The sequence below is a fragment of the uncultured Sphingomonas sp. genome (assembly GCF_964237335.1).
In the GTDB taxonomy this organism is placed as follows: domain Bacteria; phylum Pseudomonadota; class Alphaproteobacteria; order Sphingomonadales; family Sphingomonadaceae; genus Sphingomonas.
In genome coordinates this window covers 57,672-108,787 of the sequence record NZ_CAXSHM010000008.1, presented here as the reverse complement: position 1 = coordinate 108,787, position 51,116 = coordinate 57,672, and the positions used below count along the sequence as shown (strand labels likewise).

56 protein-coding genes and 1 tRNA gene (1 of these 57 only partly in view) are annotated in these 51,116 nt (G+C 67.6%); 20 read left to right on the top strand and 37 right to left on the bottom strand.

Annotated elements, in window-relative coordinates; genetic code table 11:
• The coding region (locus ACFE65_RS06485; RefSeq protein WP_375381532.1) for an autotransporter outer membrane beta-barrel domain-containing protein at nucleotides 1-745 on the top strand (745 nt) is incomplete at its 5' end.
• A 123-nt stretch (nucleotides 746-868) separates the two neighbouring features.
• On the opposite strand, the gene ACFE65_RS06480 is transcribed toward ACFE65_RS06485, so the two are convergent.
• Nucleotides 869-1,216: a hypothetical protein gene (locus tag ACFE65_RS06480; protein ID WP_375381531.1), complete on the bottom strand. Its 348-nt coding sequence runs from the start codon at nucleotides 1,214-1,216 to the stop codon at nucleotides 869-871.
• 92 nt (nucleotides 1,217-1,308) lie between these two features.
• Nucleotides 1,309-1,518, bottom strand: a complete 210-nt coding sequence (locus ACFE65_RS06475) for a tyrosine-type recombinase/integrase (RefSeq protein ID WP_375381530.1) — start codon at nucleotides 1,516-1,518, stop codon at nucleotides 1,309-1,311.
• 496 nt (nucleotides 1,519-2,014) lie between these two features.
• Between ACFE65_RS06475 and ACFE65_RS06470 the strand changes: the two genes are divergently transcribed.
• Both ACFE65_RS06470 and ACFE65_RS06465 read left to right on the top strand, forming a co-directional pair.
• Nucleotides 2,015-2,197 (top strand): hypothetical protein, encoded by a 183-nt coding sequence (locus ACFE65_RS06470; RefSeq protein WP_375381529.1) that lies wholly within the window; start codon nucleotides 2,015-2,017, stop codon nucleotides 2,195-2,197.
• Between the two features lie 191 nt (nucleotides 2,198-2,388).
• A complete protein-coding gene (locus ACFE65_RS06465; RefSeq protein ID WP_375381528.1) occupies nucleotides 2,389-3,186 on the top strand; it encodes a transferrin-binding protein-like solute binding protein in 798 nt (265 codons plus the stop codon).
• A gap of 68 nt (nucleotides 3,187-3,254) precedes the next feature.
• On the opposite strand, the gene ACFE65_RS06460 is transcribed toward ACFE65_RS06465, so the two are convergent.
• The 10 genes from ACFE65_RS06460 to ACFE65_RS06415 all read right to left on the bottom strand — a co-directional run bounded on the left by ACFE65_RS06460 (nucleotide 3,255) and on the right by ACFE65_RS06415 (nucleotide 9,415).
• On the bottom strand, nucleotides 3,255-3,515 hold the full coding sequence (locus tag ACFE65_RS06460; RefSeq protein ID WP_375381527.1) for a hypothetical protein: 261 nt from the start codon (nucleotides 3,513-3,515) through the stop codon (nucleotides 3,255-3,257).
• Nucleotides 3,516-3,547: 32 nt separating this feature from the next.
• Complete coding sequence (locus ACFE65_RS06455) at nucleotides 3,548-3,733, bottom strand: DUF6771 family protein (RefSeq protein WP_375381526.1); 186 nt, start codon at nucleotides 3,731-3,733, stop codon at nucleotides 3,548-3,550.
• 40 nt (nucleotides 3,734-3,773) lie between these two features.
• Nucleotides 3,774-4,094: a hypothetical protein gene (locus ACFE65_RS06450; protein ID WP_375381525.1), complete on the bottom strand. Its 321-nt coding sequence runs from the start codon at nucleotides 4,092-4,094 to the stop codon at nucleotides 3,774-3,776.
• 105 nt (nucleotides 4,095-4,199) lie between these two features.
• Nucleotides 4,200-4,385 (bottom strand): hypothetical protein, encoded by a 186-nt coding sequence (locus ACFE65_RS06445; RefSeq protein WP_375381524.1) that lies wholly within the window; start codon nucleotides 4,383-4,385, stop codon nucleotides 4,200-4,202.
• 257 nt (nucleotides 4,386-4,642) lie between these two features.
• Complete coding sequence (locus tag ACFE65_RS06440) at nucleotides 4,643-5,803, bottom strand: tyrosine-type recombinase/integrase (protein WP_375381523.1); 1,161 nt, start codon at nucleotides 5,801-5,803, stop codon at nucleotides 4,643-4,645.
• 264 nt (nucleotides 5,804-6,067) lie between these two features.
• A complete protein-coding gene (locus ACFE65_RS06435; protein ID WP_375381522.1) occupies nucleotides 6,068-6,964 on the bottom strand; it encodes a hypothetical protein in 897 nt (298 codons plus the stop codon).
• A gap of 510 nt (nucleotides 6,965-7,474) precedes the next feature.
• Nucleotides 7,475-7,804: a hypothetical protein gene (locus tag ACFE65_RS06430; RefSeq protein WP_375381521.1), complete on the bottom strand. Its 330-nt coding sequence runs from the start codon at nucleotides 7,802-7,804 to the stop codon at nucleotides 7,475-7,477.
• Nucleotides 7,805-7,831: 27 nt separating this feature from the next.
• A complete protein-coding gene (locus tag ACFE65_RS06425; RefSeq protein ID WP_375381520.1) occupies nucleotides 7,832-8,227 on the bottom strand; it encodes a hypothetical protein in 396 nt (131 codons plus the stop codon).
• Nucleotides 8,228-8,312: 85 nt separating this feature from the next.
• Entirely contained in the window at nucleotides 8,313-8,660 is a 348-nt protein-coding gene (locus ACFE65_RS06420; protein ID WP_375381519.1) for a hypothetical protein, read from the bottom strand.
• A gap of 236 nt (nucleotides 8,661-8,896) precedes the next feature.
• Nucleotides 8,897-9,415, bottom strand: coding sequence for a hypothetical protein (locus tag ACFE65_RS06415; protein WP_375381518.1), 519 nt, complete (start codon nucleotides 9,413-9,415; stop codon nucleotides 8,897-8,899).
• 449 nt (nucleotides 9,416-9,864) lie between these two features.
• Here ACFE65_RS06415 and ACFE65_RS06410 point away from each other — a divergent pair, with 449 nt between their 5' ends.
• Together ACFE65_RS06410 and ACFE65_RS06405 are read left to right on the top strand one after the other, a co-directional pair.
• A complete protein-coding gene (locus tag ACFE65_RS06410) occupies nucleotides 9,865-10,131 on the top strand; it encodes a hypothetical protein (protein ID WP_375381517.1) in 267 nt (88 codons plus the stop codon).
• A gap of 199 nt (nucleotides 10,132-10,330) precedes the next feature.
• A complete protein-coding gene (locus tag ACFE65_RS06405) occupies nucleotides 10,331-10,678 on the top strand; it encodes a hypothetical protein (protein ID WP_375381516.1) in 348 nt (115 codons plus the stop codon).
• 299 nt (nucleotides 10,679-10,977) lie between these two features.
• On the opposite strand, the gene ACFE65_RS06400 is transcribed toward ACFE65_RS06405, so the two are convergent.
• Entirely contained in the window at nucleotides 10,978-11,319 is a 342-nt protein-coding gene (locus ACFE65_RS06400; protein ID WP_375381515.1) for a hypothetical protein, read from the bottom strand.
• Between the two features lie 352 nt (nucleotides 11,320-11,671).
• Between ACFE65_RS06400 and ACFE65_RS06395 the strand changes: the two genes are divergently transcribed.
• Complete coding sequence (locus ACFE65_RS06395) at nucleotides 11,672-11,908, top strand: PsiF family protein (protein ID WP_375381514.1); 237 nt, start codon at nucleotides 11,672-11,674, stop codon at nucleotides 11,906-11,908.
• 51 nt (nucleotides 11,909-11,959) lie between these two features.
• On the opposite strand, the gene ACFE65_RS06390 is transcribed toward ACFE65_RS06395, so the two are convergent.
• Nucleotides 11,960-12,163 carry a hypothetical protein gene (locus ACFE65_RS06390; protein ID WP_375381513.1) on the bottom strand — a complete coding sequence of 68 codons (204 nt, stop codon included), beginning with the start codon at nucleotides 12,161-12,163 and terminating at the stop codon, nucleotides 11,960-11,962.
• Nucleotides 12,164-12,219: 56 nt separating this feature from the next.
• Here ACFE65_RS06390 and ACFE65_RS06385 point away from each other — a divergent pair, with 56 nt between their 5' ends.
• From ACFE65_RS06385 to ACFE65_RS06370, 4 genes are all read left to right on the top strand, one after another.
• Complete coding sequence (locus tag ACFE65_RS06385) at nucleotides 12,220-14,106, top strand: YecA family protein (RefSeq protein WP_375381512.1); 1,887 nt, start codon at nucleotides 12,220-12,222, stop codon at nucleotides 14,104-14,106.
• A 670-nt stretch (nucleotides 14,107-14,776) separates the two neighbouring features.
• Entirely contained in the window at nucleotides 14,777-16,285 is a 1,509-nt protein-coding gene (locus ACFE65_RS06380) for a tyrosine-type recombinase/integrase (RefSeq protein ID WP_375381511.1), read from the top strand.
• A 1,376-nt stretch (nucleotides 16,286-17,661) separates the two neighbouring features.
• Nucleotides 17,662-17,868 (top strand): helix-turn-helix transcriptional regulator, encoded by a 207-nt coding sequence (locus ACFE65_RS06375; protein ID WP_375381510.1) that lies wholly within the window; start codon nucleotides 17,662-17,664, stop codon nucleotides 17,866-17,868.
• Between the two features lie 96 nt (nucleotides 17,869-17,964).
• The gene (locus tag ACFE65_RS06370; protein WP_375381509.1) at nucleotides 17,965-18,591 is read left to right on the top strand and encodes a DUF6680 family protein; all 627 of its coding nucleotides are present in this window, start codon (nucleotides 17,965-17,967) and stop codon (nucleotides 18,589-18,591) included.
• 130 nt (nucleotides 18,592-18,721) lie between these two features.
• On the opposite strand, the gene ACFE65_RS06365 is transcribed toward ACFE65_RS06370, so the two are convergent.
• Nucleotides 18,722-18,797, bottom strand: a tRNA-Thr gene (locus tag ACFE65_RS06365).
• A gap of 153 nt (nucleotides 18,798-18,950) precedes the next feature.
• Here ACFE65_RS06365 and ACFE65_RS06360 point away from each other — a divergent pair.
• The gene (locus ACFE65_RS06360) at nucleotides 18,951-20,210 is read left to right on the top strand and encodes a hypothetical protein (protein ID WP_375381508.1); all 1,260 of its coding nucleotides are present in this window, start codon (nucleotides 18,951-18,953) and stop codon (nucleotides 20,208-20,210) included.
• An 81-nt stretch (nucleotides 20,211-20,291) separates the two neighbouring features.
• Nucleotides 20,292-24,932: an NAD-glutamate dehydrogenase domain-containing protein gene (locus ACFE65_RS06355; RefSeq protein WP_375381507.1), complete on the top strand. Its 4,641-nt coding sequence runs from the start codon at nucleotides 20,292-20,294 to the stop codon at nucleotides 24,930-24,932.
• Nucleotides 24,933-25,038: 106 nt separating this feature from the next.
• Here the strand turns inward: ACFE65_RS06355 and ACFE65_RS06350 are convergent, their stop codons facing one another.
• From ACFE65_RS06350 to ACFE65_RS06300, 11 genes are all read right to left on the bottom strand, one after another.
• On the bottom strand, nucleotides 25,039-26,160 hold the full coding sequence (locus ACFE65_RS06350) for a PepSY-associated TM helix domain-containing protein (protein ID WP_375381506.1): 1,122 nt from the start codon (nucleotides 26,158-26,160) through the stop codon (nucleotides 25,039-25,041).
• A gap of 25 nt (nucleotides 26,161-26,185) precedes the next feature.
• Entirely contained in the window at nucleotides 26,186-26,869 is a 684-nt protein-coding gene (locus tag ACFE65_RS06345; RefSeq protein ID WP_375381505.1) for a Fe2+-dependent dioxygenase, read from the bottom strand.
• Entirely contained in the window at nucleotides 26,863-27,591 is a 729-nt protein-coding gene (locus ACFE65_RS06340; protein WP_375381504.1) for a tetratricopeptide repeat protein, read from the bottom strand. Before ACFE65_RS06340 ends, ACFE65_RS06345 begins: the two co-directional genes overlap by 7 nt.
• On the bottom strand, nucleotides 27,591-30,149 hold the full coding sequence (locus tag ACFE65_RS06335) for a TonB-dependent receptor (protein ID WP_375381503.1): 2,559 nt from the start codon (nucleotides 30,147-30,149) through the stop codon (nucleotides 27,591-27,593). Before ACFE65_RS06335 ends, ACFE65_RS06340 begins: the two co-directional genes overlap by 1 nt.
• Nucleotides 30,150-30,201: 52 nt before the next feature.
• Nucleotides 30,202-30,468, bottom strand: coding sequence for a ribbon-helix-helix domain-containing protein (locus tag ACFE65_RS06330; RefSeq protein ID WP_375381502.1), 267 nt, complete (start codon nucleotides 30,466-30,468; stop codon nucleotides 30,202-30,204).
• On the bottom strand, nucleotides 30,461-31,102 hold the full coding sequence (locus ACFE65_RS06325; RefSeq protein ID WP_375381501.1) for a hypothetical protein: 642 nt from the start codon (nucleotides 31,100-31,102) through the stop codon (nucleotides 30,461-30,463). Before ACFE65_RS06325 ends, ACFE65_RS06330 begins: the two co-directional genes overlap by 8 nt.
• 11 nt (nucleotides 31,103-31,113) lie before the next feature.
• A complete protein-coding gene (gene cobT, locus ACFE65_RS06320; RefSeq protein ID WP_375381500.1) occupies nucleotides 31,114-32,943 on the bottom strand; it encodes a cobaltochelatase subunit CobT in 1,830 nt (609 codons plus the stop codon).
• Nucleotides 32,943-33,329, bottom strand: a complete 387-nt coding sequence (locus ACFE65_RS06315) for a type II toxin-antitoxin system VapC family toxin (protein ID WP_375381499.1) — start codon at nucleotides 33,327-33,329, stop codon at nucleotides 32,943-32,945. The genes cobT and ACFE65_RS06315 overlap by 1 nt, the downstream gene beginning before the upstream one ends.
• Complete coding sequence (locus ACFE65_RS06310; protein WP_375381498.1) at nucleotides 33,330-33,608, bottom strand: type II toxin-antitoxin system Phd/YefM family antitoxin; 279 nt, start codon at nucleotides 33,606-33,608, stop codon at nucleotides 33,330-33,332.
• 46 nt (nucleotides 33,609-33,654) lie between these two features.
• Nucleotides 33,655-34,656 (bottom strand): cobaltochelatase subunit CobS, encoded by a 1,002-nt coding sequence (cobS, locus tag ACFE65_RS06305; protein WP_375381497.1) that lies wholly within the window; start codon nucleotides 34,654-34,656, stop codon nucleotides 33,655-33,657.
• Between the two features lie 70 nt (nucleotides 34,657-34,726).
• Nucleotides 34,727-35,338 carry a J domain-containing protein gene (locus tag ACFE65_RS06300; RefSeq protein ID WP_375381534.1) on the bottom strand — a complete coding sequence of 204 codons (612 nt, stop codon included), beginning with the start codon at nucleotides 35,336-35,338 and terminating at the stop codon, nucleotides 34,727-34,729.
• A 33-nt stretch (nucleotides 35,339-35,371) separates the two neighbouring features.
• Here ACFE65_RS06300 and ACFE65_RS06295 point away from each other — a divergent pair, with 33 nt between their 5' ends.
• From ACFE65_RS06295 to ACFE65_RS06280, 4 genes are read left to right on the top strand one after another with little or no spacing between them, the layout of a single operon-like run.
• On the top strand, nucleotides 35,372-35,680 hold the full coding sequence (locus tag ACFE65_RS06295; protein ID WP_375381496.1) for a BolA family protein: 309 nt from the start codon (nucleotides 35,372-35,374) through the stop codon (nucleotides 35,678-35,680).
• On the top strand, nucleotides 35,677-36,384 hold the full coding sequence (locus tag ACFE65_RS06290) for a glutathione S-transferase (protein WP_375381495.1): 708 nt from the start codon (nucleotides 35,677-35,679) through the stop codon (nucleotides 36,382-36,384). The genes ACFE65_RS06295 and ACFE65_RS06290 overlap by 4 nt, the downstream gene beginning before the upstream one ends.
• Nucleotides 36,381-36,866, top strand: a complete 486-nt coding sequence (locus ACFE65_RS06285) for an NUDIX hydrolase (RefSeq protein ID WP_375381494.1) — start codon at nucleotides 36,381-36,383, stop codon at nucleotides 36,864-36,866. Before ACFE65_RS06290 ends, ACFE65_RS06285 begins: the two co-directional genes overlap by 4 nt.
• On the top strand, nucleotides 36,863-37,774 hold the full coding sequence (locus ACFE65_RS06280; protein WP_375381493.1) for an alpha/beta fold hydrolase: 912 nt from the start codon (nucleotides 36,863-36,865) through the stop codon (nucleotides 37,772-37,774). The genes ACFE65_RS06285 and ACFE65_RS06280 overlap by 4 nt, the downstream gene beginning before the upstream one ends.
• 17 nt (nucleotides 37,775-37,791) lie before the next feature.
• Here ACFE65_RS06280 and ACFE65_RS06275 read toward each other — a convergent pair whose 3' ends face one another.
• From ACFE65_RS06275 to tsaD, 3 genes are all read right to left on the bottom strand, one after another.
• Nucleotides 37,792-37,983: a hypothetical protein gene (locus ACFE65_RS06275; protein WP_375381492.1), complete on the bottom strand. Its 192-nt coding sequence runs from the start codon at nucleotides 37,981-37,983 to the stop codon at nucleotides 37,792-37,794.
• A gap of 71 nt (nucleotides 37,984-38,054) precedes the next feature.
• Nucleotides 38,055-39,044, bottom strand: coding sequence for an NAD(P)H-dependent glycerol-3-phosphate dehydrogenase (locus ACFE65_RS06270; RefSeq protein ID WP_375381491.1), 990 nt, complete (start codon nucleotides 39,042-39,044; stop codon nucleotides 38,055-38,057).
• Nucleotides 39,041-40,066, bottom strand: coding sequence for a tRNA (adenosine(37)-N6)-threonylcarbamoyltransferase complex transferase subunit TsaD (tsaD, locus tag ACFE65_RS06265; protein ID WP_375381490.1), 1,026 nt, complete (start codon nucleotides 40,064-40,066; stop codon nucleotides 39,041-39,043). The genes ACFE65_RS06270 and tsaD overlap by 4 nt, the downstream gene beginning before the upstream one ends.
• Nucleotides 40,067-40,251: 185 nt before the next feature.
• On the opposite strand from tsaD, the gene hemC reads away from it, so the two are divergent.
• The 3 genes from hemC to ACFE65_RS06250 are packed head-to-tail and all read left to right on the top strand — an operon-like array spanning nucleotide 40,252 to nucleotide 42,771.
• Nucleotides 40,252-41,169, top strand: a complete 918-nt coding sequence (gene hemC, locus ACFE65_RS06260; RefSeq protein ID WP_375381489.1) for a hydroxymethylbilane synthase — start codon at nucleotides 40,252-40,254, stop codon at nucleotides 41,167-41,169.
• The gene (locus ACFE65_RS06255) at nucleotides 41,166-41,837 is read left to right on the top strand and encodes a uroporphyrinogen-III synthase (RefSeq protein ID WP_375381488.1); all 672 of its coding nucleotides are present in this window, start codon (nucleotides 41,166-41,168) and stop codon (nucleotides 41,835-41,837) included. The genes hemC and ACFE65_RS06255 overlap by 4 nt, the downstream gene beginning before the upstream one ends.
• A 31-nt stretch (nucleotides 41,838-41,868) precedes the next feature.
• Nucleotides 41,869-42,771, top strand: a complete 903-nt coding sequence (locus tag ACFE65_RS06250) for a hypothetical protein (RefSeq protein ID WP_375381487.1) — start codon at nucleotides 41,869-41,871, stop codon at nucleotides 42,769-42,771.
• Here ACFE65_RS06250 and ACFE65_RS06245 read toward each other — a convergent pair.
• The 5 genes from ACFE65_RS06245 to ACFE65_RS06225 form a co-directional block, all read right to left on the bottom strand.
• Entirely contained in the window at nucleotides 42,761-43,564 is an 804-nt protein-coding gene (locus ACFE65_RS06245) for a DUF72 domain-containing protein (RefSeq protein ID WP_375381486.1), read from the bottom strand. The two genes, ACFE65_RS06250 and ACFE65_RS06245, sit on opposite strands and share 11 nt — an antisense overlap.
• 9 nt (nucleotides 43,565-43,573) lie before the next feature.
• Complete coding sequence (gene gatB / locus ACFE65_RS06240) at nucleotides 43,574-45,040, bottom strand: Asp-tRNA(Asn)/Glu-tRNA(Gln) amidotransferase subunit GatB (RefSeq protein WP_375381485.1); 1,467 nt, start codon at nucleotides 45,038-45,040, stop codon at nucleotides 43,574-43,576.
• An 87-nt stretch (nucleotides 45,041-45,127) separates the two neighbouring features.
• Nucleotides 45,128-45,679: a hypothetical protein gene (locus tag ACFE65_RS06235; RefSeq protein ID WP_375381484.1), complete on the bottom strand. Its 552-nt coding sequence runs from the start codon at nucleotides 45,677-45,679 to the stop codon at nucleotides 45,128-45,130.
• A 199-nt stretch (nucleotides 45,680-45,878) separates the two neighbouring features.
• A complete protein-coding gene (locus ACFE65_RS06230) occupies nucleotides 45,879-46,160 on the bottom strand; it encodes a hypothetical protein (protein ID WP_375381483.1) in 282 nt (93 codons plus the stop codon).
• A gap of 110 nt (nucleotides 46,161-46,270) precedes the next feature.
• Complete coding sequence (locus ACFE65_RS06225) at nucleotides 46,271-47,029, bottom strand: Bax inhibitor-1 family protein (RefSeq protein ID WP_375381482.1); 759 nt, start codon at nucleotides 47,027-47,029, stop codon at nucleotides 46,271-46,273.
• Nucleotides 47,030-47,149: 120 nt separating this feature from the next.
• Between ACFE65_RS06225 and thpR the strand changes: the two genes are divergently transcribed.
• Nucleotides 47,150-47,692 (top strand): RNA 2',3'-cyclic phosphodiesterase, encoded by a 543-nt coding sequence (gene thpR / locus ACFE65_RS06220; protein WP_375381481.1) that lies wholly within the window; start codon nucleotides 47,150-47,152, stop codon nucleotides 47,690-47,692.
• A gap of 4 nt (nucleotides 47,693-47,696) precedes the next feature.
• Here thpR and ACFE65_RS06215 read toward each other — a convergent pair whose 3' ends face one another.
• From ACFE65_RS06215 to ACFE65_RS06205, 3 genes are all read right to left on the bottom strand, one after another.
• Nucleotides 47,697-48,239, bottom strand: coding sequence for a superoxide dismutase family protein (locus tag ACFE65_RS06215; RefSeq protein WP_375381480.1), 543 nt, complete (start codon nucleotides 48,237-48,239; stop codon nucleotides 47,697-47,699).
• 90 nt (nucleotides 48,240-48,329) lie between these two features.
• Entirely contained in the window at nucleotides 48,330-50,363 is a 2,034-nt protein-coding gene (locus ACFE65_RS06210) for a TonB-dependent receptor (RefSeq protein WP_375381479.1), read from the bottom strand.
• A gap of 133 nt (nucleotides 50,364-50,496) precedes the next feature.
• On the bottom strand, nucleotides 50,497-51,116 hold the 3' portion of the coding sequence (locus tag ACFE65_RS06205) for a zinc-binding dehydrogenase (protein ID WP_375381478.1). It continues 523 nt past the right edge of the window; 620 of the gene's 1,143 nt are visible here — the last part of the coding sequence; the start codon falls outside the window, past its right edge — the gene reads right to left on this strand; it ends in the stop codon at nucleotides 50,497-50,499.

Genomic DNA, 51,116 nt, shown 5'->3' with positions numbered 1-51,116 from the left:
TTCTCGGTGGAAATCTATGCCTTCTCCGGGTCAGCTCTCAGTGGAAATCAACACGCTGGGCGCGTTTGGCGGCTATCTGGATGATTACCAGACGCTCGCCGGGCTGGGCGCCCGCACGACGGCGGACGGTGCGGTGGCCGGCGTTCACGGCCGCGCACGATACTGGGGGATCGGGTTGCGCGCGATGGTTGCGTACGACGGCGCCCACGCCGACACGCGCCGCGTGCTGCCCGGTGGCAGCGCGGAAGGACGGTACGATCTCACCAGCTGGATCGCAGATGCGTCAATGGACGCGGCAGTTCCGCTCGCGGGCGGCTGGAGCATGCGGCCGAGCGTCGGGGGCACCGCGATCCGCACCACCCGCGACAGCGTGACCGAGACCGGCGGCAACGCATTCGCGCTCACCGTGGCCGGTCGGCGCACCACTGCGACCTTTGTCGACGGCGGCATTACCTTCGCGCGAGACGTCGCGCCGGGCGGCATCGCGGGCGTGCATCCGTTCCTGACGATCGGTGTCCGTTACCAGGCGCAGGGGCGCACGCCCTATGCGGTGGCAGGACTCGGCGGCGGCCAGCTGAGCCTGCTCGCAGCAGGCGCCCCGCGCGCACCGGTGCTCGCCACCGCGACGCTGGGCGCCGACGTCGCGTTGTCGCCGGCGCTCGCGCTGTTCGGCGCGCTTTCCGGCGAAAGCGGCGACGCCGACCATCGCGCAGCGGCGCACGGCGGCCTCCGGTTGGCGTTCTAGGCAGCAAGCTGGCGGGGAAGTACAATCGTCCGGAGCTGACGCCGCAAAAAGAAACAAGTGGGAGCAATCCCGCCCCCACGAACCAGCCGTGAGGCCAGCGCGCGAGGTGAGGAGAGGGTCGAGCTAGAGAAAGACGAGCGTGGCGTACACGCCGTCGATGCCGCGCCGCCACTTATGGCGAGCCGGGCTGTCGCCCGTGCTCTTGCTCAGGACCGACCCCGCGTGCCCGCGGCTGAACCCGAGAGTGGCGGCCGCCTCGATGATCCGCGGGCCGGTGTTCACGCCCTCCTCGATCAGCGCCGTGATAGCGATGACGAGCAGGTCGTTTCGGTTGGCGGAGCCGCAGCCGTCCAGCATCTGCCGGACGCGGTGCAGGACGAGGTCGATGTCGACTGGCGCAGCCGGAGCGGGCGCGCAGATAGGTACGCCGGACGAGAAGGTGATGTCGGCGGCGCTGATCCGTGATGCCATGTCATTACTCCTAAAAAGCGCAAAAAAAGCATTGGAGGCCCCCGCCCCGCGGACCAGCCATGAGGCCAGCGCGCGGGGCGGGGGTGAGGAGGTCAGGCGGGCTGGGCCTGCTTGGCGGCGCCCGCCTCGACGGCGGCGAGGACCGTGTCGGCGGCTAGGTGGCTGTAGCGCTGGGTCGACTGGTACGAGGCGTGGCCCAGCACCTTGCCCACCGCGAACAGATCGACCCCGCTGTTGACCATGAAGCTGGCCGCTGAGTGACGCAGGTCGTAGATTCTCAGGCCGGGCAGCCGATGGAACAAGCGCCCTTCCCAACCGAAAGGCCTCCCAGCCAGGACCCACGTGGGTTCCCACGCCAACGGCCCTCCGCAGGGGAAGCCGCAGCTACTGTCTCTAAGTGCCTGTAAGTAGGTGGTGCCGCTTGCAGGACTCGAACCTGCGACCCCCGCATTACGAAGGCTGGGGTAACGCTGTGAAAAAGTGAGGACTTCTGCAGGTTTTTGGGGGACTTCTGCACTACCGCGTCCGGCAACCCAGCCACTTCCCAGCTTGGGCCGAAGCCGCCGATCAGGGGTTCCCTAGCGAAAGCGCCTTGGCGTGGGAAAACCGGAAATGTCGACCTGCGCTATACCTGCGGACAGGCGTGGGCCCGGTGGGTTCGTCTGTCGAGGATGCGCGTTCTACAGCGTCGCCGGGCCGGCCATAGGCGACGGGTTAGCCGCACGACGATGTCGGCCCGACGCGCCATCGCGTCCTCGTCCCACGCCGCTTCAGCAGTGGTGGCGAAAGCTTTTCTCCTTGAGTTCCGCCGCCCGCCACGTCGCGATGGAAGGTGTCCGCCGTCATTTGTATGAAGCCGGGGATGGTCCGAGCAGCGACAGCGGCAAAGGGCAGATTGCCGACTGCATGTTCGGCGAACTGGATCGCTTGTCGAATGGAGAAAAGCCCAGCATTACAAGCCCGATCAGGGGGGAACGATGAAGCGAAGCGTATGGCTACTTGCGACCTGCATTGCGCTTACGGGCTGCGGCGGCAGCGATGGCACGTCGGGGGCCAGCGCCGGTTCGGCCACCTCGTCGCCCACTGCGAGCCCGCTTGCTACAGGTGAGGTGAAGCCGACCTCCGACGCGACGTTCATAGCAGCGACTATGGACCTCGCCACGTCGGGGGACGTGAGCGAGTCGCATGGCGTTATTACGGGGGGCATGACAAGCGGCCGCTCGACGACTTTCGATACGCCGCAGTTCAACGCCAGCTACACCGCGCAAGCTGGCTATCGGCTGGCGGATGCGATGAACGCCGCAACGTTTGGGTCGGCTCAGCTCACGTCCGACTCGACAAGCACAAACAGTAACGGCACCGTTCTGTTCTCGAATATTGCAGGATCGACCGAGAACTACCTAGCTCTCTATCAGGCGACCACCTACTCCTCATCTGTCAAAGGCAGCGGCTACACCGCTGCTCGCTATGGAGGCGTCGGCGGATGGCAACACACTATCGTCAGCGGATCATTGCGACAAACGCGACTTGATTATTTTGCATACGGCACAGCAACGCCGCTGACGGCGATGCCGCACACTGGGCAAGTTAAATATTCACTCTCTACGTCTGGTAATTACGCGACTAATACAGACTTGTGGTTTCTATCCGGCTCTTCGGGTAACGCCATAACCATCGATTTTGCGGCAGGCACCGTCTCCGGAAACATCAGCTTGTCAGGCCAGAACTTTTATAAGAGCCAAGTTGGCGGGATCGGTTACCTGCCCCTCAAAGGCACGATCAACGGCAACTCGATCACGGGATCCATTCTCAATGGCGACCTTGGTACCTCGGGCAGTGTGCCAACCCAATTTCGTATTCTTTTCATAGGTCCGAACGCGAACGAGTTGGTGATTAGCTTTGTTGCCAACGACGGCTCGCAAGCAGCGGTTGGGAGTTCGATTGGAATAATTGATCCCTTTTTCCAATAGGCCAGTCCTAGGTGACCTTTAAGTCAGACACTCCTCTTCAATGAGGGCTATGGCTCCGAAGCCTTTCCTCAATCACGTAACCGCCGTTGCAGCCGCTTCCAGCCCGGCTCGTCGCGCGGGAACGGATCGGCGGGCGTCGGCAGGTCGGGCGTTGCTCGTAGGTCGGCGGGACGCCCTCCGCAGCGCGCGCAGGCGAGCCGCGTTACCAAGGCCTCCAGCTGGTCGTTCCAGCGGCGCAGGTGGCAGTAGCGCGCGAACCGCTGGGCGTCGACGACGTGCCGGTTCCCGCACCGGCAGCGCACCCCGAGGTTCGCCTCGTGCCGCACCAAGTCCGAGAGGCTGTCGAGCCGCGTGTTGACGCTCAGAGCGGTAGCCCGAGCTGCCGGTCGTCGCGGGGCCGCGGCGGGTCGAGACTGGCGACGACGTGCCGGGCGAGCTCCTCCAGGGCGGCGGCGCGCAGGCGCGGGTCCGGGACGGTGATGCCCACCCTCGCCCAGCCAGGGGCGGCAGATATGGCGGCAGCAATCGTGTCAGCTGAGTCGCGCATGGGCGCATAGAAGAACAATACGGGAACGGTTGCAAGCCGGTCAGTCGCCTCGTTGCAGGATAGCCATAGCCTCGCCCCCAGTCAGCAGGTCCGGACACCGCGTCGCGAGCTCGTACTGGCACCGCCGCCCGAACCCCGGCGACGTCTCCATACGGGCGAGCCCGTCGACAGGTCTGACGGAGCACGGCACGGCCGGCCCGTGGATGTCGCGGTCACACCAGGCGCACGTCGCCGACCCCATCGCCTGCGGCCCCGTGGACCAGGGCAGTGGCTCCTCCGGTACAGCGGTATCGGCATGGGCGGTCCTGCGCGGCGGCGGGCGCTCGTCGGTGATCGTCTCGTCGGGCCTCGGCTCGTCCACGTTGCGCTCTCCTCTCCGACCGCTTTGGGCGGCTCGCGTTTAACGGTGCCGCGGCTACACGTGAACCTCCCGGATCAAAAGACCGGGAGGCTCAATGTCATCGCATCAGCTCTTGAGGCTATAGATGCCTTCCTTGCCACGCATCCATAGCGTGCCGGTTGCGGCGGTCAAAAACTTGCTTGTGCGATCCGCGTTGAAGTTCTTCTGCCTAGCCGCGCCGACGATCCGGAGACGCGTGTTCATGCCTCGGTCGATGCAGGCGGTGATCAGCACGGTGAGCCGGTCTTCCATCTTGGCGCCGCGACACGCCTTTAGAAGGTCGTCAAGACCGTCGAAAACGGCAGACACGTCGGCGGCGGGGGAGTTTGACACTAAGACAGCCGCTTGGGACGGAGCGCTATCCGCAGAGACCCTGGCGGACACGGGGATAAGGATATGCGCGGTGCTGGACATTGACGTTTCCTTGTCGCTCTTTGGTGAGCCGGAAAAAATAAAAAGGGCCCAACCCATCCACCGGCAACGAGCCAGCGAATGGGTTGGAATTGGGATTAGGCGATCGAACCCGCCTGCCTCGCCGCGCCCGCCTCAACGGCGGCGAGAAGCGTGTCTGCGGCAAGGTGGCTGTACCGCTGCGTCGACTGGTACGAGGCGTGGCCCAGCACCTTGCCCACCGCGAACAGGTCGACGCCGCTGTTGACCATGAACGACGCCGCACTGTGGCGAAGGTCGTGGATTCGCAGGCCCGGCAGCCCCGCCGCGTCGCGGGCCGTGTGCCAGCCCTTCTTGATCGTGGTGAGGTGCTTCGAGGGATCGGCGGCGTTCGGGAACAGCCACTCCCCGCGCGACAGTCCCGCGACCACGTCCACCGCCGCCTGCGCGAGCGGCACGTGCCTCGACCGCCCCGTCTTCGAGGTCGGCACGAACAGGCTGCGACGGTCGAGGTCGACGTTCGCCCACCGCGCGGACAGCAGCTCCGACACCCGCATGCCGGTGAGCAACAGTAAGCTGATGATGGGCGCCAGCAGCGGGTTCTTTGACGCGCCCGCTGCCTCGATCAGCCGCGCCGCCTCGTCCGCCGTGACGTACCGCTCGCGCGCGTTGTTGACCGGCTTGCTCGCGACGGCGCGGACCGGGTTCTTCTCGCACCCGGGTATGTTCCAGCGCAGCCCTAGTTCGAATGAACGGCTGAAGATCGCCTTGATCTTGAGCACGGTGGCCGGCGCGAGGCCCCCTTCCCGCTTCTGCGCCAGCCACGCGGATATCGAGCGCGGGTCGATGTCCGTCAGGCGCACCCTGCCCCACCGGGGCACGATGTGGACGCGCATGTAGCCCTCGGTCGTGCTGTACGACCGCTGGTGCGTCTCGGCGTCCGCCATGTGCATCGCCGCCAGCTCGGCGTAGATCGGGACGGCCTTGGCGGCGGCCTTCTGGGCGGAAGGATCGCCGCCGAGCGTGGCCTCGGAGCGCAGCTGCCTCGCCCGCTTGCGCACCTGGTCGAAGGTCGCATCCTCCCAACGAGCGAGCTTGATCTGGCACTGGCGGCCCTGCGCGTTGTCATAGCGAAGATGCCACGTGTGGTTCCCCGATGCTCGAACTTCTAAGAGGAGTCCCGTGCAACTTGTTCCGTCGTCATAGAAATCAACCTTGCGCTTTCCGTCCTCGCAGGATGCGGTGAGGGCGAAGGCCGCGGACAATCGTACCTTGGGCATGGGTGTTTCCTTTCTGGATGTGTGATTGACGTGCGTGGGCAGAGTGGCGCGACGGCGCGCGCGGGGGGGGGCCGGCAGGGGGAAGGTATCGGTGGCCCCGAAACGGTGCCCGGCGGCCCCCGGACGGCCGACTGCGGGCCAGCGTCGAGGCCGGCGACGGCGGCGGCCGACGCGGTAGCCGGCCAGATCGCCAGTTCGCCGGCCCGCCGGACCCGCCGCCGTGCCGGCATCCCGAAAAACTGGCAAACCGGCGTCCCGGCGCGCCTACGCGGCGGCGCGGTAGCCCAGCGGCCGATGCAGCCGATAGACGTTCGCCCCCGCCGCCTGGACGGTATAATCCCACAGGTGGACCGCAGGGTCGGGGCCGGTGTGTTGCTCCAGCGCCTTTTTGACCCTTCCGCGGCTGGCTTTAGTCACAAGCCGGACAAAATCCACGAGCACCATCTTCACGTTGGTGCCGTGGTGGATCGCCAGTTCGATGGCCTCGATGATGCCGTCGTCGCTTACCTTGGCGTCCGGCACCGTCTCGTCGTATTCCGGGTCCGACCCGGCAAACTGCAGCGACATCAGCCGGTCGACATAGCCGATGTCCGTAGCGCCAGAGCACGTGTAGACCGACCGGGACGCACCGCCGCCGCGCCGCTTCACGTTCTCGAACACGACCTGCTGCACGTCCCCCTTCACTTGGCGATCGAGCAGATAGGCGGTGTCGCAATCGTCCTGGAGATCGGCAACCCCCGCCATCACGAGCTTGCCGGCGACGCTGCGCTGTTTATTTGTATGCGCCAGCAAAAGGATGGACCCGCCCACCAGCGAGAACCGCCGGGCCAGCTTCATGAACTCGACGGTCTTTCGCTTGTCCATCGGATCGACTACTTTTTTGAGGGTGTCGACGATGACGAAGGAGTCCCGTGCGCTCTTGTCGGCGATCATGGCGTCGAGCAGCGCGTGGACCTTCCCGGAGCTGAAATCGCGGTAGCCCTCAGCCAGCACATGGACGCCGTAGTCCTGGAGTATAGTCACCTTCTCCGCCACGCCCGACATGCTGTCGTCCATATTCAGGTAGAAGGTACGGTCGGGCTCGATCGCCTTTTTCATTATCGCGTCCGCCAGCAGGCCGATGGCGAACAGCGTCTTTCCCGAGTTCGGCGGGCGCCCCACAGGGTCACGTCACCGGTCATGCAGACATCGCCCAGCAGCGGCAGCTTAGCCACGGCCTCCTCCACCAGCCGGTTGCCTTGACCGCGGAGCGAGTAACGGTGGAGCGGCGAGGTGTAGGTGGGCTTGGACGCCGCGGCTTGCTTTGGCTCGGGCCCGGTCTCCGTCTCCGTCTCCAATCCGAATATCTCCTCCCGTGTCTTGCGGTTGCTATCCGCAATCATGGTCGACCGGACGTCAGTCTCGGTATGTGTAATCCCGATCATCGATACTCTCTCGCATGCCGGCTGCCGACCGGCGGGGGAGCGAGAGCTTCGCTGGCAAGACGAAGCCTCGAACCAGATCGCGTGACGACGATGAGATGTGCTCTCGACGCAAGTGTAGCGCGGTCCAGTTCAGACTGCGCCCCCATTGCTCTTGCGGAGAGGACTTCCCGACGGCGGCTAGCTAGCGCTGCCTGTGCCGGGGAGAAGCGCAAATGGGTGGACCGCCGCCCGGTTCCAGTGACAGCGGCTAATTCTGCCCTGTTGTGTCTTTCTCGCCACCTCGGCTGTGTGTCAGGAGATGCACCGGCCCTGGCAACCGGCTCGCCGATCGACGGCCCAGGCGGCCGACGACGATGCCGACAGCGCCAACGGCCGCGAGCGCCCCCACGCAGGCGAACGGCTCCTTGAGCGCCAGCGCCATTATCCCCAGGGCCGCTGCGAGGCCGAACGTGCGACGGGGATGGGTGATGGCGCCGAGCAGCGCCGCGAACAGCAGCGCTATGGCGAGGGCCATGGTGAACGCGTTGGCGATGGCGAGCACGGCACAAAGCGAAAGGAAGGTCAGAAGCTCTTTCATGGTCGTTCTTCGTCAGTGTGTGTGGGATCAGGCGGCGGCGTAACGGCGAAGGCAGTCGAGAAGCTCGGGCAGGACGCCGAGCGCGTCGGGCACCAAAAGGATTACCGCGTGGGTCCCGCCGAACGTGAACACGGCGCGGAACACCCCGCCGCCCAGCGTCAGCAGGTCCCAGCAAAGCTCAAACCCGGGTTGATCCCAGCGGACGCCGTCTATGGGCCCAACGAGAGGCGAGACGCCGGCCTCGCGCTCGATGTCGCCCTCCCCGTCGCCGGGCTGGACCAGAAGTATGTCCGTGTGGTCGGTCAGCTCGAAGGGGCCGCTGGTCAGCAGCGCCAGCTCCCGTTCGAGCGCGGCGCGGATATGCGGTTCGAGGTCGTGTTCGAGGGCTCGCGCGGCGGACGCGCGGTCGTGAATCAGGATCATTGATCATCTCCTTCGGACAAAGAAAAAGCGCCCAAGGCGGGATGCCTGGACGCTGCGTTCGGTCGGTCGTGTGGTGGTCGGCGGGTCAGCCGGCGGCGTGCTCGCGCAGCAGGCTGGTTATCGACGGGCAGGCGTCGTCGGGGACCAGCAGCACCTGGGCGGGGCCGCCATCCGAGAGGATGAAGACCGCCTCGGCGACCGGGCCGTGGCGCTCGATCCACTCCCAGCCCGGGGAGCCTTCGAGTGTCATTGGCCAGCCGACCGCCGCCTCCGCGTCGGCCAGCGTGTCGCCCGGTCGGACGACGTGGAAGTGCGCGCCGGCGCCGCCGCCTAGCTGCCCGTGGCGTAGGCGGAGGACGGCCCGGACGGCGGGCGCGATGGTCGGGTCCCGCGCGGCGGCGCGGATCGAGGCTCGGTCTGTGAGGGACAGCATTTGCTTGCTCCTGAACGAAAAAAGGGCCCCCGCGACGGGATTGTCGCGAGGGCCGGTGGTGAGGTCGGTGGTGGTCGGCCCGCGCGGCGGCGGGGTTGGCGGAGGCTTGGTTTCCCCGCCGAGCGCATCGAGAGGCGCCCGAAGGGTCCTCAGATCGGGTGGAAGCGTGCGAACTTGCTAGTCGGGCTGCCGATCTTGCGAGTTTGCTCTATATTTCGCCCGGTGATATCCGATAGTTATCTCTTGCTAATACTGATGATTACTTTCCCTCTACAGGTTCCATAATCGTCATTCGTAAAGCTAGCTGACAGTTGCCGTCTAAAAGACGGACTGAACAGTGTCATGCTTGTGTTGTATCTGCTTGCCGCCTCTACCGCGTCTTGATAATTATCATTAAGAATACGGCAGTAGTCATGTCCATCGTAGTCAACACCCCACAGTGTTATCCATTTTTCCCCAACTTCTCGATTCAAGATAACCCAGCCATGAAATCCCTTGATCCCGCTTGCCGAGGCGGGGTGGACTTCCGCAAAGGCAAACTTCGTATCTTCGTCAGACGCGACTTCAAGATAATCTACAATGAAGACACTGTCAGATTGCGTTCCGCGCCTGATGGCATCCATAATTGCAGCCCGTGCGGCTCCGCCGCGCGCGGGTACGTAAGGGTCTGCCGCGTGTGCGGATGAGCCGATAGCTGCCGCCGCAACCGCAGCCAGCATCGCGCTCAGGTGAAGCTTTACTGTTTTTAAATGCATCTCAGTTCTCCCTGTTGATGTGCTGTGGACGCGCGTCATCGCGCCGGGCGCACGGGGCGCGCCGACGTCGGTCAGTGTCGATGTCGCGTAGGTGATGCGCCGCCCCCGTGTCGGGGCGACCTTCGGCTCAACCTTGCGCCGCCCTGATGTCCTCTCAGGGCGACGGCCGAAGCCGGATGTTGGAAACCCGCTGAGACACGAGCGTGCACGCCTTTACCGGCAAGCCGGCTGGACATTCGCATGCACCACCCGGCCCCGATGAAATCGGCGACCAAGGTGTCTCAGAAGAGGTTTCCACGCCCCGCCCCCCGGCTTTCACGGGAGGCGGGGCGATCATGGTCAGGCGCCGCCGTCTTCGCAATAGGCGTTTGCGGCCGGCGTCCGACGGGGGCTCTGGGATGCCTCCATATAAGTTGGGCGTTTCCGCGCACGGCCGGCTACGGCGGGGCATGGACTTTGACCACCTGCTCGTCGGCTTCTTCGGCACGGATGACGTCGCCGGCTTGGCCCCCGACCGGCTCGCGGCCGGCATGGACCGCCTTCGCCTTCAGCTCGGGCTGGAGAGGGACGCAGGGCGGCGGTTCGCGCTGTGGTGCCTCGCCTACACGCTCGGCGCGGCGCCCGACCTAGACGTCGCGTTCAAGGACGCGGCGGATCGGGAGGCCGCGCGCGACTTCATGGACGCCGTGGACCGGGAGATCGGGGAGGACAACTGACGGATTCGCTGAGCTGGATTGCAGCTTGAAATGGGCAAAGCGCGCCCAACAAGGTTCGAAGGATAACCGCTTGTTGTCACTCCCCTGCCGGACTCCGGGGCTGGACCGGCAGCATCTTCAGTCCGCCTCTGCGGACTGCTAACAACCCTCGGGGAGGAGACTTTTCATGCGTATGCGGCAAGGAGAAGCCCGGAACGTCGTGACCGAGGAACTGGCGCGAACGGGCTGGGAGACCGCGTCGACCTTCACAGTCGGCGACGGGCCGCGTCCGAGCGCTGGGGTCCTTGCGTGGTGGCAAGAGAACACGCCGGACAACGAGACGGCGGACACGAAGAGGAGCGTAGCCTACCTGCGTGCGTACCTGAGGATTGGCGGTCCGCGGCTGTACGCGGGCGGCTTGTTCCTCGACCGGCGCCGCCTCTACATGGATCGCTCAGTGATCAGCCGATTGGAGCGCGACGGTTATCTATGCTTTTCCGGCGAGGACTCAAAGGAGCACTACTTTGAGCTCACCCCCGCCGGTGCGGCCTTAGTCGCCGCCACCTAGCCGCGCCGTATCGCGTCAGGCGGGAGGCGCGGGAAAGGTCCGAAGCGCGACACCTGCCGCACCCTTATTGAGCAAAACGGGCGCGCGGCGTCAGGATGGTCGAATGCAGGATCGCAGGGTTTCAGAACCGCAGCGACGCCACGCAGGTGCCTCAGCCGCTGGCCCGCAATCCTGAAAAGCTGCGAAGCTGACGGTTCAGCCTCCACGCCGGTTGCATGTCCCGTTCCCGACAGCTTCAGCACCCCGGCGGCCACAGCGCAGAGAAGGCCGATACAGCGAGTTCCTCGTTGTGTGCCAATCTAGTTTAGAAGCCCTGCAGTCAGCAGTTTGCTCCCGTTCCAAACAAGCGCGAGCCAAACAGCAATGACGATCACGAAGACTAGGGCCACGTCACCTACCTTGCTGTCCTTGTCTCTCCTCGCCTCGAAGGCAACGACGTCGTGGAAGAACTCCGCACCGTTGAAGATCGCGAATAACGATACGACGCCCCAAAAGATCAGTTGTCCGGTAGCCGACGGCTGATCCGTGGGTTCGCCGAACCTCACACCTTGAGTCCGGGTCACGAGCATCGAAAGTAAGTCGCAGAGGGCCGCCAGCACCGCCGATGCGACGAAACCAGTGAGCCAGGACAGGCGTCTCACGAAGGCCGAAGCGATAGCCCCGGTTCCGGCAAGCGCGGAGAGCGCGGCGATTACGAATAGGCATGACCCGGCACCCGGGATGCCGGCTGTCTGAGACGGTGCGGCGAAGCTAGGACCGCCCGATCGGGTTGCTAGGTAAAGCGAGCCTGCGGCCGTCAGTGCGTTGAAGCCACCGAAAGCAACCTGCAGGGGCGCCTTCGATAACTCGCCACCGATCCTCGCTGCCCAAAGCGGCCTTCGTTCGCGCATCGCTCCCCATTCTATCAAGAGACCTGCGCCATCCTACGCTCCCCCCGCTGAGTGCTAGCCTGCTCGCGCCGCCGTCGCGTGGCAGTCGAAAGTGCGACGGCGTGTGTGCATCAGGTTGCGTCGTGCGGGGCACAGTCGAAGTACCCCGATACGCAACACCCTCGCCGCGGCCTCGCTGATCGCCAGGAGCACCGCCGCCCGCACGCCCGCCGCCGCCCACGCCGCAAAGGTGCCGGCCGCCCGCACCGCCAAGTCGCTCGACTGCTCCAAGCAGGCCGACGCCGAGGTCCTCCACGGCAAGCCGCGCAAGGGCTTCATGTCGAGCTGCAAGGGGGCCTGATGCGGAACCTACGCCGCAGGCGCGTGCTTGGATGGAATGTTCATGCTCTTCTCAAGCCGCCTTGGCTGTGTCGGTTCGATCGTCGTATCGGCGCTCGCGACGATCGTCCTCTTGGCGCTGTTCAGCGTCATTCACCTCGGCTGAAGGCCGACAGCCGTCGAGACGTTCGGAGTTGGTGGAACTCAGCGCGGCTGTTTTTGGACACTCAAGTGGTGAAAGCCGACGCTTGTTCATGAAGCTCGCGGTGGCAGCCATCTCTCTCCTGCGGCGTTAGCGACTTGGCGTGCGACAGGTACGGAAAGGAGTGGGGGGTGGGAAAGATCGGCCGAAACCAGCCTTGCCCATGTGGAAGCAGCAAAAAATACAAGAAGTGCCACGGCCACGCCAGTGCAACTATTAGTCCTGCAGCGGCCATAGCGGTGGAGGCACGGATGCGCGCACATGAGGCATCTGAGATCGTCCGCCAACGAGCAGAGGGTCACGGCCGGCCCGTCATATCGACGGAGTTCAAGGACTACCGGGTCGTCGCGATTGGCGGCCGAATGGCGTATGGCAAGTGGCGCTTTTTTACCGACTTCTTAATTGACTTCGCCAAAGATATCCTGGGGCGGGACTGGGGTCGCTCTCTACAGAAGCGGAAGCAGGCTCATCCCTTTCTGGAATGGCTTCGTCTTTTGCAGGCCCACAAGACGGAGGCCACGCTCCAGGCAGATGGAACGGTATTCGCCACCGGGGCGGCCTACGCACTTGCGGTGTTCCGTTTCGCCTACGCGCTCTATTTGGTCGAACATCATAGCAAGCTCCCCAAGCTGCTGTTGAAGCGCCTTCGAGACCCTCACACGTTCAGGCCTGCCGCTCTGGAGACGCTGGTCGTCGCGGCGTTCGCTCTTGCCGGATTCAAGATCGAGATGGGCGAGACCAAGCGCGGCGCCAGTCCAGAAGGCGAGTTCATTGCTGTCGGAGAAAGCGGCACTGCTTACAGTGTCGAGGCCAAGCGCAAGGATCACTGGAAGGCCGGCACAGGCGACGTCCATGCTAAAGCGTTCAAAGATGAGCTCCTTCAGTGGGTGCGGCAAAAGCTCTACGCAGCAGCACGGAAGAACCTGCCGAAGCCGATCTACTGGTTTGAGCTTTCCATTCCGGACTTGGACAATAGCGAGAAGGCCGCATCAGTCCAAGCTACCGTTCGCGAAGCTCTACGCGTGGCGGAGCGCGAGCTGCGCGTCAGCGGTGAAGTGCCGAGACCTGCCTACGTCTTCGTGACAAGCCACTGCTATTTGGCGGACGATCATGCCACCGGCGAGCACTGCACCATGTTGGAGGGGTTCCACATCCAGATGCATGTAACCGGGGATGTGGTCGACATGGAGGTGGCCTTAGATGAGCGAGACCGGGATCGCGAGATGGTATGGTTGCTGAAGTGCTTGGAGCAAGTGCAGCAGGTTCCCCATCACTTCGACGGAACGCCAGACGCGCTTGTCGGACCAGACAAGAAGCCGATCTCTCGGCTCCAGGTGGGAGAACCCACGTCGATCGAAATGCCCGATGGTGCGACATTCGTCGGCTTGGTCCTCAACGTCGTTTCAGCGGGCGACAAGGCGCACGTTGTGTTGATGGACGAAGCAACGGGCGCTCAGCGGATTCTTGAGGTCCCTCTCTCGGCCGAGGAGCAAACGGCGGCAGCGATCTTAGGCGACGTCGTGTTCGGGAATCCCAACTCGACCAAGCATATTCCTGATGAGGACCCCCTCGCAATCTACGACTTCTTCTTGAAGACCTATGCCGGCACCCCACGAGACAAGCTGCTATCGTTTGTTGCGGAACACCCCCAAGCGGCCGAGTATGAAAAGCTAGAGGATGTCGATTTACGTCGGCGAGTATGTCGCGAGTGGACGAAGTCCGTCGTTGCCAACCATCAGCGACGATCTCCAGGTCCTTCCCCCATCAACCGACCTGTTCGGGTGATGGCAGCGGATGACAGCAAGCGACAGGTTGACGTAGGCGACCAAGGACAAGGGCTCAGCGGGGTGTATCATGATGACCTTGAGGACCGGCATCTGCTTCCGTATTGGTGGCCAAAACCGCTGAAGGCTTGGGAGTGGGCGCTTCCGGCCGTTCTCTTCCGTCAAACATCTGCTGACGGACCCCCGAGTGATCCGCGCGGCTCGACAGCGCCGGACAGCCGCACGCGCCGTTAAAACGAGTACTTCGGCCCTCGCTTGCCCTTCGTCCGGCTCGTCAGGTGGAACAGTCGGCAGCGGTCGCAGCGGTAGGGCCTGAGCGGCGGCTCGCGCCCGCGGGCGGCTGCGAGGGCGTCCTCATGGACGCGAACTGCCTCTTCCTCGCGCAGACGCTTAGCTTCGTGCGCATCGCCGCTCCGTTCCGACTGGCCTTTGAGAATGGAGGAGAAACCCGGCGTCGACGCGGGAGGCGACAGACCCGCTCGCGCATTGTCGATGCGAGGGTCGCACGGGGCGACAACCGCTCCCAAGCTAGCCCGGAGACCGCCGGGCTAAGCCGAAAGACGCCCCAGCCAGGACCCACGTGGGTTCCCAAGCCAACGCCCTTCCGCAAGGGACACCGTAGCTACCGTCTCTAAGTACCTGTAAGTAGGTGGTGCCGCTTGCAGGACTCGAACCTGCGACCCCCGCATTACGAATGAGGAGGACTAATGGACGGAGGGGATCGGGCGGGAACGGTACAGCCCACTTAGGCCGTTGTTTTACATCGATTTCCAGCGATCTGCCACTGCTACTCTACGGTCGCGTCCCCTAGGGAACGGCCGCTTTTGCTTCCTCCATGCTTCCTCCATGCTTCCCAATCGCCTTATTCCGCGTTATCAGGCCGGCGTTCAACCGGAGTGTCGCCATGCCGCGCAAGTCCCTCACCCCCCTCACCAAGCAAGTCGTTGATCGGCTTGAGCCGGGCCGGTTCGCTTGGGATAGCGTGGAGCGGGGGTTCGGGGTTCGGGCCTACGTCTCCGGGGCCAAATCCTTCGTGCTGCAATACCGGATGCCGGATGGCGGGGAGCAAGGGCGCTACCGGATTGGCGACTACCCGACCTGGACGGTTGAGGAAGCAAGGCGGGAGGCGGGGAAGCTCCGGGTGGGGCTTAAGGCTACAGCGGACGGCCCCCGCGTCGAGAACCCCAGCAAGGCCCGTAGGAGCCGCAGAGGCGCGCCCACCATGTCGGCCTTAGCGGACCATTACCTTAGCGACTACGCCACCTCTGCGGGCCTCAGAGCCGCCACAGTGAGAGACGCGCGTGATGTCCTCCGCCTCGCCCTCCCTACCATCGGCCGAATGAAGGTCGCTGAGGTAACCACGGCCGACGTGCGGAGAGTGCGGGCCAAGGTGCGGACCAATGCGGTGACGGCTGCCAAGGCGGCTGCGGTCCAGCGGCGGAAGGCGGTCGGTGCGGCTGAGGCGGCGGTGGCGGAGGCGGAGCGGGCGATTGCTCAGGCTGAGGCGGATGGGCGGAAGGGTGGTACTCTCCGCATTATGCTTGAGGCGCGGCGGAGGACACTGGCGAAGGCGGTCCGTCTAGCGGCGAAAGCGGAGGAGCTGGCGCGGTCGGGACGGGCTGGCGTCCATCAAGCGAACCGCCTGTGCGCCGTCCTCAGCGTCATGTTCAATCTGGCGAAGCAGGAGGGCACCCGGAGGGATAATCCTTGCGAGGGCATTCGGCGTGAGCATGAGGAGCAGCGTGGCCGCAATCTGTCGGAGCCTGAGGTGCAACGGCTGCTAGAGACCTGCGCCGCCTACGAGGTGGAGGGTGGGATGGGCACCGACGCGCGGGGAGCGGCGGATGCGATGCGCCTCTTACTATACACGGGCTCTAGGCTCCGGGAGGTGTTGAAAGCTGAGTGGCAGGAGTTTGATCTAGACCGTGGCCTATGGGTGAAGCCGTCCGCCCATACCAAAACCAAGCGCCTCCACCGGGTCGAACTGGACGGCCCCGCCTTGGAACTGCTGCGTGAGATGCACACCCGGCGGCCCCACGCCCGGCTCCTCTTCCCCGGCGAACCTCGCAAGGGTCGGAAGGGTGCAGCCGCCGCTGAGGTGAAGCCCCGTGTGGACCTTAAGCGGCCATGGGCTTGGGTGGTGAGAGAAGCGGGGTTGGAGGATGTCCGCCTTCACGATCTCCGCCGCACCCTCGCCAGCTTCATGCTCACGGACGGGGCTTCGCTCGCCACGGTCGGGAAGGCCCTCGGGCATACCCAGGTAGCAACCACCGCCCGCTACGCTCACCTTGCGGATACCGTGCAAGGATCGGCTACCGGATCGGCCGGGCGGCGGATGGCGGCGCTTGTAGGTCGCGAGAGAGAAACTTGGGGTAGCGTGACACCCCTCCGATTGAGGGAAGGAGTGCGATGAGGCGCGTCAATCTCATGGTCCTTCTTGCTGTCGGGCTCACGTCCCACGTTGCTGCTCAGACAACTCGCCCTGCCGTACCCGATGTTGTGGGTAGGGTCGTCCACGCGGCTCACGAAAGCGGGTATCGAGAGGGCTACCTCGCGGGGGTTGAGGCGGCGCGGGGTGGAGAGCGCCTGCAAGATTGCGATAGGCTGTTGAACCAGCTTGAACAGCGAGCAAACGCGGCCACGGCTTATGAAAGTTGCCTTAAGAAGCTTGAGTTTGCGACGACGCAGGGCGCCTCTTATCTGAGAGACGTTGCCAACGAGTGTGTTTCGAAGCTGCCTCCAATGGTGAGGTAACGAGGTCATTCGGAAGTTGAGGAGGGTTGAGAGCCGCGCTGCCACCACTGCGGGCTACCCTAGGTGGAACCTATCACCGCACCGTCACAGATAAGCCACCAGTCCCGGCATAGGGTTGGCCTAGGTTGAACCCTAACCCCGAACCTCCTCCTCCCCAATCATCCCAATCAACTGCGGTCGCTGAATCTATCCGCTGAGGAATACCCTAAGGGGGGGGGATGGTTCGGAAGGGGAACGGGGTCGTAAAGCTCTACGGGAGTCGCCGTGTTGACTCGGCAATGGGACTGTGCTTTACGGGCAACACTCTCTATGAGAGCTAGGGCCCAGGCCCGCCCTTGATAGAGGCCCTTGTAGGGCCACTCCGCGAGGAACCGGCCCAGATGGAGGCCGGGGTAGCCTCCCTCGGTCGCGCGAGAGACGGCGGCGCAGCGCAGCGTTAGCACCCGCCCGCTGTCATGCTCTTACGGGGCCGTTTCATGGGCAAGCAGTTCAACATCCAAATCCTACTCGGGTTTCGTACAACCTTCGCCGACAATCGGGCGTTCGAGCACCTTCCGAATGAGATAAGGGCGGTGTTCGACAAGTCGGTCCTTCAATGGATCGCTTGGCTCTTTCCTACCGGACGTCTTCACGTCCACCATGATGGCAAGGGTCGGCGCTACATCGACTTGAGGTGTGAGGTCGGACGGGCGAAGCGCATCCCTGTCGCACGGCTTATTCTTTGTCTCCTAGGCGAGCCCGAGCAAAAGAACCGCCGAGCGCACCACCGCGACGGAGATTGGTGCAACTTCCTTCCGGAGAACCTCTACCTTGGCGGTTCGGGGCACTACGCAGGAAGCGACGACACTTGGCAGGAGGTGGCTCGCCGAAGTTGGGCACGAGAGAATGGATTAGAGCCGGACGGTAGAGCGCCAGAAATAATTGGTGAAGCGTGCCAACCTCCGCGTAACGATATCGGTCCACCCATGACGTTCCCCCCTATACCCGTCCGAATGGCTCTCCGGGAGCGTATGTTGAAAGGGGGGCGGAGCGGCAATGACAACTGAACCCCTCCTTACCACCATAGAAGCCGCCGCCCTCCTCGGCACCAGCCCTCGCACGTTAGAGGACTGGAGGTTGAGGGGCGGTGGTCCCGTGTATCGGAAGGTTGGTAGGAGGTTGGTCCGCTACAGCCACGCTGACTTGGAACGGTTCACGGCGGAGGGCGCGCGGATCAACACTGGAGGCGGCAAGCCGGGGTGAGAGTCTCTAGCCGTCCCGTCTGTCGAGAAATCTTTGGTTCCTAGCGCACTTGCCAACAACCCCCTTTGCGCTAGCCTGGCATCCGGGAGAGGAAACATGGCCGGAACCGTAGTGGCGGAAGCAGTCTTCAAGGTGTCGGACGCTGCCGTCGTAGCGGCAACGTTGGTAGGTCCAATTCTAGCGGTCCAAGCCCAAAAGTGGTTAGAACGGGGGCGCGCCGTGCGCGAGCGGAGAGTTGCAATATTTCGCGCGCTTATGGCTACCCGCGCCGCTCGGCTATCACCCGCACATGTCGAGGCAATCAATGCCGTACCGGTTGAGTTCTATGGGCGGAGCGTAAAACTCAAGACAATAGTTGACGACTGGCATACCTATCTTGGGGTGCTTGCTAACCGTGAGCTTGCGGGTGAGATTGTGTTTGTAGAACGGCAGCGTGCCTTTCTCGATATGCTTCACAAGATGTCAACCTATCTTGGTTATAACTTTAATCGCACCGAGCTTGAAAAGGACGTTTACTACCCAGAAGGCCATAAGATCATAGAGGATGATAATGATACCATTCGACGGGGCTTTGCTTCTTTATTGAAAGGCGAACTCGCCCTTCCGATGGCGATCAAGGAGTTCCCGTTCGGGGAGGACGCGGGAGCCGAGCAAGAGGCTTTGCGCAAACTTTTCATCGAGTGGCTGTCTGGCCGCTCAATGGTGAAGGTCGAGGGGATTTAAAGGGACCCAGCCGGCCCTTGGCGAGCGACGACGCATCATCTTGCTTCCGCCTTGCTTCCCACACGGGCGACGCCTCAATAACAAAGGCCAGACGGCGGCCCTGTTTCGTTGCAATTACAGGAGCTTAAGGTGGTGCCGCTTGCAGGACTCGAACCTGCGACCCCCGCATTACGAATGCGATGCTCTACCAGCTGAGCTAAAGCGGCAAAGCGGCATCGATGCACCGCTGGATTGCCGCTAGCAGTTCAATCCAAAGCTGACAAGCCGGCCGGATCGAGCGGCTGTTTTACCTCTCCTTTACCAAGCGCGGTGCACGGGTGTTCGCGCGGCCGGCTGACGGCTGGAGAGACGGAACGCGCATGGACACGACCCGCGGCTTCGACGATGCAAGGGGGGACGATCACGTCGCCGATGGCGGTGGCGACGCGCATGCCGCGATCGGCGCCGACGAGCGGCGCATGCATGTGCGCGCCTACAATCATTGGGTGTCGCTGCTGCGCGGGCGACCCTATCCGTCGATCGAGGACCTCGACCCCGCCGGCATCGCCGATTTCGGCCCGCACAGCGTGCTGCTGGACTTCTCGCGGGGGATAGAAGACCCGGCGATCTCGTTCCTTGGCCGATCGCTCCGCAGCGAATGCGCGCTCGATCCGTCGATCACACGCATCGCGGATGTGCCCAGCCGCTCGCTGCTGTCGCGCCTGACGGACCATTATCTTCAGATCATCGCCAACCGCGCGCCGATCGGCTTCGAGGCGGAGTTCGTCGGCACGCGCGGGCACCCCACGCTATACCGCGGCATCCTTATGCCGCTATCGTCGGATGGTGACGCGATCGACTTCATCTACGGCGTCATCAACTGGAAGGAACTGGTCGACGCCGGGACGCAGGCGAGCCTTACGGCGGAGCTGCGCGCCTCGTTCGAGGCTCCCTCCGGCGCCGCGCCCGCGGTGGACGCGCCGATCTGGGCCGACGGGCCGAGCGCCGCCGATCCCGCTCTTGACGCGCCGACCGCCGAGCCGCTGGACGCAGCGACACCGCTGGCCGGCCAGCTGATGGTCGCGCGCGAGAGCGCCGCCGCCGCCCGGGCGGCGGATACGCGCAGCCGGGCGGCGCTCTACCGGGCGCTCGGTCGCGCCCATGATTTCGCAATCGCCGCCTTCGCCGAGCCTACCGTCTACGCCCGGCTGCTGATCGAGGAAGGCATCGCGCTTCAGGTCCGCGCGCCGATGACGCCGCTGGTGAAGCTGGTCTTCGGCCTCGATTACGACAAGACGCGCGTGACGGAGTTCGCGACCGTCCTCACCGCCGCACGCGCCGCGGGCGTCGGCCCGGGCGCGCTCGGCGCGTTCATCGACTCGCATCCGGGCGGGATCAAGGGCGTCGTTCAGGCCGCTCGCGCCGCTCGCGCCGCGGCCAAGCCTGCCGCTCGCGCACGCCCGGCCACCGCGTCCTTCGCCGCGCGCCCGTCGCTGGGATGCGTCCCGCTGGCGACCCAGGCCGCCGCCGGGGCACCCGTTCTGCTGGTCGCGCGTGCCACGGCCGGCGGCACGGTGGAGATCGTGGGCACCGTCGCCGATGAGCAACTGATCCGCCGTGCGGTCGCCGCGATCGGTTGACGCGGACCCATCGCCAAGGGCCTGCCGCTGCGTCGCGGCAAGCCTTGAGGTCGCGCGGTGGCGGGAGCATAGGCCCGCGCCATGGCCACCATCGCACCCTCCGTCCTGATCGATGCCCTCGCCGAACGGCTGACGCGCGGCGCCCTGCCGGGAGAGATCGAGGGCTTCGACGCGGCGGACCAGCGTGAGGCCGCCACCTTCCTGGCGAATGCCGCGGCGTCACGGGCGCGGGGTGAGCCGGCGATCGCGTTGGAGACGCTGCCCGCCGATCTTCCGCACCGGCGCTTGCGGCTGGCGGTGGTGAACGACGACATGCCGTTCCTCGTCGATACGGTGGCGGCGACGCTCGGCCAGCACGACGTCGCGATCGACCGCATCATCCACCCCGTCGTGACGACCAGGCGCGCACCCGACGGCCGCCTGCTGGCGATCGACGAGGACGGAGCGCCCGAATCGATGATGTACCTGGAGTTGGAGCGGGTCGACGCGCGCGAGCGACGCCAGTTGCTCGACGATCTCGCGCACAACCTCGCCGACGTGCGCGCGGCGGTGAGCGACTGGCCGACGATGCGCGCGCGGATGACGCGCGATGCGGAGGCGCTGGGCACCGGCGAAGGCGGAACGTTGCTCCGCTGGCTGCTCGACGGCCGTTTCACGCTGATCGGCCATGAGCTGTGGCGCGTGCCGTCGGACGCGAACGCCGACGCAGGCGAACAACTGGGCATCGCGCGCCATGGCCAAGCCGTGCCGCTGCTCGCGGAACGGTCGCGGGTGCTGGCGGTGGACTGGTTCGAGGCAGGCGGCGAGGCGCCGTTGCTGCTGAAATCCAGCCTGGTCTCGACGGTCCACCATGCCGTGCCGCTCGACCTGGCGCTGGTGCCGGTGTGGGAGGATGGCACGCTCTCCGCCCTGTCGATCCACGTCGGGCTGTGGACCAGCGCGGCGCTGGCGGCGCCCCCGCGCGAGGTGCCCGTACTGCGCGCGCGGTTGGCGCAACTGGAAAGGAAGTTCGGCTTCGATCCGCGCGGCCATACCGGCAAGGCGCTGACCCACGCGCTCGCCGCGCTGCCGCATGATCTGGTGACCGCCTTCGCTCCGGCGGCGCTGGAGGAACTGGCGCTGACCGCCATGAGCCTGGCCGACCGGCCGCGGCCCAAGCTCGTGCTGGTCCGCTCGACGCTCGGCCGCCACCTGTTCGCCTTCGCCTGGCTGCCGCGCGACGAGCTGACCACGGCGCGGCGCGTGGCGTTCGGGGACAAGATCGCGCAGGCCGCCAACGGCCGTGTCCTCAACTGGTCGATCGCGCTGGAGGACAGCGGCGTCGCGCTGATCCGTTACACGGTCGACCTACGCGGCGATGGCCGTATGCCCGACACCGAGCCGCTGGACCGCGAGCTGAAGCGGATGGTGCGCGGCTGGGCGCCGCTGGTCGAGGCGGCGCTGGCCGAACGCGTCGCCCCGCCCCGCGCCGCCCGGCTGGCGCTGCGCTACGCCAACGCCTTCCCGATCGGGTTGCGTGGGCAGGCGAGCGCCGACGAGGCGGCGGATGACATCCTGCGGGTCGCCCTGCTGGGCGGTACGGACGAGCGGTCGGTGCGGCTGGTCAAGGGTCCCGACGGGCGGCTGCGGCTCAAGATCTACAGGCAGGGCGGCGCGCTGGCGCTGTCCGACGCCGTGCCCGTCCTGGAGAACTTCGGCTTCCGCGTGATCGAGGAGGCGGCGGTGCCGCTCGTCGAGGACGAGGATCGGGCGACGATGCACGACTTCACCGTCGAGGCCGACGTCAGCGCGGCCAACCCCGGAACGCTGGAGGCGGCGATAGCGGCCGTGCTGGAGGGCCGGGCGGAGAACGATGCGTTCAACCGGCTGGTCGTCGAAGCAGGGCTCGATCCTTCAGCCGTCGTGCTGTTGCGCGCATGGTTCCGCTATCTGCGCCAGGCCGGCATGACGTACGGCCTCACCACCGTCGTCGACGCGCTGCGCCGCGCGCCCACGCTCGCCGCCGCGCTGATCGCACGCTTCGAGGCGGCGCATGATCCTGCCGCCACCGGCTCGGTCGAGGATGCGGATGCCGCGATCGCGGCCGGGCTGGATGCCGTGGTCGCGCTCGACGATGATCGCGTGCTGCGCGCCTATCGCGACCTGATCGTCGCGACGCTGCGCACCAACGCCTTCACGCCCGCCGCGGACGAGGCGCTGGCGTTCAAGCTCGACAGCCACCTGATCCCCGGCCTGCCCGCGCCGGTGCCGTGGCGCGAGATGTGGGTCTATTCCCCCCGCGTCGAAGGCATCCACCTGCGCGCTGGGCCGATCGCGCGCGGCGGGTTGCGCTGGTCCGACCGGCGCGACGATTTCCGCACCGAGGTGCTGGGGCTGATGAAGGCGCAGCGCGTGAAGAACGCGGTGATCGTGCCGACGGGTGCCAAGGGCGGCTTCTATCCCAAGCAGCTCCCCTCGCCTGCTCAGCGCGACGCGTGGATGGCGGAGGGGACTGAGAGCTATCGCGTGTTCATCCGCGCACTGCTGTCGATCACCGACAATATCGTCGACGGACGGGTGGTGCATCCCGCCGGCGTCACGGTGCTCGACGGGGACGACCCCTATTTCGTCGTCGCCGCCGACAAGGGCACCGCGACCTTCTCCGACGTCGCCAACGCGCTCGCCATCGAGCACGGCTTCTGGCTGGGCGACGCCTTCGCGAGCGGCGGCAGCCATGGCTACGACCACAAGGCGATGGCGATCACCGCGCGCGGCGCCTGGGTGTCGGTGCAGCGCCACTTCGCCGAGGCGGGCCTCGACGTGCAGGTCGATCCGATCAGCGTCGTCGGCTGCGGCGACATGTCGGGCGACGTGTTCGGCAACGGCATGCTGCTGTCCAAGGCGCTGAAGCTGGTCGCCGCGTTCGATCACCGCCACATCTTCCTCGACCCCGCTCCCGATCCGTCGGTGAGCTGGGGCGAGCGGGCGCGGCTGTTCGCGCTGCCACGCTCGTCCTGGGCGGATTACGACCTGGCGCTGATCTCGCCCGGCGGCGGCGTCTGGGCACGGAGCGAGAAGGTCATCCCGCTGTCTGCCGCCGTGCGCGCGATGCTCGGCGTGACCGCGCTCGAGCTCGAACCCGCCGCGTTGATCGCCGCGATCCTGCGCGCGCCGGCCGACCTTCTCTGGTTCGGCGGCATCGGCACCTATGTGAAGGCGGCGCGCGAGAACAACGCAAGCGTCGGCGATCCGGCGAACGACCGGCTGCGCATCGATGCCGAGCAGTTGCGCGTCCGCGCCGTCGGCGAAGGCGCCAATCTAGGCCTCACGCAGGCGGCAAGGGTCGCCTTCGCCAGCCGTGGTGGCCGAATCAACACCGACTTCATCGACAACTCGGCCGGCGTCGATTGCTCGGACAACGAGGTCAACATCAAGATCGCGCTGAACCGCGAGCTTGCCGAAGGGCGGCTCGGCTGGGACGCACGCAACGATCTGCTCGCGAGCATGACGGACGACGTCGCGCATCTGGTGCTGGAGGACAACCGCCTCCAGACGCTCGCGCTTTCGATCGCGCAGGCCGAGGGGCCGGGCGCGGTGCCGAGCTACGTCCGCGCGATCGAGGTGTTCGAGGCGTCGGGGCGGCTCGACCGCGCGGTCGAGGGGTTGGCGGGGAACGAGGAGCTCCTGCGCCGCGCCGCCGACGGCCCGATCGGTGGCGGTGGACTTACCCGGCCCGAACTCGCCGTGCTGCTCGCCACCGCCAAGCTCGCGTTGCAGGAGGCGATCGAGGGAGGGGGCGAGACCGGCGGCGTGCTGGGGAACGACCCCGCCTTGTTGCCCGACCTGCACGCCGCCTTTCCCGCCGCGATGCGCGACCGCTACCCCGACGCGATCGACGCGCACCGGCTGCGGCCGGAGATCGTCGCCACCAAGATCGCGAACCGGATCGTCAACCGCATGGGGTTGCTCCACCCGTTCGAGCTGGCGGAGGAGGAGGGCGCCGCGCTCGCCGACATCGCCGCGCTGTTCGTGGTCGCGGAACGGCTGCTCGACCTGCCGTCGCTGTGGGCGGAGATCGAGGCGACCGCGATGCCGGAGGCGGCGCGGATCGCGTTGTTCGATGAAGTGGCGTCGGCGGCGCGCGGTCATGTCGCCGACCTGCTGCGCGTCACCCGCCCCGGCACCGGGCCGGCGGCGGTCCTCGCGCGGCTGGCGCGCGGCGTCGCGCTGCTCGATCGCTCGACGCCAGAGCTGCTGCTGGAGGAGACGCGCGCGCATGGGACGCGGATCGCCGCCGCGCTGGAGGCGGCGGGCGCGCCGGCGGCGCTGGCGCGCAAGGTGGTGCGATTGTTCGAGCTGGACGGCGCCGTCGGCCTTGCCGATCTGGGCGAGCGGCTGGGCCTCGACGAGGTGGCGCTGACCCGCGCCTTCACCCGGCTCGGGCAGGCGCTGGGTCTGGACTGGGCGCAGTCCACGGCGGCACGGATCAGTTCGAGCGATCCCTGGGAACGGCTACTGATCGCCAGCCTTGCGCGCGATTTCCAGCAGTTGCGGCTCGAGTTCCTGGGGCGCGGCGGCGGGGCGGACCGGCAGTCGCTGGTCGAGGACTGGCTCGCCGCCAATGCGGCCCGCGTCACACAGTTCCGGGCCGTCGTGGACCGCGCCCGCCAGTCGGCCGCCCCCAACGCGGCGATGCTCGCACAGATTGCGGGTCAGGCGCGGGTGCTGCTGGGGCGACCGTAAGGCAATCCCGTCACCCCAGCGAACGCTGAGTCTCGTGGTTGGGGCACGCGCTTCCGCCAGCGATCCCAGCGTTCGCTGGGATGACAATTGGGGCTTCCGCGGCCGCCTACTCCGCCGCCACCGCCTGGTTCGCACGTCGCCGCATCGCGACCTCCTCCCGCCAGCCGCGCGCGCGCCACCACATGATGATGCCGGTGACGGCGAGGATCGCCGGGACGATCCCCGCGGCGAAGATGATGACCTGCCACACGATCCCCATCCCCTCGCCGTCGTGGATGCGGCGCATCAGCCGGGCGAGACCGCCCTGGTCGCGCGCCGGCGCGGGGCTTGCGGTGCCGCTGTCGTCCGCGACCTTCACGCCGATGGGCAACGCGCCGGCCCGCGCGAAGGTGAGCGTCCAGTCGGCCTGGGTCTGCGTCGGCCATGTGACCGAGCGCAGCGTGCCATGCGCGAGCTCGGCGCCGGTCGCGACCACCCGATCCACCGACCGCGCCGGCCGGGCCAGTGGCAGTGCCGGCGCACCCCGCATGCCGCCCATGCCGGCCATGCCGCTCATGCCGCCGGCCCGGCCGAACACGCCCGGGAAGGCTATCCACATGCCGGTCACCGACAGCACGAACAACGGCAGCGCGATCCAGAAGCCGAGCAGGTGATGCAGGTTGCCGTCGACGGTACGCTGCCGCTTCCAGCGCACGCCGCGACGGACGCTGCCGGTCAGCGGCCACCACAGCCACAGGCCGGTCACGGTCGAGATCGCCATCGCCACGCCGATCCAGCCCACGATCGTTCGGCCGACGCCGGGCACCTGCAAGCTGCCGTGCAGCACATGGACGAAGCGATACGCGCCGGCGTTGCTGGACGCGACGTCGATCACGCGCGCGGTTGGCGGATCGAGGAAGACGTTGGTGCGCAGCGGCGGCCCGGGGCGCAGGGGCGCCTTGGCCGGGGCGGCCGATACGATGACGGGGCCGCCGTGGTCGGGAAGGTTCAACGTCGCGACCCGGTCGTCCGGCTTCAGCACCGCGCGCGCCGCGATCAGATAGCGGTCGAACGGCAACAGCGTATGCCCGCTGACCGCATACCGGCCGGGGTTGAGCGCGCGCTCCAGCGGCTCGTGCCAGACGAGCAGCGCGCCGGACAGCGACAGCGGGATGACGAGGATCGCCAGGGTCAGCCCGATCCACTTGTGGACCTGAAACCAGGCACGCCGCAGCGCCAGCTTGTTCATCGTCGGTCCTCTCGTGCCACGGCGGTCATGCCTCGCCCCACATCCGCAGCAGGTTATGATAGACGCCGGTCAGCGCGATGGCAGCCGGATCGTCATGGCCTGAGCGCCCGGCGACGTCCTGCACCGCGCCGTCCAGATCGAACAGCGTCCTGCGCCGCGCCTCGTCGCGCACCATCGACTGTACCCAGAAGAAGCACGCCGTCCGCACCCCGTGCGTGACGGAGGCGACGCGGTGCAGGCTGGTGGCGGGATACAGCACCATGTGGCCGGCCGGCAGCTTCACCGCGCGTTCGCCGAACCGGTCCTCGATCACCAGCTCGCCGCCGTCGTACGCGGCCGGATCCTCCAGGAACAGCGTCGCCGACAGGTCGCTGCGGATGCGGAAGTCGCTGCCGCGGCGGATGCGGATCGCATTGTCGACATGCGTGCCGAACGCGTCGCCGCCGGCGTAGCGGCTGAACAACGGCGGGAAGACCTTGAGCGGCAGCGCGGCGGCGACGAACAGCGGCGCGGCGGCGAGCGCGTCGAGCACAATCCCGCCCGCCTCGCGCGCGGCCGCGGAGTCCTCCGGCAACTGCTCGTTGCGCTTGGCGAGCGCGGACTGGTGGCCGGAGGTGGCGTTCCCGTCCGCCCACGGCCCGGCATCGACCAGCGCGCGGACCCGCGTGAGCGTGGCGGCATCGAGCAGGTCGGGAACCGCGATCAGCATCGGCGCGCGCCCTCCTGCAACGCGGCCACGCCATCCGCCCCCAGCGTCGAGGCAGCGAGCCACGCGGCCGCCTTCCCTACGAACCGCGGGTTCCCGGCCGCGCCGGCACAACGCAGCCATGCCAGCGCCCCGTGCCGCTCGCCCGCCGACGCGAGCAGGCGGGCATGGTTGAACATCGCGCGGAAATCGCCCGCTTCCGCCGCCCGTGCATAGCAGTCCGCCGCCTGCGCCATGTCGCGCTCCACCACCCAGCCATCCTCGTGAAACTGGCCGACGAAGTTCAGCGCCTTGGCGAAGCCCCGCTCCGCCGCCCGCTCCAGCCAGGCGAGCGCCGCCGGGCGATCCTCGGCTACGCCGTCGCCAAGCGTCAGCGATGTCGCGTAGTTGTACATCGCTTCTGGCAGACCGCGCGCGGCAGCGACGCGGAAGCACTCCGCCGCGCGCGCCTTCTCGACAGCCGTGCCCTGCCCCAGGTCATAGCAGCGGCCGACCATGTTGAGCGCCATCAGATGCTGCTGCGCCGCGGCCCGACGGAACCAGCCGAACGCGGCCGCCTCGTCGCGGGGCACCTCCCGCCCGTCGAGGAGCATCTGGCCATAGACCGCCTGCGCATCCGCCTGCCCGGCGCGCGCCGCCGCGCGGATGAACGCCGCCCGGTTCGGCGCCGCCAGCCGCGCCTTGACCTCGTCCGGCGATAGGGCGTCGAGCTCGTCGCGGGTCATCAGAACTTCAGCGCCACCGTGCCGAACACCGTGCGCCCGGCCGCGATCGTCGCATAATGGCTGGCATAGGCCTGGCTGAAATAGGCCTTGTCGGTCAGGTTCTGCGCGTTGACGCTCAGGACGATGTTGCGCGTCAGATCGATGCTCGCCCGTGCGTCGAAGCGCCAGTAGCCCGGCACCTCGCGGTACAGCACCACCGTCGCCGGGGTCACCGTCACCACGCCGGCCGCGTTCTGGGTCGCGACGCGATTGTCGGCGTACCCACCATATTGCCGGTCGTTGTGGATCACGCTGGCGCCGATCTGGAAACGCTTGCGGATCGTCACGTTGGTGGTGGCGGTGAAGCTGTTCCGGACGGTCGACGGGACCTGCTTGCCGGTGTTGACCGACGACACGTAGACCACCTGTGCGGGCTGAGCACCGACCGCTGCGGCGGTCAGCGCCGAGTTGCCGCCGTCGGTCACGATCGGATCGAGGTAGGTATAGCCGCCGAAGATCGTCCAACCGGGCAATATCGCCCCGCTCGCTGTCAGCTCCAGCCCACGTACCCGCGTCTTGCCGAGATAAGCGACGGTGTTTGCATCGATCGTCACCCGCGCGTTCTGCGTGTCGGTCTGGAACGCGGCCGCCGCCAGCGCCAGTTTCTCGTGGAAGACGCTCGCCTTCGCGCCGACCTCGTAGGACTGCGTCTTCTGCACCTTCAGCTGGTCGAGCGCTCCCGCGGCCGTGGTCGTGGAGGTCGGCAACGCATTGTCCTCGCGCCCTTCGCCCAGCAGGCTGTTCGGCGGCGTCGCAGCGGTCGCGTAGCTCGCATAGACGCTCGTCTCGTGCGTCGGCTTGACGACCAGACCGAGCTGATAGTTGAACAGCCGGTCGGTGCGCGACACCGTGACCGGATACACCCCCGCGGGCGCCGGCGTGAGGCCAGTCGACGTCGGCGGCGTCAGCGTCGAGTGGAACCGGTCGTACCGCAAGCCGACGTTGACGACCACCGCTGGCATCAGCGTGATGGAGTCGAAGCCATAGATCGACTGCGTGTCGGCGTCGTTCTGCGTCTCGCTGCTGGGCAGACCCTTCACGATCGGCGCCGGCGTCGTCGACGTGTCGCCGGCGTAGTTGACGAACGGATCGTTAGGGTTCGGGTTGAACAGGCTGGTGCAGTAGTAACGCGCGATCGTGGTGCTGTCGCAGCGCGGGCTGATCGTGGACCCGGTGGCCAGGATGTAGGCGCCGCGACGATCCTTCTCCCAGGAGAACTCGGTTCCCGCCGCGAAACTGTGCTTGATGCCGCCGGTGTTGAAGCTGCCGTACAGATCGGTCTGGTCGATGATGCTCTCGTCATAGCTGTAGCGCGTGTTGGCGCGCCGCCAGACATAGCCTCCGCCGACCTGCTCCACACCGCCGTCCGCCTTGTCGACCGTGCCCGGCGCGATCGTCGAGATGCCGTACACGTCGCCGTTCGAATCATCGGGTTGGGTGTAGATGTAGGACTGATCGTCCCGGCTGTAACGCGCGGTGTTGCGGAGCGTGACGCTGCCGAAATCATGCTCCACCCTCACCGTCGCCTGATTGCTCGTCGCGTTGCGGAAGTCTCGATCGGTCAGGCCGTAGAAGGTCGAGCGTGCGACCGTGCCCGTCTGGCCGTTCAGCGTCGTGAAGGGCCCGAGCACCGGCTGCGACAACACGTTGCCGGTCGTCGGCGCATTGCAGAGCGTCGCCGAGCAGACATATCTGTACGGCAGCCCACTGTCCGGCAGCTCGTGGCTTTCGAGGCGGTAGTATCCGATGGTCAGCCGGGTCGGCGTGCCGAGCCCGATCGTGACCGACGGCGCGACGCCCCAGCGACGTTGATAGACGTAATCCCGTCCGGCTACGTCCTGGTCATGCCACAGCCCCTCGATCCGGAAGGCGACGTTGTCTGTGATCTTGAGGTTGAGGTCGCCCGTCACGCGCTTGTAGCTGGCGTTGCCGAAGCTGCCGGTCACCGAGCCGAAATCCTGCGCCTCCGGCAGCTTGGAGATGATGTTGATCGTGCCGCCCGCCGATCCGCGGCCACCCAGCGTCGAGTCCGATCCTCGGACGATCTGCACCGACTCGGTGGCGAACACCTCGCGGGTCTGGGACGCGAGATCACGGACCCCGTCGACATAGATGCTGCCCTGGCTGTCGAACCCGCGGATGAAGGGACGGTCGCCGATGGGGTTGCCGCCCTCGGCCGCGCCGAAGGTGATGCCGGGCACGGTACGAAGCGCATCCTGTAGGCTGTTCGAGCCGGTCTGCTCGATCACGGTCTTGTCGAGCACCAGGATCGATCGCGGCGTGTTGATTAAGGGCGCGGTCTGTTTGGGATCGTGGTTCTGCTCACGGACGCCGTTGACGACCACGTCGTCGCGCTTGCCCGGGCCGTCCTCGATCGGATCGGGCGTGGGCGCCGGATCGACTGAACCGGTGCCGACGAGCGGGTCGGCGGTAGCGGCGGTCGCGAAGCTCCCGACACAGGACAAGGCGAGGAACGCCGGCGCGGCACGGCGCGGCCGGGTAGAAGTGGAGATGGACAAACGGAACCCCTTTCGGGGCTGCAGCTATTGAGAGTCGTTTGCAGTGTCAACGCTAATGCGAGTTGTTCTCAATCGTGTTGATCTCAAGCAACCACGTCCGCAGCGCACTGGCCAGGTTGGGAGGCCGATCGGCTTGGATGCGGAGCGCGTCGATCTCGGCGACGAGTGCGTTGAGCGGCAGGGCATGGACCTGAGCCGCACGTTCCAACGCGCTCCAGAACACCGGCTCCAGACTGATGGAAGTCTCGTGACCGGCGATGGTGACCGAGCGCTTCACCGGCCCCGCGAACCCGCCGCGGGGCGATATGATCTCAGCCACCGGGAAAGCAGCCGTCGGCGCGGTTGGCGCCGGCGAAATCGAGCGGTAGCGGGATGTTTGCCGTGTCGCGGAGCGCGAGATCGACATTGCAGTAGCGTTTCGTCGTGCGGAGCGACCCAATCTCCACAAACGCGTTCGGTGCCTCGCCAATATCGTCATCGCGATGCACGAGCCTATACCACCGGATCGTCGCTGTCGCGTGATCGGCGGTGACACCGCTCGGGGCCTCGTCGAGATCGGCTCTGATCGCCAGCGACGCCGGCTTGCCGGCGATGCGCACGGTCGCGAAACGGACGTCGTCCGTCACCCGCTCGCCGTCAAACGGACTGGCGCTGACCGTGCTATCGGCCGGGTCCAGCGTTTCGCCTTCGAAAATCACCAACGGTGCCTGTCCGTACTTTTCGACATCGCCCACCACCATCCAGACGTAGTAGCCATGCGCATTTCCATTATCACGCCAAGCCTGGACGATCGTCGCCGCGCCGCCGCCGGGCAAGAAGCCGGGAACGCGATTAACCCCGCCGTGCAGCGTAATGGCATGGACGTCGGTAATCGTCGGCGGCGGCGACATCGGCCGAGCCGCGCCGGTCAGCCCGAACATCGCTACGCCAAGTACCAGACGCCACCCGCTCATGCCCGCCTCCCTCACTCCGTGTCGAACAGCGCCGCCAGCTGCTCGATGATCGTGCCGCCCAGTTGCTCGGCGTCCATGATCGTTACCGCGCGCGCGTAATAGCGGGTGACGTCGTGGCCGATGCCGATCGCAACCAGCTCGACCGGCGACTTGCCCTCAATCCAGCCGATCACCTGACGCAGATGCCGTTCCAGATACGAGCCCGAGTTCACCGACAGCGTCGAATCGTCCACCGGCGCGCCGTCGGAGATCACCATCAGGATGCGCCGCTCCTCCGGCCGCGCCATCAGTCGGCTGTGCGCCCATAGCAGCGCCTCGCCGTCGATATTCTCCTTCAGCAGCCCCTCGCGCATCATCAGGCCAAGGTTGGTCCGCGCGCGCCGCCACGGCTCGTCCGCCTTCTTGTAGATGATATGCCGAACGTCGTTCAGCCGGCCCGGCTGCGGCGGGCGTCCCGCGGCGAGCCACGCCTCGCGCGACTGCCCGCCCTTCCAAGCGCGGGTGGTGAAGCCCAGGATCTCGGTCTTGACCCCGCACCGCTCCAACGTGCGCGCGAGGATGTCCGCACTGATCGCCGCGATCGAGATCGGCCGCCCGCGCATCGATCCCGAATTGTCGATCAGCAGCGTCACGACCGTGTCGCGAAAGTCCGTCTCGCGCTCGATCTTGTAGCTCAGCGACTGGCCCGGGCTGGTGACGACGCGCGCCAGCCGGGCGGCGTCGAGCATGCCCTCCTCCTGGTCGAAGTCCCAGGTGCGGTTCTGCTGCGCCATCAATCGCCGCTGAAGCCGGTTGGCGAGCTTCGACACCGTCGATTGCAGATGGACGAGCTGCTGGTCGAGATACGAGCGCAGCCGCGCCAGTTCGTCCGCCTCCGCGAGATCGGTCGCTGACACGACCTCGTCGAAGCGCGTCGTCCAGGGCTTGTAGTCGAACTGCGGCCCAACGTCGGCGGGCGGTCGGTTGGGGCGCGTCGGCTGCATCCCCTCGTCGCCCTCATCGCCGGGTTCACCGTCGAGATCGTCGGGGCCTTGCTCACCCTGCTCGCTCGACTCGCCGTCCTGTTCCTCGCCTTGCGTCTGCTCGCCGCGCGCCTCGACCTGCGCCTCGCCCTCGGCGCCCTGATCCTGTCCTTCCTCGCCTTGATCCTCTGGCTGGTCGTCGCTGCCCTCCTGGTCCTCGCCGCCGTCATCGGCCTCGTCGGGCAGCATCTCGCCCTCGACGAGTTCCAAGTCCTCCAGCAGGCGGGTGGCGAGCCCCTGGAACGCGCGCTGGTCATCGATCGCGAGCGCCAGCGCGTCGAGGTCGGCGCCGGCCTTCTCCTCCACCCACTCGCGCACCAGCGCCACGCCCATCGTCGTCGCGGCCGGGGGCGCCTCGCCGGTCAGCCGTTCGCGCACGATCAGCGCGAGCGCCGTGGACAGCGGCACCTCGTCCCGTCCCCGCGCCCGCGTGATCGGGTCGGAGCGGAGGCGGACGTCGAGCGCGACCGCCAGATTGTCGGTGATCCCCGCATAGCCACGGCTGCCCAGCGCCTCGACGCGCGCGCCCTCGATCGCGTCGAACACCGACCGCGCCACCGCCTCGCCCGGCGCGGCGCGCGCATGAAGAGCGATGTCATGATGCCGGAGCCGCAGCGCGAACCCGTCGGCGAACCCACGCGCCTCCGCCACCTGCGCGGCGGGCAACTGGCGCGCGGGCATCGGCACCTTCAGATGCTTGCCCGACTGCACCGGCGTGTCGGCGGTATAAGCAAGCTCCACCTCCGGCTCCGCGGAAATCGCGCGCGCGGTGCCGGCGAGGACGGCCTTGAACCGGTCTAGGGGGGTTTCGTTGGGCATTACCAAAAGACCTTGCAGCCGAACGCGGCGATCTCGGGATCGTTGGTCAACACCGTCATGTCCTCGACTAGTGCCTGTCCAGCCAGCAGCCGGTCGAACGGGTCGCGATGCGCGCCGGGCAGATAGCCTGCCCGCAGCGCATGATCGCTGGTGAGATCCAGCATTCGAAAGCCGTTCTGCCGTACGAGCGCCGGCTGCTCCGTCGCGAACCGCGCGATCTGGGGCAGCTTGCCGAGCCTATTCTTGTTCGCGATCTCCCACACGCTGATCGCACTGAAGTGCATGGGAGCGTCACGCCCGGCGATCAGCTCTCGGGCACCCCGGCCCAATCGATCGGCGTCCGTCCACCACATCAGCGCCGCTACCGTATCAAGCAGGTATCTCACTCAACGCCGCTCGGCTTCGGGCCGGTCGTCGATGAACGACAGATCCTCTTCAGGAAGCGGCTCATGGAACGTGTCCCAGTCAATCGGTCCGGTCACCGTCAGGCCTCCCGACCGACGGAGAGCCGGTTCCGAGAACCCGACCGGCACGAGCTTGGCGTATGGTACTCCGGCCTTGGCGACGATGATCTCCTCGCCCGCGTGCGCCCGATCAATCAGCCGCGAAAAATGCGTCTTCGCCTCGTGCACGTTGAACGTCTGCTGCGGATCGGCTTCAGCCATCGCACATCTCCTATGATGGACTAACTACCTTAGTCCACCCGACCCTTCAAGCCTGACCCACCACGCTCTCCGGCAAATCCTTGCCGAACACGCGCTGATAATATTCCGCCACCAGCGACCGCTCCGCCTCGTCGCACTTGTTGAGGAAGGACAGGCGGAAGGCGAAGCCGGGATCGCCGAAGATCAGCGTGTTCTGCGCCCAGGTGATGACGGTGCGCGGGCTCATCACCGTCGAGATGTCGCCGTTCATGAACCCCTTGCGGGTCAGGTCGGCGACCTTCACCATCTGGTCGACCTGTTTCTTGCCCTCGGGCTTGTCATACTCGCCCGACTTGGCGAGGACGATCCTGGCCTCGACGGCGGCGGGCAGGTAGTTGAGCGTGACGACGATGTTCCAGCGGTCCATCTGGCCCTGGTTGATCTGCTGCGTGCCGTGATACAGCCCGCTGGTATCGCCCAGGCCCACCGTGTTGGCGGTCGCGAACAGCCGGAACCAGGGGCTCGGCCGGATGACGCGGTTCTGGTCGAGCAATGTCAGCTTGCCCTCCGTCTCCAGCACGCGCTGGATCACGAACATCACGTCCGGGCGGCCCGCGTCATATTCGTCGAACACGAGCGCGGTCGGCGTCTGCAGCGCCCAGGGAAGCAGGCCCTCGCGGAACTCCGTCACCTGCTGACCATCGCGCAGCACGATCGCGTCGCGTCCGACGAGGTCGATGCGGCTGATGTGCGCGTCGAGGTTGATGCGGATGCACGGCCATTTCAGCCGCGCCGCCACCTGTTCGATATGCGTCGACTTGCCGGTGCCGTGATAACCCTGGACCATCACCCGCCGGTTGTGTGCGAACCCCGCCAGCACCGCGAGCGTGGTGTCGGGATCGAACACGTAGGCGGGGTCCAGATCGGGCACGCGCTCGTCCGCCACGCTGAACGCGGGGACCTGCATGTCGAGGTCGAGCCCGAACAGGTCCCGTACGCCCACCATCTTGTCTGGTGCGTCGAGGATGGTGGTGGTGCCGGTATCGAGGGTCGCGGGAAGATCGGTCATCCGGGCCTCGTATTGCGTCATCGCCGCCGGGCCAAGCCGCGTTGGGCGTAAATCGCGGAGCCGGATATCATCAGGCGAACGCGGGAGCCTGACGAAGCTGCTGATAGGCGGCGATGACCTTTTGCAGTTCCGCCTCGTGGCTCCGGTCGCCACCGTTGCGATCGGGGTGATAGCGGCGGACGAGCTCGCTGTAACGGCGGCGCAGCATCGATCGGTCCGAGTCGGCGGCGAGATCCAGCACCTTCAGGCTCGCGCGATCCTGCCCCGACAGCGGCTTGCCGTCGGGACGGTCGGCTGCCGGTTCGCGGCGATAACGGGCGGCGATGGCGTCGAGCGGGTCGGCGAAGTCCGCCCAGCGCGGCTGGCGATCGCCGCCCGCCGCCGTGAACGCGCGCGACTCGCGCTCCCAGCCGGCGATCGGGCTCTGCGCGCGATAGATCTCGTCGGACGTCATGCCGTCGAAGAAATTGTAGCCGGCGTTGAACGCGCGGACATGGTCGAGGCAGAACCAGCGGAAGGCGGGCGGCCCACGATCGCCGCCGACGGCCGCGCCCTCCAGTGGCGGCGCCCGGAACTCGCCCGGCTCACGGCATCCCGCCGCCGAACAGGGGCGATCGTTCCCTTCTACCCGGCCGTGAAACCGGCTAACCGGTCGTTCCTTCCTGTCCGTCCGTGCCACCAGGCCCTCTCACGCCAAACGAAGGATATAGGCGACATGCCCGATCCCGCCACCGCCCTTTCGACCCCGGTCGGCCCCGTCGAGGCGGCGATCCGGCAGCGTCTGGCGGCCGATCTCACGCCGACGTCGCTCGTGGTCGTCAACGAAAGCGCGTCTCACGCCGGGCACCGCGGCGATGACGGCTCGGGCGAGTCCCACTTCCGGGTCGAGATCGAGGCGCCCTCGTTCGCGAAGCTCTCGCGGGTTGCGCGCCAGCGGCTGGTCAACCGGTCCCTGGCCGACCTGCTCGACGGCCACATCCATGCGCTCGCGATCCGCGCCCGCGCGCCTGGAGAAGCCGCATGAGCTATCGGCTCTGGTACTGGCCCGGCCTCCCGGGACGCGGCGAGTTCGTGCGGCTGACGCTCGAGGCGGCCGGCATCGCGTACGAGGACTGCGCGCAGACCCGCGATGCGCAGGCGCTCCTTGCCGACATGGCGTCGCGCAGCGCCCGGGCGCCGTTCGCGCCGCCCTATCTGGAAGCTGACGGCGTCACGATCGCGCAGGTCGCGAACATCCTCGCCTATCTGGGTGAGCAGCATGATCTGGTGCCCAGCGGCATCGCCGACCGCTGCTGGATCGACCAGCTTCAATTGACGGTCACCGACATGGTGGCAGAGGTGCACGACGTCCATCACCCCGTGGATCCCGGCGCCTATTACGACGAGCAGAAGCCGGAGGCGGCACGCGCGGCCGAGCAGTTCCGCGAGACGCGCATGGCCAAGTTCCTGGGCTATTTCGACGATGCGATCAGCACCAGCCCCGGACACTGGGTGATCGATGACCGCTGGACCCCTGTCGACACCTCGCTTTTCCAGCTGGTGGAGGGTCTGCGCTACATGTTCCCGCGCCGGATGGCGGCGATCGAGCATGAGTATCCGGCGTTGATCGCCGTGCGGGACAAGGTCGCCGAGCTGCCGGGCATCCGCGCCTATCTCGCGAGCGGACGGCGGCAGGCGTTCAACGAGGACGGCATCTTCCGCCACTATCCCGAACTCGACGGCGAGTGACGGACGCCGCGCCGGCCCGCACGCCGCGTCCGGCGGCGCGCATCCTCCTGGTCGATGCCGCGGCCCGCGTGCTGCTGTTCCGGTTCGTGGTGCCGGGTCGCGCACCGTTCTGGGTGACGCCGGGTGGTGCGCTCGATCCGGGCGAGAGCTATCCGCAGGCCGCACGGCGCGAGCTACGCGAGGAGACCGGGATCGAAGCCGATCCGGGGCCGGAGGTCGCGCGGCGGCTGGTCGACTTCGTGTCGGTCGAGGGCGTTCCCGTCACCGCCGACGAACGCTATTTCCGCATCGACGTGACCGCCGCGAAGGTCGATCCCGCGGGCCATACGGAGCTCGAACGCCGCGTGATGACGCAGTGGCGCTGGTTCACCCCGACCGAGCTGGCCGCACACGATCCCGACGCGGACGGCGCCATCTACCCTGTCGACCTGGCGGCGATGCTGGCGCAGACGAGCGGCGCGGACGAGGGAGAGAGCGGATGAAGCCGATGCCGTTGACCCGTATCGCGCTGCCCACCGGCGTCGAGCTCGACGTCGCGCTCGCGGGTGATCCGGCCAGACCTCCCATCATCCTGCTGCACGGCTTCCCTGAGTCGCACCGAACGTGGCGACACCAGATACCAGCGCTCGCGACCGACCATTATGTGATCGCACCCGACCAGCGCGGCTATGCGCGTTCGTCCAAGCCCGACGGCGTCGCGACCTATGCGCCGGACAGGGTCGTCGGCGACGTCATGGCACTGGCGGACCATCTCGGGCTCACCCGGTTCACGCTGGTGGGACACGACTGGGGCGGCGCGATCGCGTGGATGGCGGCGCTGGGCCGGCCCGACCGGGTGGAGCGGCTGGCGATCGTCAACGCGCCGCACCCGTACCTCTTCCAGCGCGCGCTGTTCGACGATCCGATCCAGCGCGCCGCCAGCCAGTATATCACGCGCCTTCGCAAGACGTCGCTCGATGGAGGAGTGACGGGCGCGGGGCTCGAGCGCATCTTCTCCTCGACCTTTACGCAGCACGTCGCGACGGCGATCGTCGGCGAGGATAAGGCGGCGTATCTCGACGAATGGAGCCAGCCCGGCGCGATGACGGCGATGCTCAACTGGTACCGCGCAAGCCAGGTGATCGTTCCCGCTCCCGGCGAGCAACCGCCCCGTCCCGCCTTCCTCGACGCGCCGTTCCCGCCGGTGACGCAGCGGACGCTGGTGATTTGGGGGATGGACGACAAGGCCCTGCCGCCCGGCCCCAATCTCGACGGGCTGACGGCGCTTGTGCCGGACCTGACGTTGGAACGACTCGACGGCGTCGGCCACTTCGCGCCATGGGAGGCGCCCGATCGCGTCACCGCCGCGCTGCGGACCTGGCTGGAGCGAACGGTACCGACCGCCCGGTAGCCGGCGCGCGCCGGCCCTCAGGCCTGGGTTCGGCGTGCCACCATACAGAGCTGTCGCAGCTGGCCGCGCAAGCTCGGGCCCTGAAGCTGCGCGTCGACGCCGTTGTAATCCTCGGTCTTCAGCACCTTGGTGATTTCGGCAATCGTCGAGCATTCGCCGTCGCGGGCAAGTTGAAAGGCACGCTCGAGCAGATTGAGGCCTTGAGCCATCGGGCACTCCCTGGAAAACGAACAATTGTTTCTATTACGTGGCCCCTGTCTAGGCGGGATCGGCCGCGCCGTCACCTGTCCCGTTCACGTTCCAACGCATCATCCTCTCCCCTCAACGGACGCGCGAGCAGGGCGCGGACGATCGCACGGGCCTCTTCGCCGGCCAGCAACCGGCACACGGCCGCCGTGACCGGCATCTCCACGCCCGCCGCCGCCGCCGCGGACAGGAGAACGGGCGCCGTCGCCGCGCCCTCCGCCACTGTTCGTCGATTGGCGAGCAGGTCGGCCGCGCGCTCGCCGCGACCGATGCCGACGCCGAGCGAGAAGTTGCGCGACTGGACGGAAGAGCAGGTGAGGACGAGGTCGCCCAGGCCCGCAAGGCCGGCCAGGGTCTCCACCCGCGCACCGCGCGCGAGGCCGAAGCGGCTCATCTCGGCGAACCCCCGCGCGATCAGCGCCGCGCGCGCGTTGCTCCCCAACCCTGCGCCCTCCGCCACGCCGCATGCGATGGCGAGCACGTTCTTCACCGCCCCGCCGATCTCCGCGCCGATGACGTCGGTGGAGGTGTAAGGCCGCAAGGTCGATCCCGCGAACAGCGCCGCCAGCCGCTCGGCGACCGCGAGATCGCCATGCGCGACGGTCGCGGCGGTCGGCAGTCCGCGTGCCACCTCGCCTGCGAACGTCGGCCCGGACAGGACGGCGATCGGCCGGTCGGGGCAGGCGGCGGCGGCGACCTCGTGCATCAGCCGGTGGCTGCCCGCCTCGATACCCTTGGCGCAGAGGATCAGTGGCGTACCTCCGCGCGGCAGGCTCGCCAGCACGGCGCCGAGATGCTGCGCAGGGACGACGGCCAGCAGTGCATCCGCCGCGAACGCCAGCTCGGACGTGACATGGATGCGCCGGGAGAGCGTGACGCCTGGCAGATAGGCTGCATTCTCGCGCGTCTCGCCGATCGCCGCCGCCAGGGCGGGATCTCGCGCCCACAGCGTGACCGGATGGTGCGCCGCGAGGAGCTGCGCGAGCGCGGTCCCCCAGGCGCCGGCGCCCAGGACGCCAATCACGCCTTCACCCCCGCCCCGCGCACCGCCTCCGCCGCCGGGTCGAGCGGCCAGCGCGGGCGGGCCGGCACGTCGAGCGGATCGGTCAGCCCGGCGGCGAACCGCTCCGCCCCGGCCCAGGCGATCATCGCCGCATTGTCGGTACACAGCCACAGCGGCGGCGCGACGAAGCGCAGTCCGTGCTCTTGGGCCAGCCCCGCCATAGCCGCCCGGACCGCACCGTTGGCGGCGACGCCTCCCGCGACGACCAGCGCGGTGACGGCGCCGGCTTTCGTCAATGCGCGGCGAGTGCGATCGACCAAACAATCCACGGCCGCCGCCTGGAACGACGCGGCGAGATCGGCGACGGCGTAGTCGCCGGCAGCGCGTGCGACCGCGCTCTTGAGGCCTGCGAACGAGAAATGCGGCTCGGCCGATCCCACCAGCGGCCGCGGCAACGGCACGGCGCGGGCGTTTCCTTCAAGCGCCGCACGTTCGACCGCTGGCCCGCCGGGATAGCCGAGACCGAGGAGCTTCGCCGTCTTGTCGAACGCCTCCCCCGCCGCATCGTCGATCGTGGTAGCGAGCCGGCGATAGCGCGCGACTCCCGCCACCAGCAGCAACTGGCAATGGCCACCCGACACCAGCAGCAGCAGATAGGGGAAGGCGAGGTCCGGGTCCGACAGCCGCGGGCTCAGCGCATGGCCCTCCAGATGGTTGACCGCGACCAGCGGCTTGCCGGCGGCATGCGCGAGCGCCTTGCCGGTGACGAGCCCCACCATGACGCCGCCGATCAGCCCCGGCCCGGCGGTCGCCGCGACCGCATTGATATCGGCCAGCGTGACGCCCGCGTCCGCCAGCGCCGCGGCGACGAGCGGCTCCAGAGCCTCGACATGCGCGCGCGCCGCGATCTCCGGCACTACGCCGCCGAACGGCGCATGCGCGGCCTCCTGGCCGAGCAGACGGTGCGCGAGGACAAGCCGGTTACCGGTGACGAGCGCGGCGGCCGTCTCGTCACACGAGGATTCAAGGCCGAGGATCAGCATGGCCCTCCCCCTAACCTCTCGACAGGCGCATGTCCCCCGTTTCCGATCGTCCACTCTTTAGCCCCATCCCTACCGCTCACCCTGAGCTTGTCGAAGGGCTGCCCTTTCTTCTACCGCGTGCGAAGACGGGCAGGGCTTCGACGAGCTCAGCCTGAACGGGGTGTGGGACTCCGAACGGAGGATGGGTGGACGTTCGGTTCCGATTGGGCTCCCGCGGATCGCCGCTCGCGCTCGTGCAGGCCAACCTCGTCCGCGACGCGCTCGCCGCCGCGCACGGTTGGGCGCCGGAGACGATCCGCATCGTCGTCATCCGCACGACCGGTGACCGGGTGCAGGACCGGCCGCTCGCCGAGATCGGCGGCAAGGCATTGTGGACCAAGGAGCTGGATCGGGCGCTGCTGACCGGCGAGGTCGATGCCTGCGTCCACTCGATGAAGGATGTGGAGACGGTCCGCCCCGCCGAGATCAGGCTCGCCGCGACGCTGCCGCGCGCCGACACGCGCGACCGGCTGGTGGGGGCGCCCTCGATCGCGGCGCTGCGACCCGGCGCGGTGGTGGGGACGAGCTCGCCTCGGCGACGGGCGCAGCTGCTCGCGCGGCGGCCCGATCTGACGGTCGTCACCTTCCGCGGCAACGTCGACACGCGGCTGGCGAAGCTCGCGGCGGGAGAGGCGGACGCGACGCTGCTCGCCGCCGCCGGACTCTTGCGACTCGGCCGCGACGACGTGGGCGTGGCGATCGACGACATGCTACCCGCCCCGGCGCAGGGAGCGGTGGGGATCGAGGTTCGCGCTGACGACGTGTCCGCACGCGGGGCAGTCGCGGCCATCAACGATCCGCGCACCCACGCCTGCGTTCTGGCCGAGCGTGCGCTGCTCGCCGCACTCGGCGCCGACTGTCACTCGCCGGTCGCCGCGCTGGCGACGATCGCAGGCGATCGATTGACGTTGCGAGCCGAGCTGCTGGCCGAAGACGGCTCGGCGCGGGTGGAAGACACGATTGAAAGCAATGCGGGAGAGCCGCTCGGTACGCGCCTCGCCGCCAACCTGCTGGCCCGCGCGCCCGAGCCAATCCGCCGGCTGTTCGTACCGCCGGCATCATGAGCCGCCCGGTCGCCATCCTGCGGCCGGAACCCGGCAACGCCGCCACCGCGGCGCGAGTGGAGGCGAGCGGCTGGACCGCGATCCGCCTGCCGCTGTTCGAGGTGCATGGCCGCGCCTGGCAGGCGCCCGATCCGGCCGAGTTCGATGCGCTGGTGCTGACCAGCGCCAACGCCGCCCGCCACGCCGGAGCCGAGATCACGAAGCTCGCCGGCCTGCCGGTACTCGCGGTCGGGATCGCGACCGCGGATGCGGCGCGCGAAGCAGGGTTGCACGTCAGTCTGACCGGAACGAGCGATGCGGCGAGCCTGCTAGCCGACGCCCGCGCAATGGGCGTGTCCCGTGCGCTCCACCTCGCTGGGCGCGACCGGCTGGCGACGTCGCCTGCGATCACGCACACTATCACCGTCTACGCCAGCGATGCGCTAGATCACGATCCTGTCGTGACCCGCGAGCTGTCCGGTGCGGTGGCGCTGCTCCACTCCCCTCGAGCGGCACGGCGGCTGGCCGAACTCGCCGACGCGGCCGGCCTGAACCGGTCGGGCGTACGACTAGCTGCCCTTAGCGCCGCCGTCGCGCGAGCAGCGGGTGCAGGCTGGGACACGGTCGCGGTGGCCACAACGCCCGACGACGCCTCGCTTCTGGACGCGGCACAATCCGTGCTCGGTTGACCCGCGGCGCGTCGCCACGGATAGTGCGGCGATGAGCGACGCTTCCGCCTTCGCCCCGACCAGCGACCGCGTCCCACGGCGCGACCGGACGCCGCTGATCGCCGCCGCGATCCTGCTCGCCTTCGTCGCCGGACTGGCGATCATGGCCTTGCTCAGCGCACGCTACCATTGGAGCGGCGCATCAGCGACCGGCGCATCGGCTACGCCCCGGATCGTCGCGCCGGTCGTCGTCCGGCCGGTGATGCCGGCGCCGCTGGTCGCGACCGATCCGGCGACGCTGGCCGGACGCGAGACGCTGCTCGCGGCGCAGCTGTCCGCGATCGAGGCACGCACCGCCAGCGTCGGGGCGGACGCCGCCACCGCTTCGGGCAAGGCAAGCCGGGCGGAGGCGATGCTGATCGCCTTCGCCGCGCGCCGCGCAATCGATCGGGGCTTGCGGCTCGGCGCGCTGGAGGCGCCCCTGCGAGCACGGTTCGGCGCGGCGCAGCCGGAGGCGCTAGGCCTGATCGTCGGCGCCTCGCGCAATCCCTTGACGCTGGAGGACCTGCGCGCGGCGCTGGAGCTGCTGTCCACCAACCTGGTCACCGGCGGCGACGGCTGGTGGTCGGGACTGCGGCATGAACTCGGCTCGCTGATCGTGATCCACCGTGCGGGTACGCCCTCGCCCGCGCCCGGCGACCGGATGACGCTCATCCGGCAGCTGGTCGACGCGGGAAAGGTAGAGGCGGCGCTGGGGGAAGTGCGGCGGATGCCGGGCGCGGACGACGCGGGCAACTGGATCGCCGCCGCGCGACGCTATGTCGACGTCCACCATGCGCTCGACACGATCGAGACCGCGGCGATCGAAGGTCAAGCGGTTCCCGCCGCCCTACCTGCCGCGCCGCCGCCGGAAACGGCCGACACGGCGGCCGTCCCGCCGGCCGCTACGCACTGAGCCGCTCGATCAGCGCGACTGCCGCCGCGGGCGCGCGGACCTTCGCGCCGTTGATGACGAACACGAACGTCTCGCGCGGCCGCGCCTCAGGCGGTGCGGCGACGACATAGGGGAGCCCGTCGGGCGCGCGTCCTGCCGCCCACTCACGCATTCGGCCCGCCCAGTCGGCGAGCGTTGCCGGCGCGTAGCCGTGCGGGTGCCGCTCCTCGGCATCCTCCAGCCGAGCATAGACGAAGTCCGCCGTCACGTCAGCGATAGCCGGGTACTCCGCCGAAGCTGCATACACGATCGCCACGCCGGCCTTACGCGCCATCGCGACGAACTCGGGGACGGCGAAGCTGTCGTGCCGCACCTGCACCGCGTGGCGCAATGCGACACCGTCGTGCTTCGTGGGCAGCAACTTGAGGAACGCGTCAAAATCATCCGGGTCGAACCGCTTGGTGGCCATGAACTGCCACAGGATCGGGCCCAGCCGATCACCCAGTTCGACAATCCCCTGCCCCACGAACCGCGCGATCGACTCGCCCGCGTCGGCGAGCACCTTGCGATTGGTGCAGTAGCGCGAGGCCTTGACCGCGAACACGAAGCCGTCGGGCACCGTGTCGCGCCAGCCGGCGAAGGTCGCGGGCTTAAAGCCGCTGTAATAGGTGCCGTTGATCTCGATCGCCGTCAGCTGGCGCGAGGCATAGTCGAGTTCGCGTTTGTGCGGCCATTTCTCGGGAAAGAACACGCCGCCTCGCCACGGCTCGTAGGTCCAGCCGCCGATACCGACCCGGATGGGAGCGACGGTCATCGTCCCAGCTCAGCCTGCCAGCGCCTTCTTGAGCAGCTCGTTGACCACGCCCGGATTGGCTTTGCCGCCCATCGCCTTCATCGTCTGACCGACGAAGAAGCCGAACAGCGCCTCCTTGCCGCCGCGATACTGGGCGAGCTGGCCAGGGTTCTTCGCCAGCACGTCCGCGATCACCGCATCGATCGCGCCGGTGTCGCTGGTCTGCTTCAGGCCACGTTCCTCGACGACCGTAGCCGCGTCCTGGCCGGTGTCGAGCATCGCCTCGAACACCTGTTTGGCGAGACTACCCGACAGCGTGCCGTCAGCGACCAGCGCCAGCAACCCGGCGGCCTGCGCCGGCGCGACCGGACTGCGCTCGATCGGCAGACCCAGCCGGTTGAGCGCGCCGAACAGCTCGCCCGTCACCCAGTTGGACGCCGCGCCCGCCGCGGCCCCCGCCTCCAGCAGCGCATCGAACCAGCGCGCCGCCTCCACCTCCGCGGTGAGCACGCCGGCGTTGTAGGGCGTGACCCCAAGCCCCTCGTACCGGCGGCGCTTGGCGTCCGGCAGCTCGGGCAGGCTCGCCCGGCAGTCGGCCAGGAACCCCTCGTCAAGCTCCAGCGGCAACAGGTCGGGATCAGGAAAATAGCGGTAATCGTGCGCGTCTTCCTTCGACCGCATCGAGCGGGTGACGCCGCGGTCCGGATCGAACAGCCGCGTCTCCTGCACGATCGTGCCGCCATCCTCGATCACCGCCACCTGCCGGCGCGCCTCATGCTCGATCGCGGCCATCACGAAGCGGACCGAGTTGACGTTCTTGGTTTCGGTGCGAGTCCCCAGCTCGTCGCCGGGCCGCCGCACGGAGACGTTGACGTCGGCGCGCATGGAGCCTTCCTCCATGTTGCCGTCGCAACTGCCGACATAGCGCAGGATCGCACGCAGCTTGCGCAGATACGCGCCGGCCTCGGCCGGTGAGCGCATGTCCGGTCGGCTGACGATCTCCATCAGCGCGACGCCGGAGCGGTTGAGGTCGACATAGGAGCGGCTGGGATGCTGGTCGTGCATCAGCTTGCCCGCATCCTGCTCGACGTGGATGCGCTCGACGCCGATCATGCGGACCATCTCGCCGTCCTCGATCTCGAGCGATCCCTCCCCGACGAGCGGGTGATAGAGCTGGCTGATCTGGTAGCCCTGCGGCAGGTCGGCGTAGAAATAGTTCTTGCGGTCGAACCGGCTCCACGGGTTGATGGTGGCGTCGATCGCCATGCCGGTGCGGACCGCCTGGCGGATGCATTCGCGGTTCGGGACGGGCAGCATGCCCGGCATCGCGGCGTCCACCAGGCTAACCTGCGTGTTGGGTTCCGCGCCGAAGGTGGTCGAGGCGCCGGAAAACAGCTTCGCCTGGCTGGCGACCTGCGCATGGACCTCGAGCCCGACCACCACCTCCCAATCGCCGGTGGCGCCGTGGATGCGGAAGGGAGCGGTTGCGTCTGCCATGGTCACGTCTCTGCGAGGGTTAGCCTCCGCAGGATAGCGCGGTTCGCCGCGGCGGTCGCGAGTAATCGACTACCGCGGCGGGGCCAATCAGCTGGGGAGCGCAGCCACGTCGACCTTCTCGACCCAATAAGGGAAGAAGGCGGGCTGACGCGTCGACCAGCCGGAAGCCGTCGCGGCGGCCTCGCTGATCGACTGGAGCAGCTTGCGGCGCAACTCGGGATGAAGGTGCGGCAAGGAAGCCGCCGAGCAGAAGGCGGCCGGGAGCCAGGGCCGGATTTTCGCGCCGATCAGCCGCTCGTACAGGAAGCGGAAGGCCGAAAACGTCGTGAGGCGCCCTTGTCCGAGGTCGAAAGCCGCGACCGCGATGAGCGGACCGATGAGCGGCTCCACGGCATCGAGGCCGCTATCGTCGGGGATGTTGGACCGGATGTCGGGCAACCGCGTATAGATGCGTGCCTGCGCACTGATGCTCGCGGCCTCCACGACGTCACGCGACCAGCGAACCATCGCATCCTCGCGGTCCAGTCCGATATCGAGCGCACGGCGAACATACCGCTGCGTCGCGGCGGGGAAAGCCGCAAACTCCTTCATCTCGGCCAGTGTCATCGCGCCTTCGGCCGGCTTCATGCGTGCGCCCATCGTTCCGCTCCCGAATGGTTACCCTCCGACGGTGATGCGCCCGGATGGTTAACACCACCCTTAACGCCAGCCCCGACATTCACAAAAGAGCCATGGATGTTGGTGCAGCGCAACATTGCTGCGATGAACGGAGTCTTCGGGGATCAATCGATCCCGCGGTGCGACTTGCCGCCACAGGTGACATGTGGCGGGCGATATTTCAGCGGGATGCTTCTCCATCTTCGTCGAAGCCGGAGGAGGCCGGCGGCTCGGTGCTGCTGCCGGGGATGGTCGCGGAGATCGGGTCGGACGCGTCCATCGACTCGTCTAGACCATTGTCGAGCTTCGCCTGCTCGTTAGCCGGATCCTTCTCCAGCCGACGTTGGATGGACTCATCCTGACCGGCGTCCTGCCGCGGATCGCGCTCCTGATTTCCCGCGCTGGGCGGCGGCGCGACAGACAGGCTGTCCGTTCCCGTGTCGGTCTGAGTGGCGTCTGGCATGAATCTCTCCCTCGAAAGCTGCTCATCAACGCCTCGTCATACTGGCCCGTTCCGAAACGAAAAGGGCCCGGCGATCTCTCGCCGGGCCCTTCGATGCCATCGTCTATCGATCAGTTGCGGTTGCCGAACAGCCGCAACATGAACAGGAACATGTTGATGAAGTCTAGGTACAGGCTCAGCGCCGACATCACGACGACTCGGTCCTCATTGCCGGTACCCGCCACCTGGAAATACAGGTTCTTGGTGCGCTGCGTGTCATAGGCAGTCAGCCCCGCGAACAGAAGCACGCCGACGACGCTGATGACCGGATTGAGCACCGGGAACCAGATCGCCAGGATCATCGCAACGAACAAGCCGACCAGCCCGACGATCAGGAAGGTGCCGAACGCCGACAGATTACGGCCGGTCGTATAGCCATAGATGCTCAACCCAGCGAAGCCCGCCGCCGTGGCGAAGAAAGCACCCGCGACCGACGTGCCCGTGTAGGCGGCAAAGACGGTCGACAGCGACAGGCCCATCAGGATCGCATAAGCCCAATACAGGGCCTTCAGCGTGCTCGTCTGCATCCGCGCCTGGCCGAAGCTCATCGCAAACACGATCGCGAGGGGCGCGAAGGTGACGATCCAGCCCAACCCGCTCGGGCGGCCGGTATTCGGGTTGAACAGCAACTGCATGTAACCGCTGAGCGCGAAGACCAGCGCGACGACGCCGGTCAACAACACGCCCGACGCCATCATGTTGTACACGGACAGCATGTAGGACCGCAGTCCCTCATCACGCACGTCGCTCACCGGAACGCGAGCGGCCGAACCGAACGGGCTGTTGGTTGGGCGCGTCGTGCCGGGACGGGGATCTGACCAGTTGGCCATCGAAACACTCCTTGGGTTCCAGCCGACAGGCCGGAATGATCGCGATATCGGCTTCGATCCGGCCAATTTCAAGCGAAACCGCTTGTCGGAACCCCGGGCCGGGACGGTAGGGTGCGAGCGATGCATCGCCTGTTCGTCGCGCTTCGCCCGCCTCCCGCTATCCGCTCCGCCCTGCTGTCGATCGAGGACGGCGTCCCGGGTGCGCGCTGGCAATCGGACGAGCAGCTGCACCTGACGCTGCGCTTCATCGGCACCGTCGACCGACCGGTCGCCGAGGACCTCGCCGCCTGTCTCGCGCAGGTCGTCGCGCCTGCGGTGCAGGTGTCGCTGGCCGGCGTCGGCCGCTTCGACCGGCGGGGCGCGACGGACGCGTTGTGGGCCGGGGTCGCGCCGCATAGGCTGCTGGCGCATCTGCACCGCAAGGTCGATCAGGCCTGCGTCCGCGCCGGCGTGGCGCCGGAACGACGCGCGTATCTGCCGCACGTGACGCTCGCGCGCTTCTCCCGCTCCGCCGGGCTCACGCCAGCGATCGATCGATGGCTCGCCGACCATGCCGGGCTGGCGAGCGCGCCGTTCGATCTCACCCATCTGGTGCTCTACGAAAGCCATCTGGGTGGTGAGGGCGCGCGGTATGAGGCGGTCGCGCGCTGGCCGCTGGACTGATCGGCTACCGCGCCGCGAAGACGCCGCAGGCGATGCGCGCGCCGCTGTTGCCGGCAGGATCGGTCATCAAGTCGTCGGCACCGGCGTGGATCATCATCGCCGCCCCGTCCGCGTCCATCAAGGCCGCGACGCTCGCGCCCGGCACGACGACGCCGATGATGCCATGACCGTCGCTGCCGACGATCAGATTGGGCAGGTCGCCCTCATGCGGTCCCTGCGGGTTCATCGCGCCGTGCTTCGCGCCCGTCGGGTTCCAATGTCCGCCGGCGGTCTGGAAGTCCGGCCCGTCGCACAGGCCGACAGTGTGGATATGCGCGCCATGCGTGCCCGGCGGCAGCGCGTGCGCGTCGAGCGTTACGCGCATCCCGCCGGCGACGTCGCTCGCCGTCGCGCGGCCGACCTCGATACCCGCGGCGTTGTGAAGCACCGCCACCGCATGGGCACCGCCCGCGAGCGGCGATCCGGTCTGCGGGTGGGACCGGCATCCGGCCAGCGCGAGGACCAACGCCGCGCCGACCACCGCCGCTCGCATTACCGCAACCCGCATGACCCGTTCCTTCAGTGACGTCGCCGTTCGACTGCCGCTCGCACCCTAGGCACGGTCTGTCGGAGCAGCAACCGTTCAGCACGCAAGCGGTCAGCGAAGCCGGTACAGCAGCCCTAGCCACAGCGTACGCGGCGTCGCGCGCTCGATGATGCCCACGCCGCTGGTGCCCGCCTGCACCTCCTCGTCGAACAGATTCTCGCCCCGCACCTCGACCGCGACACCGTGCGAGAGCGGCATCGCGGCGCGGGCGTCCAGCGTCGTTTCGGGCGCCAGCGCGCGGCTGTTCTGATCGTCGTCGAATTGCGAGGAGGCGTGGCGCACCGTCGCCGACAGCGAAGGCCCATTGCGGCGCGCCCACGCCAAGGTAGCCGAGATCTGGTCGAGCGGCGTCTGCGCGGGGCGCAAGCCGTCGAGCGGCGCAGCGATGCCGGACCCCTCCACGCGCGCCGAGCTGTGCGCCCAGGATACCTGCGCACTCACCTGGCCGACCGTGTAGCGCGCATCAACCTCCACGCCCCGCGAGCGGATCGCGTCGAGGTTCTCGCGCACCCGATAGGCGCCGCCGGCCGTGACGACGCCCACCACCGGGAACGTTCCCGGCCCCTGCCCCATCGTCACGTTCACGATCGGGTTCGTCAGGCGATTGTCGAACGCGGTCGCCGACAGGGTGAGGCGCGGCAGCGGGATCAGGTCGATGCCCGCTTCATAGCCGAACTCATGCTCCGGGTTCAGCGCAGGGTTGGCAGCGGTCGCGTCGGCGCCGACGCGGAACGACCGGTACAGCTCGTTGAGCGTCGGCAATCGCCAGCCGCGATAGACCGCGGCGCGCAGCGTCACCAGCTTGACGACCTGCCAGGCGATGCCGCCGCGCCCGCTCGGCTCCGTGCCGGTGCGATCGGGATAGCGCGTGTCCGTCAGCGCGGGTCCGCCAGCCAGCGCCCGCTCGTTCAGGAAACCGTCCGCGATCCGCCACGCATCAAGCCGGCCGCCGAGGTTGAGCGTCACCGGGCCCAACGTCGCGCTCGCATCCGCGAAGCCGCCCGCCGTGCGGCTGTCGCCGCCCGCCTCGCGGCGCCGTGTCGGCAATCCGGCGACATAGGTGTACAGTTCCTCGGTTTCCCCGGAGAGCGCCCGCACGTCGGCTCCCACGCGAAGGTCGATGCCGTGGCCGATCGGCGGCACGATCTCGAGCCGGCCGCCGAGGCCCGTGGCTGGCGTGTTGTACTGGTCGAGCGTCTCGGTCGCCATCGTGCGCGCGGTGTTGATCGACACGAACTGGTTGGCGAGGCTGCGCGCCTGGACATAGCCGAGCAGCGACCAGCCCCAACGCCTCCGATCGACGAGCCTCAGGCTGGCATCCGCGCCGTCGCTGCGGATCGCGCTATAGGCGGTGCCGCGCTCGCGATGGTCGGTGAAGGCGTCGACATTGGCCTGCAATTCCGTCCGCGACGCCACGCTCACTACCGCGCGCACCGCGCCCGAGGCCTCTTCATAGGGGCTGGGCCGATCCACCGGGCCCTGCTGGCTCGGGACGGTCGGCGTGAAGCCGTCGCCGCGCGCATAGGCGCCGGAGATGGTCGCAAAGCCGCCGTCGCGCACCAGCGCGGCCGATCCCTGCGTATCCACCGATCCGCGGCTGCCGCCGTCAGCGCGCAGGTCGAGCACGTCGAGCTGGTCGGGCGTGGCGCTGTCGATCTCGACGGTGCCGGTGAGCGCGCCGGGTCCGAAATAGCCCGATCCGCCGCCGCGCGTAACCCGGATGGCGCCCAGCCGGCCGGTGGCGTACGCCGGGAACGCGATCCAGCCGCCGAACGGATCGGCCTGCGGTACGCCGTCGAGGATCAGCAGCGCCCGGCTCGACGCATTGCCGCCGAGCCCGCGCAGCCCGATCCCCTGGCTGGTGGGATTGGCGGACCGCGAGTCGGATCGGCGGAATTGCTGGAGCCCGGCCGCGTCCGCCACCACGTCCTCAAGCCGGTCGGCGGCATCGCCCTCGATCCGCGCACGGTCGATGGTCACGACGTCATAGGCGCGTGCGCCCGGCTGCGTGGGCAGGCCGCGACCGGTGACGACGATGTCAGCGGGCGCGCCCGCGTCGGACACAGGCTCTTGCGTCGTCGTCACCTGAGCCACGGCCGGCGCTGCGACTCCGCCGGCCAACAGCGTCGCCGCGATCGTTGCTGTCTTCAACCATGGTCCCCGTCTCGCCGAGCCGCCGCCTTACACTGGCGGCGCTGGATGGCGACGATCCTTTCGATCAGCCCTGATCGAGAGTGGGGTTGATGAGGTATTTCTCGCCCGTCGCGCGGCGTGCGTAGGCGGCGAGCACCTCGGGCTTCAGCGCGTCGGTCAGCGAGATCTCGGCGGTGTAGCGGCTGGCGAAGGTGGTGGTCAGCTCGTCCGCGACCCGCTGCCGCATCCGCTTCGCGTCCGCCGGCGCGATCTGCGCGAGGAAATAGGTCAGCAGGAAGCCACCGATGCCCCAGGCCATGCCGACGTTGCGGCCGATCCGCGTCTCGGCCATGTCGAGCACGCCGTAGATATAGACCTGCTTCTGCACCGGCGAGCCGTACCGGCTGTACGCGCCCGGCTTGCGCAGCAGCGCGGCCTCCATGCAGCCGATGATCTGCCCCGCGAGCTGCCCGCCGCCGACCGCGTCGAAGGCCAGCGTCGCGCCCGTCGCCTCCAGCGCGTCGGTCAGCGTATCGAGGAAACCGTCCGCGGTGCTGTCGACCACATGCGCCGCGCCGATCTCGCGCAGGATGTCCGCCTGAGCCGAGGAGCGCACGATGTTCACCAGCGGCACGCCGTCCGCGATGCAGATGCGGTTGAGCATCTGGCCCAGGTTCGACGCGGCGGCGGTGTGGACCAGCGCCG

Coding starts and splice junctions, on each gene's coding strand:
- ACFE65_RS06350 (WP_375381506.1), bottom strand. CDS start 26,160: ATGAACAAGCTGGCGCTGCGGCGTGCCTGGTTTCAGGTCCACAAGTGG.
- ACFE65_RS06310 (WP_375381498.1), bottom strand. CDS start 33,608: ATGGCTGAAGCCGATCCGCAGCAGACGTTCAACGTGCACGAGGCGAAG.
- cobT (WP_375381500.1), bottom strand. CDS start 32,943: ATGCCCAACGAAACCCCCCTAGACCGGTTCAAGGCCGTCCTCGCCGGC.
- ACFE65_RS06355 (WP_375381507.1), top strand. CDS start 20,292: ATGGCCACCATCGCACCCTCCGTCCTGATCGATGCCCTCGCCGAACGG.
- ACFE65_RS06440 (WP_375381523.1), bottom strand. CDS start 5,803: ATGCCCAAGGTACGATTGTCCGCGGCCTTCGCCCTCACCGCATCCTGC.
- ACFE65_RS06280 (WP_375381493.1), top strand. CDS start 36,863: ATGAAGCCGATGCCGTTGACCCGTATCGCGCTGCCCACCGGCGTCGAG.
- ACFE65_RS06275 (WP_375381492.1), bottom strand. CDS start 37,983: ATGGCTCAAGGCCTCAATCTGCTCGAGCGTGCCTTTCAACTTGCCCGC.
- cobS (WP_375381497.1), bottom strand. CDS start 34,656: ATGACCGATCTTCCCGCGACCCTCGATACCGGCACCACCACCATCCTC.
- ACFE65_RS06410 (WP_375381517.1), top strand. CDS start 9,865: ATGGACTTTGACCACCTGCTCGTCGGCTTCTTCGGCACGGATGACGTC.
- ACFE65_RS06380 (WP_375381511.1), top strand. CDS start 14,777: ATGCCGCGCAAGTCCCTCACCCCCCTCACCAAGCAAGTCGTTGATCGG.
- ACFE65_RS06225 (WP_375381482.1), bottom strand. CDS start 47,029: ATGGCCAACTGGTCAGATCCCCGTCCCGGCACGACGCGCCCAACCAAC.
- ACFE65_RS06430 (WP_375381521.1), bottom strand. CDS start 7,804: ATGAAAGAGCTTCTGACCTTCCTTTCGCTTTGTGCCGTGCTCGCCATC.
- ACFE65_RS06455 (WP_375381526.1), bottom strand. CDS start 3,733: ATGCGCGACTCAGCTGACACGATTGCTGCCGCCATATCTGCCGCCCCT.
- ACFE65_RS06255 (WP_375381488.1), top strand. CDS start 41,166: ATGAGCCGCCCGGTCGCCATCCTGCGGCCGGAACCCGGCAACGCCGCC.
- ACFE65_RS06250 (WP_375381487.1), top strand. CDS start 41,869: ATGAGCGACGCTTCCGCCTTCGCCCCGACCAGCGACCGCGTCCCACGG.
- gatB (WP_375381485.1), bottom strand. CDS start 45,040: ATGGCAGACGCAACCGCTCCCTTCCGCATCCACGGCGCCACCGGCGAT.
- ACFE65_RS06360 (WP_375381508.1), top strand. CDS start 18,951: ATGGACACGACCCGCGGCTTCGACGATGCAAGGGGGGACGATCACGTC.
- ACFE65_RS06325 (WP_375381501.1), bottom strand. CDS start 31,102: ATGAGCGGGTGGCGTCTGGTACTTGGCGTAGCGATGTTCGGGCTGACC.
- ACFE65_RS06340 (WP_375381504.1), bottom strand. CDS start 27,591: ATGACCCGCGACGAGCTCGACGCCCTATCGCCGGACGAGGTCAAGGCG.
- ACFE65_RS06295 (WP_375381496.1), top strand. CDS start 35,372: ATGCCCGATCCCGCCACCGCCCTTTCGACCCCGGTCGGCCCCGTCGAG.
- ACFE65_RS06390 (WP_375381513.1), bottom strand. CDS start 12,163: ATGGCTGCCACCGCGAGCTTCATGAACAAGCGTCGGCTTTCACCACTT.
- ACFE65_RS06445 (WP_375381524.1), bottom strand. CDS start 4,385: ATGGAAGACCGGCTCACCGTGCTGATCACCGCCTGCATCGACCGAGGC.
- ACFE65_RS06375 (WP_375381510.1), top strand. CDS start 17,662: ATGACAACTGAACCCCTCCTTACCACCATAGAAGCCGCCGCCCTCCTC.
- ACFE65_RS06425 (WP_375381520.1), bottom strand. CDS start 8,227: ATGATCCTGATTCACGACCGCGCGTCCGCCGCGCGAGCCCTCGAACAC.
- ACFE65_RS06415 (WP_375381518.1), bottom strand. CDS start 9,415: ATGCATTTAAAAACAGTAAAGCTTCACCTGAGCGCGATGCTGGCTGCG.
- ACFE65_RS06230 (WP_375381483.1), bottom strand. CDS start 46,160: ATGCCAGACGCCACTCAGACCGACACGGGAACGGACAGCCTGTCTGTC.
- thpR (WP_375381481.1), top strand. CDS start 47,150: ATGCATCGCCTGTTCGTCGCGCTTCGCCCGCCTCCCGCTATCCGCTCC.
- ACFE65_RS06245 (WP_375381486.1), bottom strand. CDS start 43,564: ATGACCGTCGCTCCCATCCGGGTCGGTATCGGCGGCTGGACCTACGAG.
- ACFE65_RS06345 (WP_375381505.1), bottom strand. CDS start 26,869: ATGCTGATCGCGGTTCCCGACCTGCTCGATGCCGCCACGCTCACGCGG.
- ACFE65_RS06215 (WP_375381480.1), bottom strand. CDS start 48,239: ATGCGGGTTGCGGTAATGCGAGCGGCGGTGGTCGGCGCGGCGTTGGTC.
- tsaD (WP_375381490.1), bottom strand. CDS start 40,066: ATGCTGATCCTCGGCCTTGAATCCTCGTGTGACGAGACGGCCGCCGCG.
- ACFE65_RS06235 (WP_375381484.1), bottom strand. CDS start 45,679: ATGGGCGCACGCATGAAGCCGGCCGAAGGCGCGATGACACTGGCCGAG.
- ACFE65_RS06480 (WP_375381531.1), bottom strand. CDS start 1,216: ATGGCATCACGGATCAGCGCCGCCGACATCACCTTCTCGTCCGGCGTA.
- ACFE65_RS06290 (WP_375381495.1), top strand. CDS start 35,677: ATGAGCTATCGGCTCTGGTACTGGCCCGGCCTCCCGGGACGCGGCGAG.
- ACFE65_RS06420 (WP_375381519.1), bottom strand. CDS start 8,660: ATGCTGTCCCTCACAGACCGAGCCTCGATCCGCGCCGCCGCGCGGGAC.
- ACFE65_RS06370 (WP_375381509.1), top strand. CDS start 17,965: ATGGCCGGAACCGTAGTGGCGGAAGCAGTCTTCAAGGTGTCGGACGCT.